58 protein-coding genes and 5 tRNA genes (1 of these 63 only partly in view) are annotated in these 56955 nt (G+C 57.5%); 34 read left to right on the forward strand and 29 right to left on the reverse strand.

Going from position 1 to position 56955, the window contains the following annotated elements:
* Positions 1-219: 219 nt before the first annotated feature.
* The 4 genes from IG168_RS08505 to IG168_RS08520 form a co-directional block, all read right to left on the reverse strand.
* Entirely contained in the window at positions 220-501 is a 282-nt protein-coding gene (locus tag IG168_RS08505; RefSeq protein ID WP_193163894.1) for a hypothetical protein, read from the reverse strand.
* A gap of 168 nt (positions 502-669) precedes the next feature.
* Entirely contained in the window at positions 670-1041 is a 372-nt protein-coding gene (locus IG168_RS08510; protein WP_193163896.1) for a hypothetical protein, read from the reverse strand.
* A 123-nt stretch (positions 1042-1164) separates the two neighbouring features.
* Complete coding sequence (locus IG168_RS08515) at positions 1165-1551, reverse strand: hypothetical protein (protein WP_193163898.1); 387 nt, start codon at positions 1549-1551, stop codon at positions 1165-1167.
* Positions 1552-1725: 174 nt separating this feature from the next.
* The gene (locus tag IG168_RS08520) at positions 1726-2259 is read right to left on the reverse strand and encodes a hypothetical protein (RefSeq protein ID WP_193163900.1); all 534 of its coding nucleotides are present in this window, start codon (positions 2257-2259) and stop codon (positions 1726-1728) included.
* Positions 2260-2590: 331 nt separating this feature from the next.
* On the opposite strand from IG168_RS08520, the gene IG168_RS08525 reads away from it, so the two are divergent.
* From IG168_RS08525 to IG168_RS08540, 4 genes are all read left to right on the forward strand, one after another.
* Positions 2591-3571 carry an integron integrase gene (locus IG168_RS08525; protein WP_193163902.1) on the forward strand — a complete coding sequence of 327 codons (981 nt, stop codon included), beginning with the start codon at positions 2591-2593 and terminating at the stop codon, positions 3569-3571.
* Positions 3572-3591: 20 nt separating this feature from the next.
* Positions 3592-3837, forward strand: a complete 246-nt coding sequence (locus IG168_RS20970; RefSeq protein WP_193163904.1) for a LysR family transcriptional regulator — start codon at positions 3592-3594, stop codon at positions 3835-3837.
* 13 nt (positions 3838-3850) lie between these two features.
* On the forward strand, positions 3851-4195 hold the full coding sequence (locus tag IG168_RS08535; RefSeq protein ID WP_193163906.1) for a type 2 periplasmic-binding domain-containing protein: 345 nt from the start codon (positions 3851-3853) through the stop codon (positions 4193-4195).
* 573 nt (positions 4196-4768) lie between these two features.
* Complete coding sequence (locus IG168_RS08540) at positions 4769-5782, forward strand: metallophosphoesterase family protein (protein ID WP_193163908.1); 1014 nt, start codon at positions 4769-4771, stop codon at positions 5780-5782.
* 406 nt (positions 5783-6188) lie between these two features.
* On the opposite strand, the gene IG168_RS08545 is transcribed toward IG168_RS08540, so the two are convergent.
* Positions 6189-6908 (reverse strand): methyltransferase family protein, encoded by a 720-nt coding sequence (locus IG168_RS08545; RefSeq protein WP_193163909.1) that lies wholly within the window; start codon positions 6906-6908, stop codon positions 6189-6191.
* Positions 6909-7536: 628 nt separating this feature from the next.
* Positions 7537-7902: a hypothetical protein gene (locus tag IG168_RS08550; protein WP_193163911.1), complete on the reverse strand. Its 366-nt coding sequence runs from the start codon at positions 7900-7902 to the stop codon at positions 7537-7539.
* 348 nt (positions 7903-8250) lie between these two features.
* Here IG168_RS08550 and IG168_RS20630 point away from each other — a divergent pair, with 348 nt between their 5' ends.
* A complete protein-coding gene (locus IG168_RS20630; protein ID WP_319024679.1) occupies positions 8251-8442 on the forward strand; it encodes a hypothetical protein in 192 nt (63 codons plus the stop codon).
* Between the two features lie 453 nt (positions 8443-8895).
* On the opposite strand, the gene IG168_RS08560 is transcribed toward IG168_RS20630, so the two are convergent.
* The 9 genes from IG168_RS08560 to acnB all read right to left on the reverse strand — a co-directional run bounded on the left by IG168_RS08560 (position 8896) and on the right by acnB (position 16559).
* Positions 8896-9348 carry a GNAT family N-acetyltransferase gene (locus IG168_RS08560; protein WP_193163913.1) on the reverse strand — a complete coding sequence of 151 codons (453 nt, stop codon included), beginning with the start codon at positions 9346-9348 and terminating at the stop codon, positions 8896-8898.
* Positions 9349-9459: 111 nt separating this feature from the next.
* A complete protein-coding gene (locus IG168_RS20975) occupies positions 9460-9750 on the reverse strand; it encodes a helix-hairpin-helix domain-containing protein (protein ID WP_193163915.1) in 291 nt (96 codons plus the stop codon).
* 110 nt (positions 9751-9860) lie between these two features.
* Positions 9861-10244: a GFA family protein gene (locus IG168_RS21050; RefSeq protein ID WP_449843658.1), complete on the reverse strand. Its 384-nt coding sequence runs from the start codon at positions 10242-10244 to the stop codon at positions 9861-9863.
* Positions 10245-10358: 114 nt separating this feature from the next.
* Complete coding sequence (locus IG168_RS08570; RefSeq protein WP_193163917.1) at positions 10359-11240, reverse strand: sulfurtransferase; 882 nt, start codon at positions 11238-11240, stop codon at positions 10359-10361.
* Between the two features lie 150 nt (positions 11241-11390).
* The gene (locus IG168_RS08575; RefSeq protein ID WP_193163919.1) at positions 11391-12023 is read right to left on the reverse strand and encodes a DUF6058 family natural product biosynthesis protein; all 633 of its coding nucleotides are present in this window, start codon (positions 12021-12023) and stop codon (positions 11391-11393) included.
* A gap of 100 nt (positions 12024-12123) precedes the next feature.
* Positions 12124-12507, reverse strand: coding sequence for a DUF4260 domain-containing protein (locus IG168_RS08580; protein WP_193163921.1), 384 nt, complete (start codon positions 12505-12507; stop codon positions 12124-12126).
* A gap of 102 nt (positions 12508-12609) precedes the next feature.
* Positions 12610-13107 (reverse strand): hypothetical protein, encoded by a 498-nt coding sequence (locus IG168_RS08585; protein ID WP_193163923.1) that lies wholly within the window; start codon positions 13105-13107, stop codon positions 12610-12612.
* A 94-nt stretch (positions 13108-13201) separates the two neighbouring features.
* Positions 13202-13567, reverse strand: coding sequence for a VOC family protein (locus IG168_RS08590; protein WP_193163925.1), 366 nt, complete (start codon positions 13565-13567; stop codon positions 13202-13204).
* Between the two features lie 376 nt (positions 13568-13943).
* Positions 13944-16559, reverse strand: coding sequence for a bifunctional aconitate hydratase 2/2-methylisocitrate dehydratase (acnB, locus tag IG168_RS08595; RefSeq protein ID WP_193163927.1), 2616 nt, complete (start codon positions 16557-16559; stop codon positions 13944-13946).
* A gap of 311 nt (positions 16560-16870) precedes the next feature.
* Here acnB and IG168_RS08600 point away from each other — a divergent pair, with 311 nt between their 5' ends.
* From IG168_RS08600 to IG168_RS08620, 5 genes are all read left to right on the forward strand, one after another.
* Entirely contained in the window at positions 16871-17326 is a 456-nt protein-coding gene (locus IG168_RS08600; RefSeq protein ID WP_193164036.1) for a DUF1289 domain-containing protein, read from the forward strand.
* 95 nt (positions 17327-17421) lie between these two features.
* A complete protein-coding gene (locus tag IG168_RS08605) occupies positions 17422-17844 on the forward strand; it encodes a hypothetical protein (protein ID WP_193163929.1) in 423 nt (140 codons plus the stop codon).
* 11 nt (positions 17845-17855) lie between these two features.
* Positions 17856-18392 carry a MerR family transcriptional regulator gene (locus IG168_RS08610; protein WP_193163931.1) on the forward strand — a complete coding sequence of 179 codons (537 nt, stop codon included), beginning with the start codon at positions 17856-17858 and terminating at the stop codon, positions 18390-18392.
* A 146-nt stretch (positions 18393-18538) separates the two neighbouring features.
* A complete protein-coding gene (locus IG168_RS08615) occupies positions 18539-19447 on the forward strand; it encodes a lipid kinase (RefSeq protein ID WP_319024680.1) in 909 nt (302 codons plus the stop codon).
* Positions 19444-19878 (forward strand): hypothetical protein, encoded by a 435-nt coding sequence (locus IG168_RS08620; protein WP_193163933.1) that lies wholly within the window; start codon positions 19444-19446, stop codon positions 19876-19878. The genes IG168_RS08615 and IG168_RS08620 overlap by 4 nt, the downstream gene beginning before the upstream one ends.
* 90 nt (positions 19879-19968) lie before the next feature.
* Here IG168_RS08620 and IG168_RS08625 read toward each other — a convergent pair whose 3' ends face one another.
* Positions 19969-20892, reverse strand: coding sequence for a hypothetical protein (locus tag IG168_RS08625; RefSeq protein ID WP_193163935.1), 924 nt, complete (start codon positions 20890-20892; stop codon positions 19969-19971).
* 172 nt (positions 20893-21064) lie between these two features.
* Between IG168_RS08625 and IG168_RS08630 the strand changes: the two genes are divergently transcribed.
* Together IG168_RS08630 and miaE are read left to right on the forward strand one after the other, a co-directional pair.
* The gene (locus IG168_RS08630) at positions 21065-21814 is read left to right on the forward strand and encodes an iron-containing redox enzyme family protein (protein WP_193163937.1); all 750 of its coding nucleotides are present in this window, start codon (positions 21065-21067) and stop codon (positions 21812-21814) included.
* 94 nt (positions 21815-21908) lie between these two features.
* The gene (gene miaE, locus IG168_RS08635; protein WP_193163939.1) at positions 21909-22529 is read left to right on the forward strand and encodes a tRNA-(ms[2]io[6]A)-hydroxylase; all 621 of its coding nucleotides are present in this window, start codon (positions 21909-21911) and stop codon (positions 22527-22529) included.
* Positions 22530-22544: 15 nt separating this feature from the next.
* Here miaE and IG168_RS08640 read toward each other — a convergent pair whose 3' ends face one another.
* A complete protein-coding gene (locus IG168_RS08640) occupies positions 22545-22805 on the reverse strand; it encodes a DUF3081 family protein (protein WP_193163941.1) in 261 nt (86 codons plus the stop codon).
* A gap of 84 nt (positions 22806-22889) precedes the next feature.
* Here IG168_RS08640 and IG168_RS08645 point away from each other — a divergent pair, with 84 nt between their 5' ends.
* Together IG168_RS08645 and IG168_RS08650 are read left to right on the forward strand one after the other, a co-directional pair.
* Positions 22890-23363 carry a DUF3429 domain-containing protein gene (locus IG168_RS08645; protein ID WP_193163943.1) on the forward strand — a complete coding sequence of 158 codons (474 nt, stop codon included), beginning with the start codon at positions 22890-22892 and terminating at the stop codon, positions 23361-23363.
* A 43-nt stretch (positions 23364-23406) separates the two neighbouring features.
* Positions 23407-24039, forward strand: coding sequence for a malonic semialdehyde reductase (locus IG168_RS08650; RefSeq protein ID WP_193163945.1), 633 nt, complete (start codon positions 23407-23409; stop codon positions 24037-24039).
* 120 nt (positions 24040-24159) lie between these two features.
* Here IG168_RS08650 and IG168_RS08655 read toward each other — a convergent pair whose 3' ends face one another.
* Both IG168_RS08655 and IG168_RS08660 read right to left on the reverse strand, forming a co-directional pair.
* A complete protein-coding gene (locus IG168_RS08655) occupies positions 24160-24612 on the reverse strand; it encodes a DUF2269 family protein (protein WP_193163947.1) in 453 nt (150 codons plus the stop codon).
* A gap of 69 nt (positions 24613-24681) precedes the next feature.
* A complete protein-coding gene (locus tag IG168_RS08660) occupies positions 24682-25620 on the reverse strand; it encodes a hydrogen peroxide-inducible genes activator (protein WP_319024678.1) in 939 nt (312 codons plus the stop codon).
* 118 nt (positions 25621-25738) lie between these two features.
* On the opposite strand from IG168_RS08660, the gene IG168_RS08665 reads away from it, so the two are divergent.
* On the forward strand, positions 25739-26407 hold the full coding sequence (locus IG168_RS08665; RefSeq protein ID WP_193163951.1) for a carbonic anhydrase: 669 nt from the start codon (positions 25739-25741) through the stop codon (positions 26405-26407).
* Between the two features lies 1 nt (position 26408).
* A complete protein-coding gene (locus IG168_RS08670) occupies positions 26409-28052 on the forward strand; it encodes a SulP family inorganic anion transporter (RefSeq protein WP_193163953.1) in 1644 nt (547 codons plus the stop codon).
* Positions 28053-28119: 67 nt separating this feature from the next.
* On the opposite strand, the gene IG168_RS08675 is transcribed toward IG168_RS08670, so the two are convergent.
* The 5 genes from IG168_RS08675 to IG168_RS08695 all read right to left on the reverse strand — a co-directional run bounded on the left by IG168_RS08675 (position 28120) and on the right by IG168_RS08695 (position 34224).
* A complete protein-coding gene (locus tag IG168_RS08675) occupies positions 28120-29832 on the reverse strand; it encodes a thiamine pyrophosphate-dependent enzyme (protein WP_193163955.1) in 1713 nt (570 codons plus the stop codon).
* Between the two features lie 29 nt (positions 29833-29861).
* Positions 29862-31550, reverse strand: a complete 1689-nt coding sequence (locus tag IG168_RS08680; RefSeq protein WP_193163957.1) for an FMN-binding glutamate synthase family protein — start codon at positions 31548-31550, stop codon at positions 29862-29864.
* Between the two features lie 100 nt (positions 31551-31650).
* Entirely contained in the window at positions 31651-32808 is a 1158-nt protein-coding gene (locus IG168_RS08685) for a saccharopine dehydrogenase family protein (protein ID WP_193163959.1), read from the reverse strand.
* A 138-nt stretch (positions 32809-32946) separates the two neighbouring features.
* Positions 32947-33675 carry a UDP-2,3-diacylglucosamine diphosphatase gene (locus IG168_RS08690; protein WP_193163961.1) on the reverse strand — a complete coding sequence of 243 codons (729 nt, stop codon included), beginning with the start codon at positions 33673-33675 and terminating at the stop codon, positions 32947-32949.
* Between the two features lie 39 nt (positions 33676-33714).
* The gene (locus IG168_RS08695) at positions 33715-34224 is read right to left on the reverse strand and encodes a peptidylprolyl isomerase (RefSeq protein WP_193163963.1); all 510 of its coding nucleotides are present in this window, start codon (positions 34222-34224) and stop codon (positions 33715-33717) included.
* Between the two features lie 219 nt (positions 34225-34443).
* On the opposite strand from IG168_RS08695, the gene IG168_RS08700 reads away from it, so the two are divergent.
* The 10 genes from IG168_RS08700 (at position 34444) to IG168_RS08745 (ending at position 46372) form a co-directional block, all read left to right on the forward strand.
* Positions 34444-36117 (forward strand): glutamine--tRNA ligase/YqeY domain fusion protein, encoded by a 1674-nt coding sequence (locus tag IG168_RS08700; protein ID WP_193163965.1) that lies wholly within the window; start codon positions 34444-34446, stop codon positions 36115-36117.
* A gap of 93 nt (positions 36118-36210) precedes the next feature.
* Positions 36211-37584 (forward strand): cysteine--tRNA ligase, encoded by a 1374-nt coding sequence (gene cysS, locus IG168_RS08705; RefSeq protein WP_193163967.1) that lies wholly within the window; start codon positions 36211-36213, stop codon positions 37582-37584.
* A gap of 115 nt (positions 37585-37699) precedes the next feature.
* Positions 37700-37891, forward strand: coding sequence for a DUF3012 domain-containing protein (locus IG168_RS08710; protein WP_193163969.1), 192 nt, complete (start codon positions 37700-37702; stop codon positions 37889-37891).
* A gap of 15 nt (positions 37892-37906) precedes the next feature.
* Positions 37907-39349 carry a Wadjet anti-phage system protein JetA family protein gene (locus IG168_RS08715; RefSeq protein ID WP_193163971.1) on the forward strand — a complete coding sequence of 481 codons (1443 nt, stop codon included), beginning with the start codon at positions 37907-37909 and terminating at the stop codon, positions 39347-39349.
* Positions 39342-40151, forward strand: coding sequence for a DUF4194 domain-containing protein (locus IG168_RS08720; RefSeq protein WP_193163973.1), 810 nt, complete (start codon positions 39342-39344; stop codon positions 40149-40151). Before IG168_RS08715 ends, IG168_RS08720 begins: the two co-directional genes overlap by 8 nt.
* Positions 40141-43794 (forward strand): ATP-binding protein, encoded by a 3654-nt coding sequence (locus IG168_RS08725; RefSeq protein ID WP_193163975.1) that lies wholly within the window; start codon positions 40141-40143, stop codon positions 43792-43794. Before IG168_RS08720 ends, IG168_RS08725 begins: the two co-directional genes overlap by 11 nt.
* A gap of 188 nt (positions 43795-43982) precedes the next feature.
* Positions 43983-44453, forward strand: a complete 471-nt coding sequence (locus tag IG168_RS08730; RefSeq protein WP_193163977.1) for a hypothetical protein — start codon at positions 43983-43985, stop codon at positions 44451-44453.
* 134 nt (positions 44454-44587) lie between these two features.
* Positions 44588-45058 (forward strand): GAF domain-containing protein, encoded by a 471-nt coding sequence (locus IG168_RS08735; RefSeq protein WP_193163979.1) that lies wholly within the window; start codon positions 44588-44590, stop codon positions 45056-45058.
* The gene (locus IG168_RS08740) at positions 45058-45816 is read left to right on the forward strand and encodes a methyltransferase domain-containing protein (protein WP_193163981.1); all 759 of its coding nucleotides are present in this window, start codon (positions 45058-45060) and stop codon (positions 45814-45816) included. Before IG168_RS08735 ends, IG168_RS08740 begins: the two co-directional genes overlap by 1 nt.
* Before the next feature lie 100 nt (positions 45817-45916).
* The gene (locus IG168_RS08745) at positions 45917-46372 is read left to right on the forward strand and encodes a hypothetical protein (RefSeq protein WP_193163983.1); all 456 of its coding nucleotides are present in this window, start codon (positions 45917-45919) and stop codon (positions 46370-46372) included.
* A gap of 33 nt (positions 46373-46405) precedes the next feature.
* Here the strand turns inward: IG168_RS08745 and IG168_RS08750 are convergent, their stop codons facing one another.
* The 3 genes from IG168_RS08750 to folD are packed head-to-tail and all read right to left on the reverse strand — an operon-like array spanning position 46406 to position 49008.
* Positions 46406-47422, reverse strand: a complete 1017-nt coding sequence (locus IG168_RS08750; RefSeq protein WP_193163985.1) for a class I SAM-dependent methyltransferase — start codon at positions 47420-47422, stop codon at positions 46406-46408.
* A 31-nt stretch (positions 47423-47453) separates the two neighbouring features.
* Positions 47454-48158: a 16S rRNA pseudouridine(516) synthase RsuA gene (rsuA, locus tag IG168_RS08755; RefSeq protein WP_193163987.1), complete on the reverse strand. Its 705-nt coding sequence runs from the start codon at positions 48156-48158 to the stop codon at positions 47454-47456.
* 4 nt (positions 48159-48162) lie between these two features.
* Entirely contained in the window at positions 48163-49008 is an 846-nt protein-coding gene (folD, locus tag IG168_RS08760) for a bifunctional methylenetetrahydrofolate dehydrogenase/methenyltetrahydrofolate cyclohydrolase FolD (protein WP_193163989.1), read from the reverse strand.
* A gap of 344 nt (positions 49009-49352) precedes the next feature.
* Between folD and IG168_RS08765 the strand changes: the two genes are divergently transcribed.
* From IG168_RS08765 to IG168_RS08775, 3 genes are all read left to right on the forward strand, one after another.
* Positions 49353-49429, forward strand: a tRNA-Pro gene (locus tag IG168_RS08765).
* 18 nt (positions 49430-49447) lie between these two features.
* Positions 49448-49524 (forward strand) — tRNA-Arg (locus IG168_RS08770).
* A 216-nt stretch (positions 49525-49740) separates the two neighbouring features.
* Positions 49741-49816, forward strand: a tRNA-His gene (locus tag IG168_RS08775).
* Positions 49817-50340: 524 nt separating this feature from the next.
* On the opposite strand, the gene IG168_RS08780 is transcribed toward IG168_RS08775, so the two are convergent.
* Positions 50341-50934, reverse strand: coding sequence for a hypothetical protein (locus tag IG168_RS08780; RefSeq protein ID WP_193163991.1), 594 nt, complete (start codon positions 50932-50934; stop codon positions 50341-50343).
* Between the two features lie 170 nt (positions 50935-51104).
* The gene (locus IG168_RS08785; RefSeq protein ID WP_193163993.1) at positions 51105-51701 is read right to left on the reverse strand and encodes a hypothetical protein; all 597 of its coding nucleotides are present in this window, start codon (positions 51699-51701) and stop codon (positions 51105-51107) included.
* Positions 51702-52408: 707 nt separating this feature from the next.
* On the opposite strand from IG168_RS08785, the gene cysC reads away from it, so the two are divergent.
* The 5 genes from cysC to IG168_RS08810 form a co-directional block, all read left to right on the forward strand.
* Positions 52409-53032, forward strand: a complete 624-nt coding sequence (gene cysC / locus IG168_RS08790) for an adenylyl-sulfate kinase (RefSeq protein WP_193163995.1) — start codon at positions 52409-52411, stop codon at positions 53030-53032.
* 270 nt (positions 53033-53302) lie between these two features.
* Entirely contained in the window at positions 53303-55690 is a 2388-nt protein-coding gene (locus tag IG168_RS08795; RefSeq protein WP_193163996.1) for a DUF6351 family protein, read from the forward strand.
* 84 nt (positions 55691-55774) lie between these two features.
* Positions 55775-55850, forward strand: a tRNA-Val gene (locus IG168_RS08800).
* 27 nt (positions 55851-55877) lie between these two features.
* Positions 55878-55954: transfer RNA gene (locus IG168_RS08805), tRNA-Asp, on the forward strand.
* Between the two features lie 293 nt (positions 55955-56247).
* Positions 56248-56955, forward strand: partial view of a 1-aminocyclopropane-1-carboxylate deaminase/D-cysteine desulfhydrase gene (locus IG168_RS08810; protein WP_193163998.1) — the 5' portion only. It continues 234 nt past the right edge of the window; the window shows 708 of its 942 coding nt (coding positions 1-708); it begins with the start codon at positions 56248-56250; its stop codon lies off the right edge, out of view.

The raw sequence follows: 56955 nt of genomic DNA on the forward strand, positions 1-56955 counted from the left end.
ATCAAGCCACTCCTCACGCATTAATTTAGTAAGTTCATCTATTTCTTGCTGGTATATTTCCATGCTCAGATTCTTGATAGTGCATAACGCCGCCAGCAGGGGCAGCTTACCTTGTGCGCGTGTTGCGCGAAACTGGGAGCACAGCGACCCGCGCAACACGTGCACAAGGTAAGCTGTCCCGCGGAGGGCCGAAGGCCCGGAGCATCCTGCCTGGCTTTGTTAAAACTCTTGGCCTGTATATTTCCACCAAGGTTTGTCGCCATCTAGTTTCCACCAATATGGCTCGTGGCTACCTTTAAACTGCTCCTCATAAATCTTAATTAGGCCAAGGAGCTCAATGGGATTATTTGCAACCACCTCTCTATCTTCTTTAACGGCACTCCATTCGTAAACTTCTTGCTCAGATGAAGTGGGTAATTTTCTAGTGGTTATCGCCCAGCCCCGTTTCTCAGCTATTCGTATCGCAGTACTGTATACATTTGGATTACTGACAATTGTCATGTGGATCCCGAGTTTTAACGCCCACAGCAGGGGCGGCTTAGTTTGTGCGCCCTTTGCGCGAAAATGGGAGCGAAGCGACCCGCGCAAATGGTGCACAAGGTAAGCCGTCCCGCGGAGGCCCGAAGGGCCGTAGCAAACTGCCTGTGATTGTTAGGCATGAATCACCCACTATGGCGGGATATTTACCTCCAAGCGAATAGGCCAACTTTCTCTTGGTGGTTTTGGAAACCTATTATTCGCAAACCAGATAGCTACGCACGATGAATAATGGTTTACGGGGCGCACCTCAACCATTTTAGCCTTGCCGTCCAGATCTATAGTAGCAACCAGCTGATAGTATCCCGAGGTTGATTTAATTTTTATTGAAGCCTGAAAGCACTCTCTATCGGCGTCCCACGTACTTTCCCGCACCAATTTCTCGTACTTCGTTCCCTCTGCAGATTGCATAGCCGCTTCAGCAAACAGAATTCGTGCGTCGAAGTTTTCAGCACAAACTGCACTTGAAAAGACAAGAAGTATCAGCAACCACAATAATTTCATACTGGCTATTGCCTAACGCCGCGCACAGGGGCGGCTTACTTTATGCGCGTTTTGCGCGAAAATGGGAGCGCAGCTACCAGCGCAAGACGTGCATAAAGTAAGCCGTCCCTTTGCTGCGCTTTGTTAGGGTGTAAAGGTCAATTTTAGCCCCCATAAGTGAGCTATTTCATTGATAAATTGTACGGAAACAGGCCCCAAGGCAGGGATCGCGTAGATTACCCCTCCACCTATATGCTTAAGTATCAATGCCTTGCGATTTTCTGGCTCGCATTTTAAAACGCGATCAGCGATGAGCAGAGAAACCATCCCTAAACCAAAAGTGCACCATACAGGCCAAAGAAAAACTCCCAGAAAAGGTATTGCATACCGATCTATCGATGGAACTAATAGCCCGGTCCCAGCGAGCGCTGCTAGAAAGCCGAGTAGAACTCCAGTCAGAACCCATGGTTTAAGTAATTTTTCAACCGGATCTGCAAAGAATCTTTGTTTAATTTTTATGACAACAAACACCCACACAATCCACAGGATGAATGCTAGCGCAATGTAAGGTATGGCAATCATGATCCCTAACGCCGCGCTCAGCCGCGGCTAACTTTGGGCGCTTTATGCGCGATAATGGGAGCGTAGCGACCGCGCATAAAGTGCACAAAGTTAGACGTCGGCCTGCAGCGTATTGTTAAGTTTTTACTCGCAGGTAACCTCGATGTAACGATCACCAGCCACTGTTTCTACCCTTACAAACGGCTTTTCAGATTTGGAAACAAACTCAGTTTTTGAGCCATCTCTAAGCCATAACTCATGTGATACGGTTTTCTCTAAATCATTTCCAACATTGAAGAATTCACCATTTTTAAAAATGGTACATTCTTCCGTAAATATCTTTACCACTGGGTAATTTTTACGAAACCAATACTCAACATATACAAAAATTTTTCCATCATCCGAAAGGTATCCTTCAGAATAGCCGCTTGGATCATAAGGGCGAGACCAAATCGGAACTTGATTGGGGCCAGGAACCGGATGTTGAAACGCTTTGTATATGGATAGCGTCCATGTGTCTTCCCACGGATACTTTGCGCTTTCGTTGTAGTCCCTACTCAAAAACGCCGCCCACTTACCATTGTGGGAAGTAACTTTATAGTTGTCCCAATCCGGAGGTTGATCAGAATAAGCGACCAACGGAAAGAACATTAATATAAGCAATATGCGTGTTTTCATGAGAACTTAACAGTTATATCGTGGTCCTCACGACCGATAGTACCTTGAAAAATATTCAAGGCTGAAATTGACGTCAGAATGTCCGCAATCGCCCGTGCCGTCAAGGCGCTGCATATTTTGATACCTTTGTACCAATTCTTCGTATTGATCACCCCGACGGATATCACCGTTTCGCCTTACTTACGTAGGTTATTGATATTTATCTAATTTTTTGGCTTTTCTAGTCAATCACAAGAATATCGGTCGCCGGGGCCGGATTATCTGGGCTAACTTGGTCATTTTTTGCCTTGTAGTGTATAAATATACAGTTCTCACGTATGGAGGAGTGATCATGGAAGATATCCCCGTGCCGATCCCGGCGAGGCCGGTGCGCTTTATGGACCGCCTGCGGGCGTTTATGAGGGCGCGGCACATGGCTTATCGAACGGAGAAAACCTATTGTCGGTGGATTCTGGATTTTATCCGGTTTCACCAAATGCGGCGCCCCGAGGAGCTGGGGCCGCCAGAGATTGAAGCTTGGCTGGCATACCTGGCAGGGCATCGCTCGGTGGCTATCAATACCCAGAAGACGGCTTTGAATGCTGCCGTGTTTCTGTATCGCCAGTTTCTGGGTATCGATATCGGCGAGTTGCAGTTTGATAGGGCCAGTAAAGGCCGGCGGTTACCGGTGGTGTTTAGCCATGGGGAAGCAATGGCCGTGATTGAAAGATTGAACGGGCACCACAAGTTGGCTGTATCGCTGATGTATGGTTCGGGCTTGAGGGTGATGGAGGCTGCTCGGCTCCGAGTGCAGGATGTGGACTTCGAGCAGCAATGTCTGTTGGTCCGGGAAGCGAAAGGAGAAAAGTGGCGGCGTACTCTGCTGCCGAAGTCCCTGGTCGAGACTTTACACGCCCAGATTGAATTGGCGTTGGCTCTCCACCGGCGCGATCTTGAAGAAGGTTATGGGGAGGTGTATTTGCCCTTCGCGCTGGCCAAAAAGTATCCGAGGGCTGCCCGAAGCCCCGGATGGCAGTATGTGTTTCCCGCCGCTGAAAGATCACTCGATCCGCGTAGTGGCATGATGCGGCGCCATCATATTGGCGAGCAGCAGGTGCGTAGGGCGGTGGCGCGGGCCATGGCGGACGCGGGCATCCGGAAGAGGGCGAGCTGCCATACTTTTCGGCATTCTTTTGCCACTAAATTGTTGGCTTCCGGTACTGATATTCGAAACATCCAGGAGTTACTGGGGCACAGTGATGTCAATACGACGATGATTTACACCCATGTGATCGGTGTGCATGAGCGGGGCGTGGTCAGCCCGATGGATTGAGCTATGTAAGGGGTGTCTGAATGCAACTGAGTAAGCTCGGCCTGAATCTATTTGTGGTCTTCGACACCATTTACAGCGAGCAGAGTGTGACGCGGACCGGGGAAATACTGTGTACCAGCCAACCGGTCGTGAGTAATGCGTTGTCGCGGTTGCGGGCAATGTTGGCCGATCCACTCTTGTGCGCAGTAATCTGCGTATGCTACCGACGCCAGCGCTGGCGTGCTGTTGTCAGACCCCGATCTATGCTCTTAGTTGTTGTTTCGTGATCGCTATATCTGTGTGATCCGGCATGACCATCCGTGGGTCGATGAGCAACTGGATCTGGAAAGCTATCTCGCACTGGAACATGTTCATGCCAGTAGTCGCCGCACGGGGCTGGGTTATGTTGGCCTGACCCGGAGAAAGCTTGGGCGCGAGCGCAATATTGCCCTGCTGATACCGGACGCCTGGAGATCTTCTCGGTGGTTGCGGAGTCGGATCTGGCAGCGACCGTGCTCTATTCGCTGGCAAAAATACTACGATGTCTGGACCCCTGAGCTGCCGTTCAAGGTGCCGATGGCCGAGGCGTTTCTTTACTGGCACAAGAGTGTGGAACACGATAAAGCGAGTCAGTGGTTAACTTAGGAGAACATTGCCTATATTGCCGAGCAAGCCGGTGCTAACTAAGGGCGGGTGTTGCCCAGATGTTGGCAGCAATGGACGGTGTCATTGGCGATATCTCATATTCGGACTGAGCAGAGGTCGTGTTAGGTTACGACTGGTAGCCCGAAGGTTCAACGTCAAAGAAGACCCTTGCAGACGATTGTATCTCTTGTGAGGAGTTCACCAGTCCCATGTTTTCAATGCACATTGAAACTCGGATTCAGGTTATAGCCTCTGCTATGCGGACAAGGGAAGTGTTGTTCAATTTTAGGGGTTACGACCTTTGGAATCCGACGTCTAAAGAGTTTGTTGGGGAGTGTGTAGTAGGCCAACCGATCAGGTTCAAGGTCCAGCGTTCCGAGCAAATGCAGCTGTCCCTCATTCAGCCGTGTCGAGCCAGGGCGTGACCTGTGTTGGGCTGGTGGCCTCCGCTGGTGGTGAAGGGCGAGAGCGAACCGGATCTCCTCACTATGATCGCTGCGATGAAAAATGGAGCTACATAAGGCCCTCTGTAATTGAAGCATAGTAATTATTGGATTGGCATAGAGAAAAATCATGATAATTAAATTGTTAAAGTCTATTGCCAGACGGCATGCACTCGTTACCATCGTGTTGGGTACTGTTTTGGTACAGGCTGGTCATGCCGGCCCGGCTTTTGAGTCGGATTCCCCGGCGTATGCACCCAAACCCTGGACACAAAAGGACTTCCAGAACGACCCCAATGACTTTCGGTTCCTGGTTATAGGTGACCGTACCGGTGGTGAGCGTTTGGGCATATTTGACAGGGCAATGGATAAAGCCAACCTGTTTCAACCCGAGTTTGTCATGTCTATCGGTGACCTGATCGAAGGCTACACCAGTGATCTACCAAAGCTGGACAGCATGTGGAGCGAACTGGATGAAAAAGTTAGTCGCCTGGATATGCCGTTCTTTCGTGTGATAGGCAATCACGACCTGGGCAACGACACCATGCGCAAGGTATGGGAGAGTCGGTACGGGCCAACCTATTATCACTTCAAATACCGTGATTGCCTCTTCTTGGCGCTCAACAGCGAGGATCCGCCGAATCTGGTGGATCCAGAATTCGAAAAGGATCTGGTTAAGTACAACAGGCTCAAGGTCACTGATCCAGAAGCCGCGGCGGTTATGCTAGCGGAGTTCATGAAGAGCGACCGCTTGAAAAGCTACCGCAAGCCGGCGAACTTCAGCGACGACCAGGTGGAATACGTTCGCAAGGTGCTGTCGGAAGACAAGGATGCACGTTGGACATTTGTCTTTTTCCATCAGCCGGCCTGGGAAAATCCCTCGGAAAACTTTGTGAAAATAGAAAACCTGCTGCGGGAGAACGAGCGACAATACACGGTCTTCGCTGGGCATATGCACTACTACAAACACGAAGAGCGATTTGGCCGTGACTATATCCGGATGGGTACCGTCGGTGGCTCCTTCCACAAGGATGGGCCCGGCAACGTCGATCATCTGACCTGGGTTACGATGAAAGATGGCGGTCCCGTGATCGCAAACATCAAACTCGATGGGATATTCAAAAAGGATGATCTGAAAGACTGATTCTCCTTGCCTAAAGCACTCCCCTTTGACAGGGGAGCGTTTTTGAAGAGTTGGTGCCAGGATCGAATTGGCACCATTCCGGCGACGACTTCCCCGTATGCGGAGAGGCGTCTGACGCCAAAGCAAAGCGGGCGCCAGAAGAGGCTGCTGAAATGAAGGCGATCCTGGCGGGGCTGGTGTCATGTCGCTCAAAAGAGCAGTCTGGCAGTTGCCCCAGTTGTTGCCGTTCAAAGAGGGCGGATCAGCCTGAAACTGATCCGCCAGCAGAGTAGGCCGAAGCGAGGCGTGGGTCTTCCTGCGGTGGTCCCGACAGGGGCTGAGGTAACTGTTTACCTTTGTTATGCGGCGTGGAGCCCTCTCGGTTTGACCTCAATCCCTGATCTGCGACACCCACCACTCAGATCCGTCAATATATCCCCGGGATCAACCGATAGCGCACCCGTCGTGAATAGTCTCGATAGCCTGGCAACTCTTCCTGTAAAGTTCGGTCTTCAAGTGCCGTTCTGATAACCGTGATGATTGTTGCCACCGCCGCAGGGATCAATGTCCATAGCGAATTCAGAGCAAGAACGATACCGAACAGAGCAAGAATATTCCCGGCATAACCCGGATGCCGCAAAAACTGGTAGGGGCCACTGTCACACACCACATGCCCCCGATCCGTCTGAATGCGTACCACGCTGTAGAAAAAGCGGTTTTCAGCCAAAGCCCATACAGCGAAAGCGTATCCGAGCGAGATAAAAATAAAGCCAACCACGATGAGCCAAAGCGGAAATTCGAAGGACCAGTTATAGCGGTGGTCCAGCCCCGCTACCATGACCATAGGAAACCCGATACTTATGGCCATCAGCGGTGCAAGCACTTTGTCCCAGGTTTTCGCGTTTTGGATATTTTCAATACTTTGTCTTTCGGCCATTAATCCTGGATGTCGTTGTTCCGCCCATATACGGCCACCGATTCCAGCAGCCAGGATCAGCATGGAATATAGCCATGCCTGCCACCAGCCGAGATCCCCACTGCATATAAATAAAATCAGCGGGATTAGGAGATACACAACAATTAGCCTGACCCACTGGCGAGTGGATGCTTTTTGAACTGCCCCTTTATTAACCCTCTTTGCTGACATGTCATTCCCCAAAGTAAGAGGGATTTGAGTATGCGCCTAACCCTGAGCACCGCTGCGCCTTGTTATGTGAATGCGGGCTCAACCCGGTCCAACCAATTGGGCGAGAAGGATAGCCGTGCCAAACAACGATACAAGCCCAACTACAGAGACAATAAAATTGGTTAGGCTGGATGCCAATTTATGCTCAGTGATGGATTCCTGGGGTAAGTTGCCAAAACTGATTGCTCGACAAACAGGCCACCCAGCATACCAAGCAATAGTCTCAAAACAGAGCTCCCAGATTAGCCAAATCAAAGAACGAATAACAACGCTGACTATTCTGAGTAACCCTTTAAACGCTCCTTCAGCTAACTCTTCCAATGAGTAATTTCCCTAAGATACATAACGTCGCGCGCTGCGATAATTTTGAAGCTCAATGTGAAAATTGTTCGACAGCTGCGCTTTGTTAACCATTATTTTCGCCATACCTTTACCAAGGCTCTGGCGCATTATCCAAATACAATATACGAAACAGTTGGCCGCCGCCTTCTTCGCTCATTTCCCCAATACCAAACCTTCTGCGGTTCTTATGCTCCATTTCACCCAAATTTTATTCTGTGCGTGTCCAGACGAACAACGGCTACGGGAGTCAGACGCCTGTTTTTCGCCACCCGCGCGTCTCCATGCACTGAACATACATGGTGTCGCGCTGGATTTTTAGCTTGTTAAGAGATTCTGTATCTTTCATATATTTCTGTTGCTGGAAACTTCTGTCGGTTTGCGCAACAACTGAGTAGTACCCGCCGTCGTGCCCGCTGTACGGTTCTGAATAAACACCGAAAACCGGGCTTTCCCCGAATACGGAGAGAGTTGCATCCACACACTCGCTTTTGTCCTGTGCAAACAGAGCATCCCGCGCGTTTTCAGGCAGTTCGTTTCGAGTGAAATTCATGGTCGGGTTATAGGTTGCACATCCCGTAGTGGAGAGGATTATTATTGAAATCGCGATCCGCATTCAGAGTTGCCTTTTCTTAAAACTGCAAAAGGCTACAGATTCTGAACTAACTATCAACGTAATTCCAGAGTCTTCTGTATATAACCGCTCAATCTGCGACGTCATTGCCTCAACAATCGATGCCTGATCGCGGACACTTGCCAGTGAACTTAGCTTTCCAAACGCGGGACATCAGTGGGACTAGGTTATTGGCAGGGTACTGACCTGGTGTTTCTGGGGTAATTTTGGCGATTCTGGACATCCACCAAGTAAAAAGCACGCGCGGTTCCCGCTATACCACCCCAGAAGCGCGCAGCGCATGCGCACCGAGCGAAATACCTTTCGGAAGAGGAGCGCCCGCGGGTCACCCTGGCAGTCAGCGACGCGGCCAAACTCGGCGACCGCTCGAAAAAGGCCGACTATATCTACGGCAAGAAACGCCTGCGCGAAATCGACAGCCGCGAGCACTTTTTGATCAAGCGGTTGGAAGGTATCGCCTTGGTCGACCGGCTGCAGCACTTTGTTAGCGAGATGCTTGCTCATAACTGTATAGCTCGCTAGGACTTGGGAGTTCTGAGGGAGTTTCAGCTCCATCGACTGAGCATACCTCTATACCGCCTAAATGACCGTTCGCCATGAATAAAAAGCAGCCCATGTGGTTGTTGCTTTTTGACTTGTACAAATAGTCAGCAACTACAGTCACACCGTCTTTAACAGAATTTGGCTTCCCGTCTATAGAAAAATCTATGCTCGCACAGCCACACTTGCAGGTAGATGCAACCTCCAAATTTGGTACCTCATTCAAGGGCACCGGTGTTGAAATAGTTAAATTATTTGCGAGCCACACCAAAAGCTCACGTTCTCTTTCCGATAACGGGCGATTAATTTTTGAATTTATGTGCGCCATCGCCGAATTTTCTATTGTGTGTTAACGCCTGACTCAGTTGAGTCGTGTAGTTTACGATTTCAACTGAAATCGCTTGTTAAATCTGGCCACTGGCCAGAATTTTCAGTTCATCCCCCCGCCACTCGCCGAATCTCCATATGCTCTAGAACATGAGACTTAATGGATTCATAAAATCCATTATTCATAGTTTTGTCCTTTACAACATACCATTCAATTCGTGTGCAACCGGAATCCGAGGCCATAGATGCCAATTTCGACATGGCGCTTCGAGCAACTCCGTTTCTTCTGTACTCTGGGCTTACATATATTGCCTGCATATACATCTCTCTCTGACCAGTAAAAGTTGCCCATTTCCAGCTATAGATCAAAAAGCCAGCTACCTTCTCATCGACTAGAATTAGCATTGCATAGGCCACCGGCTGATCAGAGAAGATATTTGTAAGCAAATCGCTTTCTGTGGTCCGGATCTCCGCAACGCCATCACTATGACCTAGATCATGCAGCATCTTCAGGATACAAGAGGAATCCTCACGCTTGGCCTTTCTTAATTTAATACTCATATCTAAAAAATAATTTAACGCTTAGCGAAGGGGCTGGCGCTGTGGCGCCAGTCCCGCGGAGCGCCCGATAGGGCGCGGAGCAAAGTTGCGCGGCTTGTAGGCATGCTGAAATCACTTTGGGTCGAGAGCATTTTTACGCTCCGGTGTATACGCCCACCAAGGCTTAGCCTCCTCACCACCCATGAAACGAGTAATTGATATAAACACATCAATTACACAAGGGTCATGTTTGTGTCCAGTCGTACTGCAGAGTTCTTCGTACATTTGGTATGGGTCACGCCCCACAAGATCTTTTGGGCTCGCGATACCAAGCAATTGCAAGTCAGAGGCGCCGGCCTTTCCAATATTAGGGAGGTCAGTCAACTTCATGGTTCTGCTGCGATCAACTTTTGCTGGATTCATGGGGTGTCAGCGCCTGAGTTAAGCCGTGCCGCGAAGCGGCGTCGGCTTGGACGAATTGTTAGGCGGCACCTGTGAGATTCTGAGCGCCGAATGCAAGAAGTGGTAAGTGTTCAATCCAGGAATTTCCATGTATCTGCCCCATCGAACTGCCTGACCACAACCGACTCCAGGAGCTGGGGTTCAAAGTTCCTCAGGTTCACTCCATGACGAGCGCCGGGGGCGGGTTCGAGCGGCTCCCAGTGGGTGACGATCCCGCAGGTCTTACACCGAACGTTCTTCAGAGTCCGGTCACCCCAGATGTAGCTTTCGGTATTCTCGGGGTGGCCCTGGACGAAGACAGTGCCTAGTTCGTAGTAGGCCCATATACCTCCCGTGCGCCGGCATAACGAGCAGTTGCAACTCGTCGCCGTTTCGGGCGCCGCCGGTAGCGTAATGCGGACCGAGCCGCAGTGACATGAACCGTGCAGTGGTAGTGGAGGATGTTTGTGATTCATAGGAATACGCCGTTGGTTTTTGTCCCGCCTAACGCCAAAGCTCACCGGCAGCAATGTAGCGTAGCGGATTTATCGTCCGGTGAAGCGCCTTGCTAGGAGGCGTACGTGTGAGCGTCATTCTCCAAGCTCAAGGGGCAAGTTGCGATCTGCCGACCACTCGATGAGCCCTCCGTCGTAAACGGCGACGTTCCGATGTCCCAGCAAGTGGAGAACAAACGCATCGCTCGAAGAGGCAATGCCACCGCCACAGTAGGTAATAACGCGCTCGGCCTCCAGCATTGGACGAAACAGCTTGCGCAGCTCTTCAACCGGGCGATAGCGCATCGTCTTCCGGTCGAGGATTTCCCATGCCGTCACGTTTTTTGCACCTGGAATATGCCCTCGCGCCCCATATTCCTTACGCTCACCACGATGCTGCCGCCGGCCGAGTGCATTCACGAGGCACGTCGTCGAGTCGTCAATCGCGGTCAGCACCTCCCCTTTGTCAGCGATGAGCTCCGGCCGGACGCGCGGGGTGAACGTGGCAGCCGGGTACGCGCAAGGTTTCGAGGAGACCGGACGGTCTTCAAGCCGCCAGGCCGTCCACCCACCGTTCAGTACCGCCGCGTCGTCGAATCCAAACGTGCGGAGCATCCACCACAATCGAGCAGCCCACATGTTTTCCCGCGCATCGTATAGCACGACACGTGTGCCGTCTCCGATGCCAAGGCGGCCCATGTGGTCGGCGAACCATTCCGCAGTTGGCATCGTGAACGTGTAGGAAGGCCGTTCGGGATCCGATATCTTCAGGAGGTCTGCGAACGCTGCGCCTGGAATGTGGGCCCGCTCAAATCCACGTCTACCGCTCTTAACGCGCGGGAACGGCCAGAGCTTGACCTGCACCGTTGCGTCCACCACGCGCAGGTCGGGATCATCTAGGTGTTCCTCCAGCCACGCCGGCTCAACGAGCGGATGGTGTGTGCCTGTTTCGGGCATGCGCGTATGGGACTCACTCATGGCTATCTCCCGGTGATTCCGTGCAGGTGTCTTAACGCAGACTAACGCCGCGATCAGGCGCGGCCAAGTTTTTTCACCTTTTACGCAATAATGGGATTGTAGCGACCGCGCAAAAAGTGCACAAATCTGGCCGTCGGCTGCATTGCCTGGTTAGGCTCTGTCCACGACTGGCCGTAAATCATCAACAAGACGTTTTCTACTACTCCGCTCATATTCAGCGGGCGAAAAGGGCATTGCTGATTCGGCGTAGTCGTCGATAAGCTTAAGAAGATCCTCTTTTGAGATGCCAGCAGGTGAGGGTAGATTACCATTTTCGGTAATTTCCACGAGCTTTTCCTGGAGTATTTCTTTCCTTGCAATACTGGCTCCATTTGAAGGGTCGGCGATGCAAAGACCAAAGGTTCCATTAAAAAAATAGGGCAAGTAGCCTTGTATTTTCGATTCGATAATTTTCTCTGATTCGCAATGGCGTTCTAGGGCGCCTCGGAGTTCTTTTGTTAGCTCCGCTATAACAGTTGATCGCTCCGATCCGAAGGGGGCTCTATTGGCGATATGTGCCCATCGCACGCACTCTGGCCTGAAGTACTCTCCCGTAAGTGGTTCACTGATTGGAGTTCTACCAAATATTTCAGAGTAAATCGAGTCGCCGTCACATGTATACGTAGCGCTGGGAATTGCCTTGTCTGCGATGAGTTGATCAAGCCTATCAATCGATATTCCCGCCAGCATGGTGAAAGTGTTTTTCTCGACGAAATACTTCCGTAAATACACCCCTAATAACATTACTTCCTCCAAAGCTTAACGACGACAACACGGGTCGAATGAAGCGTAGCGTAAGGATTTTCGCGCCCCAGCTTGCTGGGGCCAAATGTGATTGGCTTTGTTATGCATTTTTAACCTTGCCAATTTTACCCAAGTGCGTGTAACCAAAACCTTTACTGTATTTCAGGCCATAACCTAGTGCCCTATCAAAACCGATGTGGGCAACCCATATGAGGCCTATAAGTTGCGAAATGGAATTATCTACGAACAAGCTAAGGCTCAAGAATAGAGAAGGCCCAATAAGTGAGTGTGCGCAATTATAAGCGATGGCTCCAATTCTATCGCTGATCAAGTAACCTAAAAAAGAAATATCCGGAACGAGAAAATAGATAAAGAAAGTCTCCCATCCATAATTCTGAAAATGGTACATACATGTCGAAAGAAGTAAGATCGCCAATCCTTCAACACGCAAAACCCACTTAACTTTTCCTTCAACATAACTCATCAGATTGTATCTACCCTTCTTATGCATGACGCCGCGATCCGGGGCAAACCGAAGCGCGGCGTAGGTTTGTCCCTAGCAGCGCTTTTTTTAGGGATTTCCTGATCATAGAGATTGCCTAAAGCCTGTAATCATTTTTTCTGTGCACTCCACATATTTTGCAAACAATTCGGTTAGCCCTGAAATATTTGGAAGCTTCACTCTTTTTGCAAACTCGATTGCTTCGTTTATTTCTTTTTCCTCTCCGCCTAACTCCCACGTATGAAGCTCGATCATCTTAAATATTGCCTGATCTATAGAGTCGAGTGACTCATAATCACTGGGACACTCTATCTTGAAGAAGACCAGTTTGTTGGAGAGTAAATCTAGCGCATATATCTCTTCGGAAAACTCCCAGAGAGGCAGAAGTTCTCTATTTCCAAGCTCTGGCCAATCGCCAGGGTTTTCTGGATAGCCTTTAGAATAGAAATACTGCGGCAATTCAAAATAACGAGAAAACGCACCTAATTCCTCATTTTTCAGCAATAGCTCAGTGACCTCAGGCCTCCAAGATAGGTCCCGTATCGTTTCTTCTCTTTTATCTTCAGGTACGCTCATATTCACCTTGGGGCCCTAGCGTCCGCAGCCACCGGCGCACGCGGGTAACGGCGGTTGATGAGCGGCCACGCTCGCGGGCGCGTATGCTTGGGCTGCGTTGTCAGGGTGCAGTCGCCCGCTCGTGTTGCAGAATGTTGATGAGCTTTCCGAAAGGGTCGCGAACGTAGAAGCGCTTAACCCCCCAAGGCTCGCTGACGGGCCCATACTCGATTGGCACCTTCGCCTCCTTGAACCGTGACAATGCAGATTGGATGTCATCAACCTCGATGGATAGATCGGGTACAGGAGTCCCCGAGCCGCCTTCAGACCCGAAACTCACTTGAACAGTCATCGTTGCATCTGAGCCGTACGTCTTGAACCAGCCGTGATCCATCAGGAGTTCGAGGCCCAATATGTCCATATAAAAGGCCTTCGCTTTGCTGGGGTCAGATGTCGCAGTATTGGCCATGATGCGCTTAACCTTCATATTTCACCGGTCCTTTCCTCATGCACCCTAACAGTTTTATCCATACGCCATAGGCAACTTATCATCTTGGCCTGTGTTCACCAAACGGTTGTATGGCCTTTGGGGAATAACGCATTGAAAAACAATGAGTTACGGAAAGCTGCACAATATTAACCAGCTGCAAAAGAAGCCTGTCGCTTGTGTTGCAGGCGAAAGTGCGGGTTTCTTTGAGTCGGGCAGCCTCTTTTAAAATCAATGGATTACGAGATTCTTTTCCGTGCACACAAGCCCGCGGCTTCTGAAAAAGGGTGGATTCGCGGGTTAAGAGTGATGTTTCGGGCATAAAAAAAGCCCCGCCGGTAAGGGCGGGGCTTTTGAAGAGGTTCAGGGTAACTGATTAAACAGCAACGTCCTGAATCTCAACCGCGGCAATGCGCTTGCCTTCTTCGGCAGATTTCTGGAATTCCTCAATCTGGTCGAAGTTCATGTAGCGGTAGATCTCCGCGGCCATGGAGTTGATGTTTTTCGCATACTCCAGGTACTCGGCCGGGGTGGGCAGCTTGCCGAGGATGGCACCCACGGAGGCCAGTTCCGCAGAGGTCAGGTACACATTGGCACCGTCGCCCAGGCGGTTGGGGAAGTTGCGGGTAGAGGTGGACAGCACGGTGCTGTTCGCCGCTACGCGCGCCTGGTTACCCATGCACAGGGAGCAGCCGGGCATTTCGGTGCGGGCACCGGATGCGCCGTAGATGTTGTAGTAGCCTTCTTCCATCAGCTGGTGCTCGTCCATCTTGGTAGGCGGTGCAATCCACATGCGGGTGGGGATGCTGCCCTTGTGCTGGTCGAGCAGTTTACCGGCGGCACGGAAGTGACCGATGTTGGTCATGCAGGAGCCGAGGAACACTTCGTCGACTTTGTCGCCGGCCACTTCAGACAGCAGGCGCGCGTCGTCCGGGTCGTTCGGGGCGCAGACGATCGGTTCCTTGATTTCGGCCAGGTCAATCTCGATGACTTCGGCGTACTCGGCGTCTTTGTCCGCTTCCATCAGTTCCGGGTTGGCCAGCCACTCTTCCATGGCGCGCGCGCGGCGTTCCAGGGTGCGGGCGGAGCCGTAACCTTCGGCGATCATCCAGCGCAGCAGGGTGATGTTGGAGCGCAGGTACTCGGCGATGGTCTCTTCAGACAGCTTGATGGTACAGCCGGCAGCAGAGCGCTCGGCGGAGGCGTCGGACAGTTCGAACGCCTGTTCCACGGTCAGGTTGTCCAGGCCCTCGATCTCGAGGATGCGGCCGGAGAAGGCGTTTTTCTTGCCTTTCTTCTCCACGGTCAGCAGACCCTGCTTGATGCCGTAGTAGGGGATCGCGTGTACCAGGTCGCGCAGCGTGATGCCGGGCTGCATTTCACCCTTGAAGCGCACCAGTACGGATTCCGGCATATCCAGCGGCATAACGCCGGTGGCTGCGGCAAATGCTACCAGGCCGGAACCGGCCGGGAAGGAGATGCCCATCGGGAAGCGGGTGTGAGAGTCGCCACCGGTGCCCACGGTGTCGGGCAGCAGCATGCGGTTCAGCCAGCTGTGAATGATGCCGTCCGCCGGGCGCAGGGAAACGCCGCCGCGGTTCATGATGAAGTCCGGCAGTTTGTGCTGGGTGTCGATGTCCACCGGCTTCGGATAGGCAGCGGTGTGACAGAAAGACTGCATCACCAGGTCGGCCTGGAAGCCGAGGCAGGCGAGGTCTTTCAGTTCGTCGCGGGTCATCGGGCCAGTGGTGTCCTGGGAGCCGACAGTGGTCATCTTCGGCTCGCAGTAGGTACCCGGGCGCACGCCGTCCATACCGCAGGCCTTGCCGACCATTTTCTGGGCCAGGGTGTAGCCCTTACCGGTGTCGTTCGGCTGCTCGGGCAGGCGGAACAGGTCGGAAGTTTCCAGACCGAGGGATTCGCGGGCCTTGGTGGTGAGGCCGCGGCCGACGATCAGGTTGATACGGCCACCGGCCTGTACTTCGTCCAGCAGAACGTCGGACTTCAGTTCGAACTCAGACAGTACCTTGCCGTCTTCGGCCAGGATTTTGCCTTCATAGGGGCGGATCTCGATGATATCGCCCATGTTCAGCTCGTCCACCGGCGCTTCGAATACCAGCGCGCCGGCGTCTTCCATGGTGTTGTAGAAGATCGGCGCCACTTTGCTACCGATACAGATGCCGCCGGCCTTCTTGTTCGGTACGCCCGGCATGTCTTCGCCGAAGTACCACAGTACGGAGTTGGTGGCGGACTTACGGGAAGAGCCGGTGCCGACTACGTCACCGATGAAGGCAACGGGCAGGCCCTTGGCTTTGACTTCTTCGATCTGCTTCAGCGGGCCGGTTACGCCGGGCTCTTCTGGCTCCAGGCCGTCGCGCTTCATCTTGTACATGGCCAGCGCGTGCAGCGGGATGTCCGGGCGGGACCAGGCGTCCGGGGCCGGGGACAGGTCGTCGGTGTTGGTTTCGCCGGTAACCTTGAAGACCGCAACCTTGATGCTTTCCGGCACTTTCTTGCGCTTGGTGAACCACTCACCGTCGGCCCAGGACTGGATCACTTCCTTGGCTTTCTCATTGCCGGCCTTCGCTTTCTCTTCCACATCGTGGAAAGCGTCGAACATCAGCAGGGTGCCTTTCAGCTGCTCGGCGGCAAGACCGGCGAGCTCGCCGTCGTCCAGCAGGTCGACCAGGGTGGAAATGTTGTAGCCGCCCAGCATCATACCGAGCAGTTTGGTCGCGTGTTCGCGATCGATCAGCGGGCACTCCGCCTCGCCCTTGACGATGGCCGACAGGAAGCCGGCTTTAACGTATGCCGCTTCGTCGACACCCGGCGGTACGCGGTGGGTCAGCAGCTCAACCAGTTCCTGTTCTTCGCCGGCTGGGGGATTCTTCAACAGCTCGACCAGCCCGGCCACTTGTTCGGCATCTAAAGGCTTGGGCGGAATACCCTGTTCGGCGCGTTCGGCGACGTGTTTGCGATAGGCTTCAAGCACGGATAAGTCCCTCTTACTATGTGGGGTGGCACCAACAGCTGGCGGAAATCCCGGTTAAATTTTTCTTGCCGCCGGGATGTTTGCTCACGGGCCGCTGGAGGCGGGTGGCGAATTCTACCGCAACGGCGAATTACTGTTAAGTTTATTGAAAAATCAATAACTTAAGCGAATTTTGATTATTTGTTTGGTGAATTGTGGTCGATTTCTGAGCGATGCGCTTCCTTTCGGAATCCAAACAAAATAGTCTAACGGCGCAAAGAGTCCCACCTGAATTTCCGGCAGATGAAGCCGATAGCTGAATTGGTCGATTGATGTACAAAAAAGTGCGCACCCCCTGTATTGGGGTTTGCTCCACCGGTATTGGCGATAATGTCTGTCGCGGCTGCAAGCGCTTCGCCCACGAAGTGATCGACTGGAATGCGTATTCCGAGGATCAGCGCCGGGTGATTGCCGAGCGCCGCGAGGGCTACCTGGTCAATGCTGTGCGCAGCCAGCTCGAGATCGTCAATCAGTCGCTGCTACTGGCGCAGCTGCGTCACCAGCAGATCCGCTTTGACGAGGACCAGAATCCCTACTGCTGGGTGTTCGAACTGTTGCGCGCCGGTGCCAGCCAGATCGACAACCCGGCGGACTACGGCCTGCAACCAACTCCGCAGGCGCGCGGTGTCTCGCTGGTGGAGCTACGTTGGCGCATCGACGAGGATTTCTATGCTCTGTCGGTGGCCTACTATCAGCGCTTTGTCGCGCCCGGCCTGCAGACTGCCTGACCGGTTCGGGATCCGCAGCTTTCGCTCCTGCCGCGCTTGACCCGTCTACAGCTTCACCCTCGAAACTGGCCGCGGTTCCCAAGCTGACGAGAGTAATGATGCAACTCGACGACGAAACTTTTCTGGCCCGCTTCCGTAACCAGACACTGAGTCCCGAACAATTCGGCCACCGCGCGCACCTGCGCATGGCCTGGCTTTACCTCAAGCGCTATCCATTGGCAGATGCCTGCGCATACATGTGCGCTGATACCCGCGCCTTTGCCGAATCTCTCGGCGCGCCGGGAAAATACCACCACACGGTAACCGAAGCCCTGATGCGGATTGTCGACCTGCGTACGCACGCCGATACTTCCAAACCGATGGATAGCTTCGAGGATTTTCTCGCCGCCAATCCGGATTTGCAGGCCGACGCCCGCGGCCTGCTGGCGCGCCACTACAGCGACGAGTGCCTGAATTCCGATACCGCCCGGGTTCGCTGGGTGGAGCCGGACCTGGTGCCGATCGATCGCGCGGAATAGCGGCTTCCACGATGCTGACAATCACCGCCTTTGCAAAGCGCTTCAATCTGTCTCGCTCCACGCTGCTCTACTATGACCGTATTGGTCTACTCGAGCCGGCGGGTACCAATGCGGCCGGATACCGGCTCTATGGCGATGCGGAGTTGCGGCGCATGGAGCGTGTTGAAACCTTTCGCAGCGCCGGCCTGCCGCTGGAAGCCATCCGGGAAATTCTCGATGGCGAGTCCGGGGGCAAAGTGGAGATTGCACTGGAGCGACAGCTGGCGGCGCTCAACGACGACATCGCGCGACTGCGCGCGCAGCAGAAGCTGGTGGTTCAGCTGCTGGGGCGGGAGGTGACCAGTGACCGGCATGTAGACGTGGCCCAGTGGGTGGCGATGCTGGAGGAGGCGGGCGTCGACAGTGCCGGTCGAAAGCGGTGGCACGCGGCATTCGAGCGCGATGCGCCGGAAGCGCACCGGGAGTTCCTGCAATCGCTGGGGCTCAGTGAGAAAGAGATTGCGGATATCCGCCACCGCTCGCGGAAAGACACGCAACGGCAACGATAACTTTTTTGGTATTCACTCCCTGGGTAGCGCCCCGCATTGGATCCGGTGGTTATCGCGAATGCTGTGCGGAATTGTTAGAGTCTCATCCACAATTTAACCGCTCGGCGGCCGGAGGATAGGCTATCAATCAGCAGACAGATCTGGCGATACGCGCGCTACTGGTACTCAATCCGTCGAGCCGCAGTGGCGCTGAAGCGGACCTGGATTCCGGTATCGCTTCGCTGCGCAGTGCCGGCATGCACGTGGACATACTGCGTTCCGGCGGTCCGCAGGAAACCGATGCTGAAATTCGCCGGCGCCGCGAGTCACTCGACTTGGTTATCGTCGGTGGGGGCGATGGCACCATCAGTTCCACCGCGCGCACCCTGTACGAGTGCCAGCTGCCACTGGCAATTCTGCCCCTGGGCACCGCGAATGATCTCGCCCGCTCTCTGGGAATCGACGACCTGCAGCAGGCGTTCGCCGTCATCAAGGCTAATCACCGCCGCGCCATCGACCTGGGCTCGGTCAACGACAATCTGTTTTTCAATGTTGCGCATATGGGGCTCGGTGTCAGCGTGACCGAAGAGCTTGATGATGAGGCCAAGAAGCGCTGGGGTGTTTTCAGTTATCTGCGGGCCTTTTTTTCCGCGGTTGCGCGCACCCGTCAGTTCCGCGTACAGATAACCGCAGACGGCGATCACTATACGCAGCGCTCGATCCAGCTGGCGGTGGGCAACGGCCGCTACTACGGGGGTGGCAACGTGGTGCACGAGTCCGCCCGTATCGACGATGCTAGACTGTGCCTGTACAGCCTGCGGCCGCAGGGCGTGTGGGAACTACTGACCCTGGCTCCGCTGTTACGCGGCGGCAAGCATAATCTGGCGCGGCGGGTCTTTACCCTGTCGGGCGAGCAGATAGAAATTGTTACCCGTCCCGCGGGAATGGAAATTCACGCAGATGGCGAGCCGACAACCCGCACGCCGGCTGTCTTCAAGGTATTGCCGGGAGCGCTGGAAGTCGTTGTTCCCCGCGATGCATCGGAACTTTCCGAACAGGAAACCGCAAACTCATGACACTACTGCGCAGCGAACGCGAAGCCGCCCTGAACGATCTGCATGTTTCGCTGAAACAGAGCGCTGATCATTTCCGTGATGCGACCGAATTTCTGCAGGACGATACCGCCAGCGCACTCTGCCGGACCCTCGCCGTCGAACGCGACGAACTGGCCGATGACGTTGCTGCGACCATTCGTGCCGACGGCGAGCTGCCGTCGGCGCCGGACCCGGACCGCGAAACCGGCGAACAGCTGTTAAATCGCCTGCAGGGGCTCTTCTCTGCGGATCAGACGCGCGAAATACTGCAGCAGCGCTGTGAAGCGGAGCGGGAACTGCTGGCCTTTTTGCGCGGCGATGAACTGGCGCCGCTGCGGGACAAGGACGAGGCGCTGTTGCAGCGGTGTTGCCGCAGTGTCGAATCGGCCATCGACCGGCTAAAGGGCGGTTGAACTCTTAGTGGTGCGATACTTGATTCGTCCGGCGCCTGCTTTGGCTGGAGAGAAAATTTCATCGATAAAGCCGGATTGAATCCGGCTTTTTTATTCGGCGCTGTGCAAGTGGACCCGCAGGGCGGGTAGGAATGGCTCTTTTCCCAGAGTCAGGTCACGGCGCTGACGCCGGCGGCCAGCGCCGGGCTCGTGATCCACGCGGGTGAAGTCTGGCAGCTGTCCGGCATCATCGCCCGGCACCAGTACCGGCATAGCGGCGTAGCCCACCTGGCGATAAATCTCTTCTTCTTCCGAATGGAAAATTTCGGCCACCTGCAGGTTGGGCCGACTCTGCACCTGCACCTGGCGGAGGTCGTCGCGCTGGCTTTGCCGCAGCCCGGCGAGCAACTGCCGCTGGTACTGGATGCCGGTGTCTTCGCCGTGCGGATCCAGTTGCACCAGCTTCCTCTCACACCAATCCACAGTCACCTTGCGAATCGACTTGCGCGCCTTGATCCACGACAGCGCAATGGCATCCGGGCGGGCAGGGCAGAGCAGTACCTGGCGGTAACACTGCCGCAGGTGGGCGCGCGGGTGCCCGGCGTCCGCCAGCGTTTCGCGCAGGCGGCGGTCGCGTTCGGCGGCTGACCTTGGGCCCAGTGCGCCCCGGTAATCGGCCACGGCGCGGGCGAAAGCGTCTTTGTCCCTGTTCAGCTGTTCGGCCAGCGCGATTGTCGCGGAGGGAACGCCGAGTAAACCGGGGATCTGCAGTGTCGCGCGTGCGTCTCCGCCCGGGGCGATATCGGTGTAATCCAGTTGCGCAAACAGGGCACCGGCGAGGGCGTGGGGCCGCTCGAAGCCTCCGCCGAGCTGCTCGGCGGCATCCACTGCATAGCGCGGCTGCAACAGGTAGGACTGCCAGTGTCTGGGGGCGTCCTGTAGCTGTTCCAGGTTCTGTCGCAGGGCGCGGGCGCTGTCGTGTAACTCATGGAGCCGCTGCTGTAGTTGTGCGCCGCATCGGGCTGCGTCATTCATCGCCTTCGTTCCGTGGATTGACTGAATAGTTCTCATCATATTCCACTTATTAAGTCGTTATCAAATTGCGCTTAACACACCCTAAATCCCAGCCCGAGCCACGCCCACGCCTCGGTTAACCAGTGGCGGGGGCGACTACCGGGTAGCGGCTGCGCGCCCTAATATTGGCGCTATGAACCGCTCTGAATTCAAGGATTCCCTGCTGCGCGTGATGGAGCGCAAGGTCCACTGGGCGTGGCCGGCCTTTACTGCCGGCATGGTGCCCAGGGACCTGCTGCATATTCATCTGGAGCAGGAATACGCGACCTATGTGCGCGATTTCCCCGTGCTGCTGGGCAGGGCCTATGTGCAGTGTCCCAACCCCCACGTCCGCCAGGCGCTGGCGGAAAACATTTACGAAGAAGAAACCGGGAAACTGAGTGGCAGCGGCCCCCATCCGCAGTTGTTTCTGGAATATCCGCGCGGTCTGGGTATGAACCTGGATCGCTTCAAGCACGTCCAGCTGTTGCCGGCGGCCGCGGAGTTTCGCGCATTGCTGGACGAGACCACCACCGGGCATGGGTGGGCGGTAGCCACGGCCGTGACGACGCTGTTCCTGGAGGGAACCGAATTTGAGCGGGGCGAGCTGGATCCCGGCTATCCGCGCCGGCCTCGGCCGGCACTGCGCGACCACCCGCTGGTAAAACACTACGATCTGCCGCTGGAATGCCTGGCCCTGCACCGGGTGCACCGCGCCGTGGAGGGCGGCCATCGCAAGGCAGCCTGGCACCTGATGCTGGATTACGTCGACGAGCGGGAGCGCCCGGCGGTACTGCACTGGATGGGCCAGGTTCTGCACGCGTGGCTGCACTATCGCGACGAAGTGGCGGAACACTGTGGTCTGGAGCAACTGGCGCAGCACCAGGTCCGCAAAGCCGGTTGAGGGGGCAAGGGAAGTAGGGCGGTTGGCCATTCCAGCACGGCGGCCGTTATAATCTCGCGCCTCGAATTACCCATGACCTCAGCGATTGCCGACCATGACAACTCCCGTCCCCGACCTCTCCGCCATCCACGAATTCCTGCTGTGCCCGACCCCGGATGCCTGGATACAGGCTGCGCTGGCCGAGCCGGAGTTAATGTTGGTCGATCATGCCAACTGCGAGAAAAAGGCGGCGGGTACGGCGCTGAACCTGATGTTCCGCTATCTGGACAATTTTGACCTGCTGAACAAGATGTCGCGGCTGGCGCGGGAGGAACTGCGCCATTTCGAGCAGGTGCTGGCGATCATGAAAAAGCGCGGTATCGTGTATCCGCATATCAGCGCTTCCCGCTATGCCGCGGGGCTGCGCCAGCAGGTGCGCAGTGCCGAGCCGGGCCGTCTCGTGGATACGCTGATCTGTGGCGCGATCATCGAGGCGCGCTCCTGCGAGCGCTTCGCGCGCATCGCACCGCACCTCGACGAAGAACTACAGAAGTTCTATCTGTCACTGCTCAAGTCCGAGGCGCGCCACTTCCGCGATTACCTGACGCTGGCCCAGCGGGCCACAAATGAGGACATCCAGCCCCGGGTTCAGCAGTTGCTCGAAGTCGAGCGGGATCTGGTGCAGAGCGCCGACGGAGATTTCCGCTTCCACAGCGGTGTGCCCGCCGGCACCTGAGTGACGCGGCGGGTGTCAGGCCCTGTCGAGTTTATCCAGTAGTTCGACAAACTCCTGCAGTTCCAGCGCGTTGCCGTAGTCGACCGTGTACTTGTTGTGGAAGAACACGGTCAGCTGGACTTTGGGGGAATTGATGAAGACGGTATAGCCGTCGAAATCGGTGCTCATGGTGAGCCCCCTGAAGTGCCAGCCGTCCTCTTTCTTCTCGCCTTCCCGCGTAGCCTTGTCGAAGACCCGCAGCGCCTGTTTGACGTCGATTTTGTGTTCCTGGTCCACGGCTGCCCCTCGCTGGCGCTAAGCTTATTGTTTACAGAGCGCGGGACCTGCCCGCGACCATCACAGCTTGTCAGCTTAGACGACATGACTCAAGCCAGGCATACCTCTGACGTGGAAAAAACCCGGCTGTTCGACGCGCTGGCGTACGCCGGGGTCTTGCCGTTTGTCATCGGTATCGTGATGCAGGCCACCGGCGTGGAGCTGGTGGGGGTCGGCGGGCGCCTGTGGTTTACGGCCTACAGTGCGGTCATCCTGAGTTTCCTGTGTGGTATCTGGTGGGGTGGGGCACTGAACCGTGTCGGTCACCGCCACCGGATTGCATTGGCACTGTTGAGCAATCTCGCCTGCGTCGGCGGCTGGGGGGCACTGATGCTATACCGCACGCCCTGGTCACTGCCGATACTAATGCTGGGGTTTGCTTTTGTCGTCACTGCCGAGGCGCGCCTGAATCCAAACCTGCCGCGGCTGTACGACTATTTTCGCACGCGCACCCGGGTGACATATCTGGTGATTACCTGTCACCTGATTATGATTGTGACCATCTTGTTCACTGATTGACGCCGTGTGGCCAGATCCTTTTGATGTCTGCGAGGAGAAAAACATGGGCAAAACCATTCCGAATGAATCGCTGCAGCAACTGTTTACCGACGCGAGAACACACAGTCACTGGCTGGATAAGCCGGTCGCCGACGAAACCCTGAAGCAGCTTTACGACCTGGTGAAAATGGGCCCCACCAGCGCCAATTGCTGTCCAATGCGTGTGTTATTTTTGAAAAGCAAGGAGGCGAAAGAGCGCCTTAAGCCGGCGCTCAATGAAGGCAACCTGGAAAAAACCATGGCCGCACCGGTGACCGCAATCATTGCCCACGACCTGAGGTTTTACGAATATTTGCCCAGACTGTTTCCCCACGCGCCGGCGCGCGAATGGTATGTCGACAATGCAGAGCTTGCGGCGATCACCGCTTTCCGCAATGGCTCATTACAGGGTGGTTACTTTATTCTCGCGGCCCGCGCTGTGGGGCTGGATTGCGGCCCCATGTCCGGCTTTGACAACGCCGCTGTGGATCACGAATTTTTCAGTGAGCCCTGTGAGGGGGCGGCCTTCCAGCAGGAACACAGTCCTGACAGCCATATCAAGTCAAACTTCCTCTGTAACCTGGGTTACGGCAATCCGGAACTCTTGTATCCGCGCGGTCCGCGTTTTGGGTTCGATGAGGTGTGCAAGATTATTTAAGAGTCGCAGGGCTGGCTTCGCCGGGAGATCGCCAAAAAATCCGCTTTAATGCACAGACTGAACAAGCGCATCCTCACACCGCCGGTGTCAATGTGAAGGATTGATGCGGGGTTAGGTGCATTAAAAAAGAGGTTTGGCCACCATCAGGAAAACAATCGCCACCATCAGCGGGAATGCAATGGCACCGAGCAGGCACCAGGCGCGCATGATGCGGTGTATCTCCGGGTTGCCGGTACCACTCGCCTGGTGACGCAATCGGTATTGCAGGTAAACGACTGGAAGCCACAACAGAAAAACGATACCGGTAAGCGCAATGGCAAGTTGAAGCCAGGTCTGTTGAAGCCAGGCAGGGTTGATCGTAAGCATTCCGACAGCGCTTGCGAGCAGCGCGACGATGGCGCTGCCGGTAAATAGCCAGTCGGCAGTGACAGTTTCACGGCTGATCCAGCGTATCACCTGGCGGTCGCCACTCAACCAGCCGCGCAGCGTATACCAGGCAATGCCGATCCCGGTGCCGAATACGATAACGGCGCTCAGTACATGGAGCGTCTTCAATAACAGATAGGCGGACATGTAAAAATCACGTGTGAAGTTTTGAAAAAACTAACACAGCCATCCTGGGCGTTGTTGCTTTTGGCGCATTCATCTGCCTGCAACCGTGACCACGTCGCCGAGCCGGCGGCCAATGATTTCCCGCATATCGGCGGCGAGTTCGCGATAGAAATTCCGCCCCGGCGAGCTGGCGCGCCACACCAGGCCGTGCTCGCGCAGGATGGGTTTCGATTTGAGTTCGCTCACGTGCAGGGCTTCGGGGTCGTGCATCTCGGAATGCACATACAGCCCGGGCAGGAACGCGACCCCGAGCCCCATAACGACCATCTGGCGCAGCGTATCCAGGCTGGTGCCTTCATAGTCGCGCTGCAATTGCGCCCCGAGCCGGTGGCAGATCTCCTGCACCTGGTGGTGGAAGTGGTGTTGGTCCTCCAGCGTCAGGACTTTTTCGCCGCGCAATTGCGACGGCGTCACCCTGGCTTTACCGGCCAACGGGTGATCCGCCGGCACGACGAACTTGAGCGGCTCGGTAAACAGCGGTTCCACTGCCAGCTCGTCGGAATTGATCGGCAGCGGCAGGATTGCCAGGTCGTAGAGTCCCTCGGCCATATCCCGCTGCAGGTGCCGGGGTGGTGCCTCCCGGACATAGAGCTTCAGTTGATGGTGGCGCGCGTGCAGTTCCGGCAGCACATTGGGCAGCAGGTAGGGGCCGACCGTCGGCGGTACACCCAGCTTGTAGGTGGCCTGATGCCCCTGGGCGATGACGTCGGCGTTCTCCCTGAACTCCCGCATGGCCAGCAGAATCTGGCGGGCCTGGTCGAGCAGGGCGCGGCCCTCGGGGGTCAGCAGCGTGCCGGAGCGGGACCGCTCGAACAGCGACAGACCCAGCGCCGCTTCCAGCGTCGCTATCTGCGTCGTCAGTGCCGGCTGGCTGACGCCAAGCTCCTCCGCTGCGCGGCGGTAGCTGGAGCGCGTGGCGATGGCGACAAAGTATTCCAGTTGCTTGAGCGTCGGTTGCGCGGTGGGCACCGGTTTCTCCCTCGGCAGTTGGTGATAATCACAGGTTATCAGTAAATGGTATTTCATCTTATTGAATTATCACAAAATAATGGGGCTCAGGCATAGATGTTGATCAAGAGGAGTTCCCATGGAGCACGTGATATCCGGAGTAGCGAAGTTTCAGAAAGAGGTCTTTCCATCCAAGGAGGCGCGGTTTCGCAAGCTGGCCAACGGTCAGAACCCAGAGGTGCTCTTCATCACCTGTGCGGACTCGCGTATCGATCCCAACCTGGTGACCCAGACCGAGCCGGGAGAGCTGTTTATCTGCCGCAATGCCGGCAATGTGGTGCCTCCCCACAGCAACCAGACCGGCGGTACCACCGCCTCCATTGAATTTGCCGTGGCCGCCCTCGGGGTGTCCCATATCGTGATCTGCGGCCATACCGATTGCGGCGCCATGAAAGGCGCCATCGCGCCGGAAAAACTCGACAGCCTGCCGCACGTCAGGGAGTGGTTGGGCCACTGCCGCTCTGCTACCGAAGTGGTGCGGGATCGACACGGTGAACTGTGCGCAGATCACCTGGAGGAGGTGACCCGGGAAAACGTACTGCAACAATTGCAGCACCTGCGCACCCATCCGGCAGTGGCCTCCGGCCTGGCCAACGGCCGCATCACCCTGCACGGCTGGATGTATAACATCGCCAGTGGGGAAGTCCTCTATCACGACGAGCAGTCGGGTACTTTCCGGGTCATGGACGAAGCGTACCTGGCCGCGTTTGACAGTGATTCCGCCGGCGCGGCTGCGGAGGCAGGGTGACATGCGGTTTGACCTGTCGACAATGAGAGGAGACATCACCGGCGGTGTCACTGCCGGTGTGGTGGCGCTGCCGCTGGCGCTGGCGCTGGGCGTGGCATCCGGTCTCGGCCCCATGGCGGGCCTTTACGGCGCCATTGCCGTCGGTTTCTTTGCCGCGCTGTTCGGCGGTACCGGCGCGCAGATTTCCGGGCCCACCGGGCCGATGGTGGTGGTGCTGGCCGGGCTCTTCGCCAGCCTGTCCGGCGATGCGACGCTGATCTTCACCGCCGTGCTGCTCGCCGGTCTTTTGCAGGTGGTCTTCGGCCTGCTGGGGCTCGGGCATTACATACGGTTGGTGCCCTATCCGGTGATTTCGGGATTCATGACTGGCATTGGCGCCATCATTATCATCCTGCAGATCAATCCGCTATTGGGCCATGACTCCCCGAGTGGCACGCTCGGCGCGCTCGGCTTCGTGCCATCGGCGCTGTCCGATGTCCACGTGGCCAACCTGTTGCTCGGCCTGGCCACCCTGGCGGTGGTGTATTTCTGGCCTGCGCGTGTCGGTCGCTACCTGCCGGGCCCTCTGGCGGTGCTGATTGCCGGAACCCTGGTGGCTTTCTTCGCGCTGGACGTGCCTGTGCTCGGCGATATCCCCACGGGGCTGCCGGAGCTGCACCTGCCGGTCTTTGGAGGCGACCAGATGTTCCTGGTGATCGAAGCGGCGATCATCCTGGCAGTGCTCGGTTCCCTCGATAGCCTGCTCACCTCCCTGGTGGCCGACAACATGACCCGCGAGCGCCACCACAGCAATCGCGAGCTGATCGGCCAGGGTATCGGCAATACGGCTGCCGGCCTGATCGGTGGTATCGCCGGGGCCGGCGCGACCATGCGTACCGTGGTCAATATCCGTTCCGGCGGCAGCAGCCGCCTGTCGGGCATGATTCACGCGCTGGTACTGCTGGCAGTGGCGCTGGGCCTCGGGCCGCTGGCGTCGAACATTCCGATGGCGGTATTGGCGGGCATCCTGGTGAAAGTCGGGCTGGATATCATCGACTGGCGCTACCTCAAGCGGGCGCACAACGGTCCCCGCTGGGATCTGCTATTGATGGCGCTGGTGCTGGTGCTGACGATTTTTGTCGACCTGATTACCGCCGTGGGTGTGGGCGTGGTGCTGGCGGCGCTGGCATTCGTCAAGCAGGTAGCCGGTTTGCAGATAGCGCGCCTGCGCAACCTGCCCGAACACCTGGATTCGCCGGCGGACAGGGCAGTTCTTGAGCGCAATCGCGATTCGATCGCACTGTTCAAATTCAGTGGCCCGCTGAGTTTCGGCGCGGCCGCGGACCTTGGGCATCACGTGCGTGAACACAGCGAGTCGGGCTCGCGGATCCTGATTCTCGATTTTACTGCGGTGCCCTTCCTCGATCTGTCTGCGACGCTGGCGGTGGAAACCATCGCCGAGGATGCGCGGGACAGCGGCAGGCTGCTGTATATGGCGGGGATGAATGAGGCTGTGCGTTCGGTGCTGACCGACATGAATGGCGGCCTGCCCGGGGACGGCGAGTTTGCCGACCAGAGCGAAGCCTTGCGCGCTGGTGAGCTGGCGCTGTCGCCGCGCAATGAAGTGCCTCTGCATACAATTGCGCGACGTGCGGTCGGGGAATAACACAGAGAGGCCGGCGCTCTATCTTGAGCGCTGGCCGTTCCGCCGGCGGGCGCTGCGGCTCTAGGATTCAGCGCAGAACATTGTTCTTCAGAAGGTCGACCACCTCGTCGGCGCGGCCGCTGAGCAGCGCCTTGAGTCCGAATAGGGCAGTAGAGGTGACCTGCTGCGCGGTGACCTCCGGCGGCATGACCAGCTCCATGCGGTTGACGCGGACGTCCAGCAGCGCCGGCCCGTCTGCCGCGAGCCAGCGCTCCATGGCGTCAGTGAGGTCCTCGGCATTCTCAACCCGCTCGCCCCACAGGCCGCAGATTTGCGCCAACTGGCTGAAGTCGGGGTTTTGCAGCTCGGTAAAGCTGTCCAGCAGGCCTTCAATCCGCTGCTCCATCTCCACAAATCCCAATGACTGGTTGTTGAACACCAGTAGCTTGACGGGAATTTTTTCCTGCACCAGCGTCAGCAGGTCACCCAGCAGCATCGTGAGCCCGCCATCGCCGCACAGGGCGACTACCTGCCGGCCCGGATAAGCCTTGGCAATGCCCAGCGCCTGCGGGTAGGCGTTGGCCATGGTGCCGTGTAACAGACTGGTGAGGAACGCGCGCCGTCCGTTGGCGTGCAGGTGGCGCAGCAGCCACACCATCGGGGAACCGCCGTCCGCGGTAAACACCGCATCCACCGCCGCGAGCTCGTCCAGCGTCTGCGCGACAAATTGCGGGTGGATCAGCGTCGGATCCGGTTCCTCCCCGCGTTTCGCCAGTTGTTCGAGGTCCTCGGTATAACGAGCGCGCAACTCATCGAGGAAAGTGGAATCCTTACTCGGTTCAAGGCGCGGCAGCAGCGCTTCGACGCTGGCGCCCACATCCCCAACCAGACCCATATCCACTGCAGCGCGGCGACCGATGTGGGTGGCATCGATGTCGAGCTGGATGATCGTGGCCTTGTCCGGATAGAACTGCGTATAGGCGAAGTCGGTGCCCAGGCAGAGCAGCAGGTCACAGGTCTGCACGGCGTTGTAGCCGGCGGGGTTGCCGAGGATGCCGTTCATGCCTACGTTGCACGGATTGTTCGGCTCCAGAAATTCCTTGGCGCGGGTTGTGTGCACGATGGGCGCGCTCAACTTGCGCCCGAGTTTGATGACGGCATCGTGCGCGCCGCGGCAACCGATTCCCGCGTAAATAGTGATTTTTTTGGCGCTGTTGAGTTTTTTCGCGAGCTGATCGAGTTCCTGGTCCACTGGGCGCGCCAGTGACCGGGGGCGATGGACGGCCCAGGGAATGTCGTCGTCGGTTTTGTGCTTGAAGGTATCGCCGTTGACGATGACCACCGCCACCCCGTGTCGGTTGAGGGCCGCCTGTGCGGCCTGGGTAACGATGCGGCGGGCCTGGTCCGGGTGTGACACGGCTTCGCAGAACACAGAGCACTGCTCGTAGAGTTTTCTCTGGTCCACTTCCTGGGGAAACCCCAGCCCCTGTTCCGGCCGATCGATATTGGAGGCGATCAACAGCACCGGCGCGCCATTGCGATGACTTTCGAAAATACCGTTAAGGAAATGCAGGCTGCCGGGGCCGGCTGTGCCCGCGCAAACGCTCAGTTCCCCGGTTAAATAGGATTCGCCGCCGGCGGCGAGGGCGCCGACTTCTTCATGGCGCACGTGCACCCACTCCAGCGATGAGCGGCGCACGGCGTCGGTAAAATGATTGATGGTATCGCCGACAATACCGTAGCAGCGCTTGGCACCGGCCTGGACCAGTGTGTCGGCGATGATTTCCGAAACGGTGGGCATGTTTGGTCTCCGCAATACCGGGGATTGAATTATTTCCGTTGCGCAGGTGTGCGCCGGATGTCGTTGGTGCGCGTCTTCTCCAGCTCGATGGCCGGTTTGAAACTATCGGCTCGCGCGGCGCGCCACCAGTGCGCATAAGGGGTGTCGTCCGGGGCATCGAGCAGGGCGTTATCTTCGAGAAAGTGCCATACGCGATCGACGGGCATGGATTCTGTCGCACTGATTCGCTGGTACAGATGGTGGGGGCGCAGCTCGCTGGGGTGGGTCAACCCGGCCGCGGCAACGATGGTGCCCAGTGCTTCCAGTGTTCTCGCCTGGAAGGCGGCGGCCCGCTTGCTCTGCACGTCGACGATGAGACCGCGCTGACGCCGCGGATCCTGGGTGGTGACGCCGGTCGGGCAGGTGTCGGTGTGACACCGCTGCGCCTGGATACAACCAATCGAGAACATGAAGGGCCGGGCCGCGTTGCACCAGTCGGCACCGATGGCGAGGCATTCCGCCAGTCCGGAAGCAGAGTAAAGTTTCCCGCTGGCCGCGAGCCGGACCCTGTCGCGCAGGCCGGCACCAACCAGCGCATTGCGCATCACAATCAACCCCTCTTGCAGCGGCATGCCAACGTGGTTGGACAGTTCCAGCGGTGCGGCACCGGTGCCGCCTTCCGCGCCGTCGACCACGATGAAGTCGAGCAGGATGCCGGTTTCGTGCATGGCTTTCATCAGCGCGAGAACTTCGTGAATGTGGCCCACGCACAACTTGATGCCGACTGGCTTGCCGCCGGACAGTTCGCGCATGCGTGCGGCGAACTCCAGCAGTTCAATGGGCGTGGAAAATGTGGAATGAAAGCGAGGGGAAATACAGTCTTCACCGGCGGTGACCTTGCGGGTGCGCGCGATTTCCTCGGTGACTTTGGCCCCGGGCAGCACGCCGCCGTGGCCCGGTTTGGCGCCCTGGCTGAGCTTGATTTCGGTCATGCGAACCTGGTCGTCGCAGGCGGCCTGAAACAGGTCGGGGTCGAAGCTGCCGTCGTCGGCTCTGGCGCCGAAATAACCCGTTCCGAGCTCCCAGACCAAATCGCCTCCGTGTTTGCGATGGTGCGGGCTGATGCCGCCTTCGCCCGTATCGTGGTAGAAACCGCCGATCGCCGCGCCCTTGTTCAGGGCTTCGATCGCGGCACCGGACAGGGCGCCAAAACTCATCGCTGAAATATTCAGTAGGGCGGCGGAATATGGCTGTGAGCACTGATCGGTACCCACTTCGACCCGCGCCTTGGTATCGGCCTTTTCCGCCGGCGCCATCGAGTGGTTCAACCAAGCGTACTCTGCAGACTGCACATCGAGCTCGGTGCCGAAGGGATGAATGTCGCTGGACCCTTCGGCCCGGGCATGTACCAGGCGGCGGGCCTCGTAGCTGAATGGCTTGCCCTCTTCATCGCCCTCGACGACGTAGGCGCGCAGATAGGGGCGCAGGTCGAGGAACAGCCAGCGGATGCGGGCGGCAACTGGATAATTGCGGGTAAGTGTCCAGTGTCGCTGGAATATGTCGTAAGTGCCGAGGGCTACCAGCGAAAGGCTGGCCAGTGCGCCGAGCAGCCACCAGCCACTGTGCAGCAAGGCGAGAAGGACGAAAAACGGGGTCGCGAGCAGCGCCGCCAGGGGGATGATGGCGCGCTTGATACCATTCTTGCCGGAGTAGGCCCGCAAGGCTTCAGAAATGATCATAGGGAGCAGTTTGGCATCCAGTGCCGGTTGCTACCAGTCACTGTGGGGCAGCTGGGAAAGACTACCAGGGCTCTACCGCTATAAAGGAAGTCGGGCCGGCCTACAAACCGGCTGCTGTCGCCGCCCGAGGCTGATCTGGAGAAACCTGTTCAATCGCCGTGACCACGGCGCGATCTTTGAGTTCGGACAGGATTTCGTCCAGTTCCAGTAGCTGCCAGCAGGCCGAGGCGCCGGGGGTCCGGTAGTCTCCGCGCAGTATCTTGCGCGCCAGCGCTGCCGCCGGCGCGGCGGGAATCCATGGGCCGTCGCCGTTCAGTCCCAAAATCTGCCACTGCCAGCTGGCGGATTGGCCGCGCGTCGTGTTGCCGTCGACGCGAATGCGCATGCCCCCGTGGGGGCTGCCGCCGGGCCAGCGGGCGGCAAGGCGATGGCCGAGGCGGGCGATCCATGGATTTGCGGCGGGAATCTGCAGGCGCGCGAGGTGGGCGCACAGGGCCAGACCCAGCTGCAGCGGGCGCGGTTGTACTCCGGTACCGAAGCGGGCGCTCTGCAAACCGCGGAATGCGCGGGGGCACAATTCCAGATCGGGCACATCGAAATTGCACAGCCAGCGTTCGCCCACCGGGTGCGCGAGTTGAACCTTGCGCAGGGCATCGCCGGCAAACGTCTCGTGCCACTCGCCGTTCTGCAACATCGGGAAACCCTGTCCCAGCGCCTCGAATCCGGCGCGTACTGTCGCCAGGCCGCGGGCAATGCGGTGCGCCGGGGCGATATCGATGTCCACTGCGCGGATCTGTGGGAGTTCGCGACTGATCTGTTTCAGTACGGCCGAACTCATCGCCGGCAGCGTACTGGCGCCGGATACCAGCGTCACGTCGGCGGCTTCCGCGGCCGGGCCGAGGCGCTGGAAATCGCAGACAAATCGCCGTCCGTCGGCGATATCGATATAGGGGGTCCGGGCCTGGATGCAGGCCTGCGCTACGCGGTAGTCCTGGCACTGGAAGGGGCCGGCGCAGTGAATCAGCAGGTCGAGATTCAGGGACTTGAGCTGGGCGGCGAGGTTGACCGCGTCGCGCTCGAGGCGCAGTCCCTCGGCGGGGCAGGGGAGTCGGGAGGCGCAGAGTTCGGCCTGGAACTTGTCGCGGCCGGCAATGATCAGGTTGAGACCGGGTTCATCGCTCAGCAATTGCGCGATACGGGAGCCGAAAGTGCCGTAGCCGCCCAGTATCAGTACGCGCTTGTTCAGGTTTTTGACCATGGTCCTGCGCCCGTCTTATCAGTCCGTTGATTCTACGCAGAAGTTCCGACCGCTGGCCGCGATCCCTCTCGCAGACTGTCACTGCGCTGACCGCTGCGGGCGGTCATTTCTGCGCCAGTTACTGGTGATTATCGGGCTTCAGGAAGGAATGGGCCAGTGCATCAGCTCAATTGCGTGCCTGTCCGCCTTGATGCACCAGGCCAGCTCTCCCCAATCGCCAAGTACGATGCGCTCTGCGGCCTCGCCATCGATGGTCAACTGGTGGCGCGCCGGCCTGTGGGTGTGGCCATGGATCAGTGTGCGCACATTGTGTTCGCGCATGACCGTTTCCACTTCCGCCGGCGTGACGTCCATGATGTCCTCGGCCTTGCGGCTGTTCATGGACTTGGACGCGGCGCGAATCTGGGCGGCGATCTGGCGGCGTTCCTCGAGGGGCTTGGCCAGCAGGGCTTCCTGCCAGTTCGGGTCGCGGGCCTGGCGGCGGAACGCCATATATTCCTCGTCGAGGGTACAGAGGCTGTCGCCGTGCATCAGCAGGACCTTCTGTCCGGCGAGGGTAACCAGGCTGGGATCCGGCAGCAGGATGGCACCGGCGCGGTGCGCGAAATCCTGGCCGAGCAGGAAATCGCGGTTGCCGTGCATCAGGTAGAGCTCAGCGCCGCTGCCGCTAAAGCGCTTCAGCTCCGCGGCAACGTCGGCCACTAGCGGTGCGTCGTCATCATCGCCGACCCACACCTCGAAAAAATCGCCAAGGATATACAGGGCCTCGGCACCGGCGGCGGGACCGCGCAGGAAGTCGAAGAACGCCCGGGTAATATCCGGGCGGCTTTCGTCGAGATGCAGATCAGAAATCAGGTAGGTCGACAATGTTCCGGCCTTTTTGTCGGTGACCCTTGGGGAGAAGGGTTACTTGTCAGAGTAGGAGTCGGAGATGGACACGCCAGTGATCTCGATGGATTCCAGCGGTACGTCCTGGTGGAAGCCCTTGCTGCCAGTCTTGACGCTTTTGATCTTGTTGACCACGTCCATGCCGTCGACCACTTTGCCGAATACGCAATAGCCCCAGCCCTGCGGGTCCTTGCTGCGGAAATTCAGGAAGTCGTTGTCTTTCACGTTGATGAAGAACTGCGAGCTGGCAGAGTGCGGATCCATGGTGCGGGCCATGGCCAGGGTGCCGGTATCATTCTTGAGGCCGTTATCGGCTTCGTTTTCGATATTCTCGCGGGTCTCTTTCTGTTCCATGCCCGGGGTCATGCCGCCGCCCTGGATCATGAAGTTGTCGATCACCCGGTGAAAGATGGTGCCGGTGTAGAAATCGTCGCGGCAGTACTGCAGGAAGTTGGCGGCAGTTTTCGGCGCCTTGTCGAAATCCAGTTCAATAGCGATGTCGCCGTGAGTGGTGTGCAGGGTGATCATAAAACATCCTAGTGGGGTAATGTTGGGGCGGCATAATACCGTTTCGCCGCTGGCAGTAAAACGGCAAAGCGGACGCAGCGCGGCAGTTGGCTAAAAAGTGATCGCAATCTTTGCCCAGCGGTGGCGACTGGCAAAAGAGCCCGTCGCGAACAGGTATTCTGCGCGTCAACTAGGCTATAATCGGCCGCTTAAATTCGCTGAGCTGTAATAGAGAATCCTATGACATCCGAGAGCAAGCCCGCTCACTTTTTACAGAACATTATTCGCGAAGACCTGGCCGAGGGCCGGGTTTCCCAGCTGGCTACCCGCTTTCCGCCGGAGCCGAACGGCTACCTGCACATCGGCCACGCCAAGTCCATCTGCCTGAACTTTGGCCTGGCGCAGGAGTTCGACGGCACCTGCAACCTGCGCTTCGATGACACCAATCCGGCCAAGGAAGAGGAAGAGTACGTCGCGGCGATCAAGCGCGATGTCTCCTGGCTGGGCTTCGAATGGGCCGGGGACGTCAGGTATACCTCCGACTACTTTGACCAGCTGCACGAGTGGGCGCTGAACCTGATCCGCGAAGGCAAGGCCTATGTCTGCGACCTGTCGCCGGAAGAGGCGCGCCAGTACCGCGGCACCCTGACCGAGCCGGGTAAGAACAGCCCCTACCGCGACCGCAGCGTCGAGGAAAACCTGGCGCTGTTTGAAAAGATGAAGAACGGCGAGTTCGATGAGGGCCAGTGCAGCCTGCGCGCCAAGATCGATATGGCCGCGCCGAATATCAACCTGCGCGACCCGATCATCTACCGCATCAAGAAGATGGCGCACCACCAGACCGGCGACAAATGGTGTATCTATCCGAGCTACGACTTCGCCCACGGCCAGTCCGACGCCATTGAGGGGATCAGCCACTCCATCTGTACCCTGGAGTTTGAGGACCACAAGCCGCTGTACGACTGGTTTATCGAGAACCTGCCGGTGCCGGCGCGCCCGCGCCAGTACGAGTTTGCGCGCCTGAACCTGAACTACACCGTGGTTTCCAAGCGCAAGCTGAAGCAGCTGGTGGACGAGAAGCACGTGGATGGCTGGGACGACCCGCGTATGCCGACCCTGTCCGGTATGCGCCGTCGCGGCTACACGCCGGCGGCCATCCGCACTTTCTGCGAGATGATCGGCGTAACCCGCTCCGATTCGGTCGTGGACGTGGGCATGCTGGAATATGCCATCCGCGACGACCTGGACAAGAACGCGCCGCGCGCCATGTGTGTACTGGATCCGCTCAAAATCACCCTGAGCAATTACCCGGAAGGCCAGCGCGAGGTGATGAGCGCTCCGGGGCACCCGAACCGCGAGGACCTGGGCACGCGTGAACTGCCGTTCACCCGCACGCTGTATATTGAGAAAGAGGACTTCCGCGAGGAGGCCAACAAGAAATACAAGCGCCTGGTGCTGGGCAAGAAAGTCCGTCTGCGCAACGCCTATGTGATCCAGGCGGAGGATGTGGTCAAGAACGAGGCCGGCGAGATTGTCGAGGTTATCTGTTCCGTTGACCTGGATACCCTGGGTGTGGATCCCGCCGATGGCGTCAAGCCGAAGGGCGTGATTCACTGGGTTTCGGCGGAGGAAAATGTCGATTGCGAAGTGCGCCTGTACGACCGCCTGTTCGACGATGCCGCCCCGGATGCCGGCGGCAAGAATTTCCTCGATCACGTGAACCCGGACAACCTTAAAGTGCTGACCGGTTGTAAAGGGGAGCTTGGTCTCGCCAGCGCCGAGCCGGAAAAAAGCTACCAGTTCGAGCGCCAGGGCTATTTCTGCCGCGACAGCAAGTACGGCACAGCGGACAAGCCGGTGTTCAACCGCACCATCGGGCTGCGCGACAGCTGGGCCAAAGAACAGAACAAGTAGCGCGGAGGTTTACTGGATGCCGGCACCGACCGGTGTCCAGATCCACATAACAGCAGCCGCGCTGAGAAACTTATTCAAACGCAACCGGATTTTATGGCTTTACAGCTCTACAACACTTTCTCCGGAAAGAAAGAAGTATTCAAACCCCTGGTGGACGACCGCGTGCGCATGTACGTGTGTGGTCCCACCGTCTATAACCGTGTACATATCGGCAACGCGCGCCCGGTCGTCGTGTTCGATACGCTCTATCGCCTGTTGAAGAAAAACTTCAGCGACGTGGTTTATGCGCGCAATATTACCGATATCGACGACAAGATCATGAAGGCCGCACGGGATAACGGCGAGGAAATCGGCGTGCTGTCGGCGCGCTTTGCCGAGGCCTATTCCGAGGATATGGCCGCGCTCAACAACCTCGAGCCGGATATCATTCCCTATGCCACCCAGCACCTGCCGGAAATGATCGCCATGATCGAACGGCTGATCGAAAAGGGCCACGCCTATGCGGCGGAAGGTCATGTGCTGTTCGCGGTGGAGTCCATGGACGATTACGGCAAGTTGTCGAAGCGCTCGCTGGACGACATGCTGGCCGGTGCGCGGGTCGAAGTGGCGCCCTATAAAAAATACGCCGGCGATTTTGTGCTGTGGAAGCCGTCCAGTGAAGACGAACCCGGTTGGGGCAGTCCCTGGGGCCGCGGCCGCCCCGGCTGGCACCTCGAGTGTTCGGCCATGATCAAGAAGCACCTGGGCGACACCATTGATATCCACGGCGGCGGCCGCGACCTGACGTTCCCGCACCACGAAAACGAGCGGGCACAGAGCTGCTGCGCCAACGGCCAGGATTTCGTGCGTTACTGGATGCACAACGGCTATGTGAATATCAATGGCGAGAAGATGTCCAAATCCCTGGGCAACTTCCGCATGGTCAAGGACCTGCTGGGACAGTATCCCGGCGAGGTGCTGCGCTTTGCGCTGCTGTCGGCTCACTACCGCTCGGAGCTGAACTTCAGTGCGGATCTGCTCGACCAGGCGCAGCGCAGCCTTGATTCCCTCTACGGCGCCCTGCGCGAGACCGAGCAGGTGGAGGCCGATGAAGTGGATCTCGGCGGTTCGGCCTTTATGGCTGCGCTCGAGGATGATCTGAACACGCCGATTGCGATCAGCGAGCTGCACCAGTTGGCCAAGGAGCTGAACAAGGCCGCAGCCGGTGACCAGCCGCGACTGAAAGGCGCACTGCTGGAGGCGGGCAAGCTGCTCGGCATCCTGCAGCAGGATCCCGAAGCCTGGTTCCAGCAGGTCCGCGGTGGAGAGGACATCTCCGCTGACGAAATCGAACAGTTGATTGCCGAGCGCCAGCAGAGCAAACTCGACAAGAACTACGCCCGCGCCGACGAGATCCGCGAGGAACTCAAGGCCCGCGGAGTGGTCCTCGAAGACAGCCGTGAAGGCACCAAGTGGCGCCGGGAATGATAGTGACGGTGGGAGCCAGCCGCTGGCCCGGCTCCCGCGACGCCGGCTCTGGCCGGCATCCCGATAACTTGCCTGACCCAATCATTTAGACAGACAGATAAAAAAGAATTACCAGATGAAAAACGTACTGATCCTGACCGCTGCAATTGCCGCACTCTTCACCCTGACTGCCTGTGAACCCAAGCGTGGTTCCGACGCCTGGTGTAAAGACATGGAGAATATGCCCAAGGGTGAATGGACCCTGCAGGATGCCGGCGACTACACCAAGTACTGCGTACTGAACCAGAAACCGGAAGACGACGAATAAGCGGATTCCGCGACGTTGTTTTTTGATGATAAATACCAACACTTCTTCCGCCCGCTCACCGGCAAATACCGGGAGCAGGTGGTGGAGTGCTTGCGTCTGCTGTACGAGCGCCTCTATACCGCCAAGGCGGATTACGGCGAATCCCTCGCGCGCGAACAGATTCTGGAGATTTTTTCAGAAGCGCTGACCCGGGCGCCGCAGCTCGACAGCGATGACAGCAGCGGCGAGCCGGAAGGGCGCTTTCGCAATCTGCGTGACCACGCCGTCTGGGTATTGAACAGCCTGGTGGAGTTTGGCTGGCTGGAAAAACAGGTGGACAGTGCCACCCTGACCGCCAGCTATCCATTCAGCCGCCGCGGCCGCCTGTTCACGCAACCGCTGGTGGAAGTCAACAGCACCCGCGTACGCACCCGTCACCGCAATACCCGCAACACCCTCAATGCACTGGAAGCCTTTGCCAGCAGGGGAGAGATCCACGACCTGATCGACGCCTGGGAATACTCCGAGCGGATCGTCGCCGACTTCACCGACATGATTGCCGAACTGGAAGAGCGTAAGCGCGAACTGGTGCGGGAAGTGGAGGCGCAGTTGCTGGTGCAGCAGGCGACGGATGAATTCTTCTCCTTTATGGAGAGCCGCTTCCAGCCGGACCTCGCCATCCGCCTGTCCGCCGACAGTGTGGAAAAGCACCGGGATTCGATCGGCAAGGTTATCGGCCGAATCCGGCGCAAAGACAAGGAATGCAAAGCCGACTGGGAAAGGCGCCTGCGCCAGCTGTTGCCGGAACTGGTAGAAGAGGGCCGTTCTCTGCTGTGGCTGATGCTCGATACGATCGAGGACCGGATGCAGCGCGCCTGCGAGGTCAAGCTGCCGGCACTGCGTCGCGCGTTGCAGGGCTTCACCAAGCGTGCCGATATCATCATTCGCCAGCTCAGTTACCTGCACAGCCAGTCGGAGGGAGAGTTCGCCGACTTGTGCCAGCGCCTCGGCGGCAACGCGGCGAAGCCCGAATTGCTAGAGCGCCTCGGCGACGAGCTGGGCGGTTTTCAATTGCGCCTGTTCGACCCGAAGCAGACCCAGTTGTGGAGCCGCAGCCGACGCCAGCCGGTCAACACCCGCGTGGAGGAAATCGAGGCGATCGGTGACGACAACCGCCGCGACATCCTGTTGCAGCAGCTGCTGGACCAGGCCTTCAATTTCAACAGCAGCGACTTGCGCGATTACCTGCACAGGGCTCTGGGCAGTGGTCGCCGGGTCAGCAGCCACGAGCTGCCTCTGGAGAGCGCCCGTGACCTGCTCGCCATGAGCCATGCGCTGGAGGCGGCCGCCGTCAATCAGAACGGTGCCGCGGCGCTGACGGTGGAGTTTACCGGCGAGACGGCGAGCAACGACTATTTCGAACAATATGACGAGTACTTCTTGGAAGTAAAAAACCTGGAACCGAAACAAAGTGATTGAACAGGCCCTGGAAGAAGCGCTGGAGCAATGCAAACTCACCCGCGGAGAATTTTCCGAGCTACTGGTGCGCCTGCTCGACTACGGTGTGATCTGCCGCGACGAGAGCCAGGTGGAAACCATTCTCTACGACCGGTTTCAGCGCTGTGAGCCGTTGATCCGCGAGTGGTTGGCTCCGCTGGGGCTGCGGCTGCAGCACGACAGCCGCTTCCAGTTTATCCGTGTGTATCCACCGGGTGCCGAAGTGCCGGGTCTGCCGGACCAGGAGGAGGCGCATCACGGTGGCTTCCGCGCGCGCCTGAGCCAGCAGGAAGTGGCGGCGATCCTGGTTTTGCGAGTCGAATACGACAAGGCGCTCAGAGAGGGGCAGGTGGATGAAAACGGCTGCGCGGCACTGTCGCTGGAGGCGCTGGAGCTGGGACTGCGCAACCTGCTGAAAATGTCCCTGCCGGACAAGCTCGCGGAACGCCAGAAACTCCTGAAAAAACTGCGCCAGTTGCGACTGGTACAGCTCGCCGGGGATGACGCCGACAGCCTGGCGGAAACCTGGCTGCGGGTGCGCCCGACCATTGCCCACTTTGTTACGGAATCAACACTGCAGCAGTTGTTCGATGGCCTGCCCGAGGTGCTGGAAACGGAACCGGAAGAACCGGAGCAGCGTATTACGCCGGAGAGCGAGGACCACAGCCTTTTTGCCGGTGCTGCTGCGACAGACGCTGACGGAGAGCAGGGCAAAGAGTCGGACGAAATGCCGAGTGATGAAGAGCCGAGCGACGTAGAAGAGGAGCGCGCAAGTGTTTCTTAAGAAACTGATCCTGATCAACTGGGGCAATATCCCCCAGCTGGAATACGACTTCGGTCCGATCAACCTGTTCTCCGGCGGTAACGGCTCCGGCAAGACTACTGCGGCCGACGCCATCCAGACGCTGATGACCGCGGCCCACGATACCCTGTTCACCTTTAACCCGGGGCAGGACGAGACCACCCAGCGCGGCCGTGGCGGCAAGCAGGTGCGCACGCTCGCCTCCTATGTGCTGGGCTGTGACGACGGCAGCTTCGCACGCCTGCAGCCGACGGATTGTTATATCGCCGGTGTCTTTCATCCTACTAGTGGCGAGGATGGTGAGCCCTTTACGTCGGTCATGGCGATACGCGCGCACCTCGATAGCAGCAGCAAGCCCGCGCAGGCGCGACAGAGTGATCTGCGCTTCTTTATTTTCCCCGGCGAGCAGTTGGCCATCGGCGACTTTATCCGCGAATACAAAGACGGCAAGCACTTGTTGCCGCTGGACAAGTTTTACGCGGTGCTGGGCAAGCAGTTTGGCAAGGTCGAGCAGTACGACAAGAAGAAGGCCTATCTGCGCCGACTCTACGGTGCGCTGCGCGGCCGCCGCGATGCGGTGCCGGATCGCGAAGCGATGCATGCGGCCCGCACTTTTTCCAACTTCATGGCCTACAAGCCGGTCAAGAGCATCAACGATTTCGTGGCCCAGGAAGTCCTGGAGAAACGCGATCTGGGCGACGCCATCCGCTCCGTCTCCGAGCTAATGAAAACCATTCACGCGATGGAGCAGGAAGCGCGCCAGATTGTCGACCGGGTGGCATCGCTGGAGCAGCTCGCCCAGTCCGCAGATCTTTACCGCGAGCAGTGGCTGCAATTGCGCCTGCAGGAATACCAGCGCGCGCGTCACCGCCAGCTGCGGGTGCAGAAAACCTATCTGGCCGGCAAGAACAACCAGCAACAGCTGCGCGCCGACCTGCAGAATAACGAACGCGAAAGCCGGGTTGCCGCCGAGCGCGTCGAACAGTTGAACCAGGAACTGGTGGAGCTGCAGGCCCAGCGCCTCGGTATCGACGCACTGCGCAGCAAAGACCAACTGGAGCAGCGTATCAGCGCCGCCCATCGCCAGCTGTCGGAGCAGGGCAGTCCCCTCGCGAGTCAGGAAAAGCGCTGGCAGAAGAACCGGGAGTCCGCCGGCGAATTATTGAACCTGTTGCAGGGTACCGCCGCCGAGCTCGAAATTCCGGCGCTGCGCGACAAGGCGCTGACCCAGTGCATCAAACAGGTGGCCCGTGAAGAGGATCTGCCGGACTTGCACAAGCTGCTGGGTAAGGACTGGATCGATCTGGCCGCACTGGAGCCCCTGCGCGAGCGTGCCGCTGCCAGCGAGGCGCTGCACAACCGGCTTTGCGGGCTGCTAACCGGCGACGACGGTAGCGACGCCGCACTGAGCGAAAACAAGGGGCTGCGCGAGCAGATCGAACAGCAGGCCTCCCGCTGGCAGCTCCGCGTGCAGCAGTTGCAGAAACAGCTACATGCGCAAGAGAGCCGCATCCAGCACCTGCAAGCCAATCGGGTGCGCTATCCGCAATCGGTGGAGCAGGCGCTGGCGGCAATCCGCGAACAGTGCCCGGAGGCGGAGCCGCGGGTACTGTGCGATTACGTGGAAGTGCTGGACGAGCGCTGGCAGATGGCCGTGGAGGGCTACCTCGGCGGGGCGCGCTTCTCGATCATCGTCGAGCCCGAACACGAGGCCACGGCAATTCGCATTGTGCGCAACCTGCCCGGGCGCAATAGTCGCGCGCGGGTCATCCAGGGCGACAAGGCCCGTCGTGATGCCGAGCGCACAGAGCTGGCGAACGGCTCTATCGTCGACTTGATGGAATTCAATCACAAGACCGCGGAATACTATCTACGCGCTTCTTACGGTTCAGTGCTGCAGGTGCGCGATGAAAGCGAACTGCGCGGTACCCGCCGTGGACTGACGGCCGATGGTCTCGCCAGCGGCAACTACAGCATGTGGCGCTGCGATATCGACGATACCGAGCTGGTATTCGGCCAGGGCGCGCGCGCCCGCGCGCTTGCCGCCCAGCAGCGGGCAATGGAGCAATTGCTGGCGGAAGCCGCGCAGGTCAACGAGCAGCACCAGCTGTACCGCCGCGTTGCGGCGGCAGTACGGGACCTCGGAAGTTTGCAGTTACTGCCGGTGGTGGATGCGGCCCTGGCCGCCCAGCGCGAATGGCGCAGTGCCGAGCAGGCACTGGAAAACCTGGATCTCGGCGACAGCGAGCAGCTGGAGGAGCAGGTGGCGGAGCTGAAAGCCCAGCTGCAGACCCAGCAGAAATTGCAGGCCGGTTTGCAGAACGATGCCGGCAAACTGGAGCGCGATCTGGAAAACACCGGCAAGCAGCTGAAGGCATTGTCCGCAGAGCTGGATGGGCTCGACGAGGCGCTGGAAGACAGCGAAGCCGCAGTGCGCCGTATCGGCCAGATTAATCCGGATTACGATGCCGAACAGATCCTCGAACGGGCGGACGCCCAGGTCGAGGGCGCCGGTGACAGTTTCGACTTTGGTGCAGATCTGGAAGAGATGCAGGGGCGTCTGGAAAAGTACAGTCGCCAGCTGGACCGCGCGGTAATGGAATACAACGCCAATACCGCCTCCGGCGATACCCTTGCGTTCGAGCCGGACCTGAGCGGTGGACACAGCGAAGATCTGTTCAAACTGGTCTGCAACCTGTATAGCCAGGTAGAGGCACTGCGTAACCGCCTGAAGAACAACCTGCTGGTGGACCGACACGAGCAGTTGCTGGGCCTGAAAAAGTCCTTCAACACCACGTTCGTCACCCACCTGTGTCACGCCATTTACCAGTCGATCAATGATGGCAAGCGGGTACTGGACGACCTCAACCAGGAACTGGAGCACCACCGCTTTGGCGCGGACCGGGAACGGTTCCGCTTCGCATACACCTGGGTGCCGGAATTCCGCGACTACTGGAACTTCTTCAAGGCGGTAATCGAGCTGCCCAACCTGGGCGAAGAGGAGAGTCTGTTCGATGCGCAATTGAGTGCCGCGCAACAGAAAGTGCGCGACCGGCTGCTCGACATGCTGCTCAGTGAAGACGAGCAGGTGGCGCGCCGCGAGCTGGACCGCATCAGTGACTACCGCAATTATCGCAACTACGAAATCTTCAAGGAGCCGGAGGGCAAGGAGCCGATCGCGCTGAGCCAGTACGGCACGGGCTCCGGCGGTCAGCTGGAGACCCCGGCCTATATCATCCGCTCCGCCGCGGTAACTTCGGCTTTCCGTTTCAACGAGGGCAGCAGCCACCTGCAGATGGTGCTGGTGGATGAGGCTTTCTCGAAAATGGATGAAACCCGCTCGCGGGAAGTGATCCGCTATCTGACCGAAACCCTCGGCCTGCAGCTGTTGTTTATCATGCCGAGCAGCAAATCGGGTCCGTTTATGGACCTGATTTCCAATCAGTTCGTATTCAGCAAGTGCCCGAGCAGCAAACCCATCGGTCAGCTGAATACCCGGGTATACGTGGATCGCAAGGTCTGCAGCCGGGAGCGGATCGCCGAGCTCTGGGCCAACCACCGCCGTACTATCCGCCAGCAGGCGTCGCTGGATTTCATGGAGATGGTGGAAGAGCAGCCGGCCTGATTGCCGCCGGACCGCGACAAAATCGGGTGAGCCGTATTGGCCTGAGTCGCAGGTCCTCCCGGTCAGTTTTTATTGTTGTATTTTATGCGCGGCTTCTCGGAAGATAGCCGCTCCTTGCCGTATAAAGCTTGTGAATCCCCGGAAAACGGGGCGATTAACAGATTAAAGGGAATTGCTTGGAGTCAGCGATGCGTCAGTTTTCCATTCTGGTGATTTTTGTTGTGGCCTTCGGCAGTGCTGCGGCTCTGTATGAGCACGAGAGTCGCAAGGTCAAAGGCGTGTTGTCGCAAATTACCGAATTGCAGGCTCAACTGGGTGATCTGCAAGCGGAAGTCAATCGTCTCAATGGTGAACTGGAGGCGGTCAAGCTTGCCGAGCGGCGACGCCCGAGCCTGAAGGCAATGGCCAGCCAGGCGCGCCGCGAAGCGGGCCGTGCCGTTCAGCCCCGTACCGATAAGCAGGTTGCAGTGCAGGGCAGTGGTCACAGTCGTGAACTGATCGCGAGTGACGTCACCAGTGCGCCCCCCGCGATCCACGGCCAGGGGGACGACAGTGCTGACGACGCCGAGTGGAGCCAGCCGACTGTGGATGCCGACCGGTACCGGGAGGTCACCGAAGGCGATGACGCCGAGGCGCCCATTACCGATCCCTATCAGTAACCGAAAGACTTGTGGCGTATTGAAACGCGCCGATTAGCCCCCAGATTGTCTGCACCGTTATGATGCTCTGGGGGCTTTGTCGTTTATGGACGCCGATCCCGGGGTATTCCGTCAGTTTCCGGAGGTGAGCGCACGTGTCGACCCGTCAATTTTATTCATCCCTCAGCGAACAGCTGGCCGGTTTGCTCTCCGGAGAGCGTGACTGGTTGGCCAATACCGCCAATGCCAGTGCACTGCTGTTTATGGAGCTGGAAGACATCAACTGGGCCGGATTCTATTTCCTGCACGGTGACGAACTGAGCCTGGGGCCGTTCCAGGGCAAGCCCGCGTGTACTCGCATACCGGTCGGGGCCGGTGTCTGTGGCACGGCCGTTGCGAGTGGCGAGGCGCAACTGGTCGAGGACGTGCACCAGTTCCCCGGCCATATTGCCTGCGATGCTGTCTCTGCTTCCGAGGTGGTCATCCCCCTGTACGCCGGTGACCGCTGTCTGGGGGTCCTGGATATTGACAGCCCCACCGTGGCGCGCTTCAGTGCCGACGACCTGGCCGGTCTGCAGCAGTTTGCACAGGTGTTGCTGGAAAGCTCGGACCTGTCCGCCGCCTGATGGCCCTGGTCTGGGAAAAACGCGTTGGTGATTGCCATTATCAGGTGCGCAGCCACGGAGCCAGTGTCCGCCTGTTCAGCAACGGTGTCTTTCACTCCCAGTGGAATCCGCGCGACCCGCTGAAGGGCTCCCTGTGGGAGTTGCTGTTGTTGCCGGCTTTTTTTTGTCCGCCGGCACAGATCCGTTCGGTGTTGCTACTCGGCGTGGGCGGCGGCGCGCTGATCCGGTTGCTGCAGCGCTTTGTCCAGCCTCAGAGTATCGTCGGTGTCGATCTGGATCCGGTGCATTTGCAGGTGGCGCGACGTCATTTTGGTGTGCGCGAGGCGACGCTGGTCTGTGCAGATGCGCGTGACTATGTTGCAAACCTCGTTGCAAATCTCCGTGCTTCCGGAAAAAAGGGTTCCTTTGATTTGGTAATTGACGACCTGTTCGGTCATGTCGGTGGCGAGGCCCAGCGCACGGTGACTGCCGATTCGGACTGGTGTCGCAACCTGTTGGAACTGGTGGCCGATACCGGTGTGCTGGTGGCCAATTTTGGCGGCCGTCGCGAGTTCCTTGCCAGCGGCTGGCGAGCGCCGGAGTTGCGCCGGGAACTGAAGGGCAGCTGGACTGCGTCGTTGCCTGCCTATGAAAATTGCATATTCGCCGCCAGCCGTTCCGCGCTTTCCATGGGAACGCTGCACCGGGAAGCGCCGGCGGCCATCAATCCGCAGAACCCTTCTGGACGACTGCAGGCTCGCTGGCAGCGCCAGCGTTGAGCAGACCCTCCGGTCCGTGCCAGAGACCGGATCCGTTGGCGTCATTTAAAACCGTGTGTCTATACTGAAGCGAAGGCAGATGTTTTTCCGGATTCGGTCGATGCGCTACAAAACCGTGGAAGATGTGATTCAGGAAGGAAGAGATTTCCATGCGAAGCTCTCCCAGCAGTACGGGCAGTACGAGCAGCTGGTCTCCGACCGGCGAATCGAATTGCTGCTCGACCAGCTTCGCCGACGGGAAGATTCCATGATGCACTCCCTGGAGAATTTTCGCTCCGATATCGCACCGGGAGCGCTGCATACCTGGGTGCAGTTTGCGCCGGAAGGGCGCGAGCCGGAATTTCTGCAGCGGTTGCGCAATGTGGATCTCGATGATCTGGATGAAATTGCCAAGCTGGCACTGGATATCGAGATGTACCTGGCCGACCAGTACCGGGATCTCGCACTGGGTGCGGAAACCCCTTCCGCCCGGGACGCTTTCGAGCGCCTCCTCGAATTGGAGGAACTGGAAGAGCACACCCTGTCCAAGAACCTGTTTAACCTGCGCGATTACTGATATCGAGCGAGGTTGCGGAGTGCTTGCTTCCCGCTATTTACTGCACCGATAAACACAGAATCCGTTTTCTTTCGCCAGTAATTCCGTTTGTGCGAAAAACGGCTCGGCCTTTTTGGCGAGCGGGATAAATTCATTCACCACATAAAGCGCCTGTCCGCCGGACTTTAAAACCCGTGCTCCGTTGCGCAGGAACCGCTCGGTGAGGTCCCCCTCTACCTGAAAGCCTTGGTGGAATGGCGGGTTGCAAATCACGAAATCCGCACTTTGCTCTGCCAGTTCTGCGCCGGCATCCGATGGCATTACGCGGCCTTGCAGTTTCAGGGTCTGGAAGTTCTTTTCGCAGGCGAGTAGCGCGGCGGCGTTGTTGTCGGTCGCGGTGAATTCATAGCGGCCGAGTTCTGCGAGCTGGGCGCAGAGATAGCCATAGCCACAGCCGAGATCCACCACGTGTGCGCCGCTCTCCGGCAAGTGTCCGGCCAACTGCTGTGCCAGCAAGACACTGCCGACGTCCACCTTATTCCAACCGAACAGGCCGGGCTTGCTGTAGAGGCCGTTCAGCTTTTCCGGCTGGCGCAGTTCCGGGTAGTCCCTGTCGTCGAGCGTTGCCCCGCTGGCGCCACCGCGGGGCAGGGGGATGATACCGAGGTAATCCTGGCCGTCTTTCCGCATTTCTTTGGCGTCGCCGAAATATTTGGCTGCCTTGCTGGCGTAGGTTTTGATGCCGCTATTTTTGCGGCCGGTGATAATCAATTCACCGTGTTCGCGCATTATCCCCGGGGCCCGGTTAATGACGTGATGGACGACGGCCTTTTCTTTGGAGACGGGAAAAATAATACGGCGGTAGTGCGGTTCCAGCTGATCCAGGCGGAAGTCGCTGAAGAGCACTTTGGTTGCCTTGCCCTGCGCCAGCTGTGCGATATCCCAGCGATTAGTGAGCAGATCGCCGCCAAAATGAAAGCCCTGCTGGAGCAGGGTCTTGCTGTTTTCGTCGGCAATCCACAGGGTGTCGGTGGGATCTTGTTCGAGTAACTGGCTGAGTAGGATGGCCATATATTGGGTATGAAATTTCCAGGGCGGTGACTCAATGAACCGAGGCGATTTCCTCGGCGGTCAGCGGGCGGTAGTCGCCCGGTTCCAGGTCTTCGTCCAGTGCAATATCGCCGATACGTTCACGGTGGAGTTCCAGGACCCGATTGTCGAGTGCGGCAAACATGCGCTTTACCTGGTGGTAGCGCCCCTCGCCAATGGTAATCCGCACTTCATTGGCGTAGAGGATTTCCAGTTGGGCAGGCTTGGTGCGCTTCTTCTCGTTGTTCAGCCAGATTCCCTTGGCGAACTTTTCCACCGCACTTTCGTCGATGCGTTCTGCCAGGTGAGCGTAGTAGGTCTTGTCGCAGTGGTGTCGCGGTGACGTCACCATGTGTGACCACTGGCCGTCGTCGGTCAGCAGCACCAGGCCCGTCGTATCGATATCGAGCCTGCCGGCAATATGCAGCTTCTGCTTGTTGGGTTCGTCAATAAGGTCGAGTACCGTCGGGTGCTCGCTGTCCTTGGTGGCACTGACGTAGCCCAGTGGCTTGTGCACCATGAAGTAGCGCGGCCCCGCTTCCTGCAGGAGCTCGCCGTCGAGGCACAGGTCGTCGCTGTCAGCAATTTTCATCGCCGGGTCGGTAATCACGGCGCCGTTGACGGTAATGCGCTCCGCTTTGGCGGCGCGCTTCACTTCGGCGCGGGACAGGTCGGTGACCTGGCTGACCGCTTTGTCGAGTCGTAGGAATTTAGCCAACGGATCAACCAATCTTGCGTTCGCCGGAATCGACGGACTGGTAAATCAGGGTGTTGATGGTCATCGGGCCAACGCCGCCGGGTACCGGGGTGTAAGCGGCGACGCGCTCTACCAGTGGGCCAAGCTCAATGTCGCCCACGCCGCCCGGGTGGTAACCGGCGTCGACAACAACGGCACCGTCCTTGATCCATTCGGCCTTGATAAATTCAGGGCGACCCACGGCGCCGACGACGATATCCGCGCGGCTGATATGGTCTGCCAGATCCCTGGTGCGTGAGTGGCAGATGGTCACGGTAGCATTGGCGTTCAGGAGCATTGCGGCCATGGGCTTGCCGAGAATCGGGCTGCGGCCAACCACCACGGCGTGTTTGCCGGCGATGTCGACGTTATAGGCTTCCAGCAGGCGCATGATGCCCTTGGGTGTGGCGCAACCGTAGGCTTCCTCGCCCATGGCCATGCGTCCGAAACCGAGGCAGGTCACGCCGTCGACATCTTTATCCAGGGCAATGGCATCGAAGCAGGCGCGCTCATCGATCTGCTCCGGCACCGGGTGCTGCAGCAGGATACCGTGGACATTGGGGTTGGCGTTGAGCTCTTCGATTTTGGCCAATAGCTGTTCTGTAGTGGTGGAAGAGGGCAGCTCCACTTGCATGGAGTCCATGCCGACTCGGCGACAGGCGTTGCCCTTCATCTTTACGTAGGTCGCTGAAGCCGGGTCGTCGCCGACCAGGATGGTCGCGAGAATGGGCGTCTGGCCGCCACTCTTTTCTTTCAGCGCGGCCACGCGGGCCGAGAGTTCTTCTTCCGTTTTTTGGGCAAGGGCTTTGCCGTCCAGAACCAATGCAGACATAAGTGCTATCTCAAGCTTGTATAAAAGTCGTGGGCTGTGGCCGGTCAAGCGACGCGGTCCGCAGTTTGCGGCCCGGAGGCGCGCCTGCGGAGCGGGTATTTGGCTACCCGGCCCGGATTGCGAAGCCGGCTATTTTCGCACAGGCCGCGAATAATTTCCCCTTCCGGTCACTGGGTTAGACGGTGGAGTAAACTTCTGCAAAAAGAATAGCTTAGCGGCGTTGACTCCCTTGGGGGGTGTCAGTATTATGCGCGCTCTCTCGGGGGCGGCGACTGTCGATCCGCGGGAATGCGGGGGAAGCTGTACGAAACCCCGCTGCCAGATCCTAGGATTTGGGCTTTGTACGGGGCATAGCGCAGTCTGGTAGCGCGCCTGCTTTGGGAGCAGGATGTCGGGGGTTCGAATCCCTCTGCCCCGACCAGATTTACCGGGTTTTCTTGCGCCCGTAGCTCAGCTGGATAGAGCATCCGCCTTCTAAGCGGATGGTCGCAGGTTCGAGTCCTGCCGGGCGCGCCAACCTTATGGTTGTGCGATCAGGCTTGGCAGATTCGATTGAGTCCGCTGGAAGCTTTTAGTCGCAGGACTATTCCGGCCCATCAACGTAGCTGATGGGCGCCAAAATGGCCGCAAAGCATTGCTTTGCAGACAGCCATTTCGGCCCTGCCGGGCTAATTAGCCGGGCAGAATCAGTCAGCATTGCCACAAGATGCTGATGAAACGTCACGATTTATGGTGGCCGTAGCTCAGTTGGTAGAGCACAGGATTGTGGCTCCTGAGGTCGCGGGTTCGATCCCCGTCGGCCACCCCATACAAAATCCTTGTATATCAAGGACTTAAAAACCCTGCCTAGTGCGGGGTTTTTTTGTTTCAGTATTTGGTGTGGTAATTTGGGTGCGAGTTAACAGGGCTGTCCGCCAGTCGGTGCGGTTACGGCGCATCGTTATCGAGCGATTCATGCGGTCGGTGAGTTCCTGTATATCCCCAAATCGCTGGCGGCCTCGAACTTCAGGGCACAGAGGCGAAGACAGGCGGGTAGGTCCTGGGGCTTGATAAATTGTGACCAAGCCCTGATAGAGGGTTTTGCGAGAGCAGGAGACCATGGCTTAAGCGGCCATTGGGTAGTCCTCTGCTGCTCCAACTGCCCGATCAGTCCGTCGTGCTCATCATCTGACTGGATGTGGCCGATCATTCTGTGGAGGCGGGCAGCTTGCCGAGGAAGTGCCTTCTGAGGCTTGCTCCTCGGCCTTCAAGTTGTTCCTATTCGCACTAGGTTGGTGATATACGCGGAGTGCGGACTTTCGCTGGCTCCACATCGTTGAAGGTTAGTGCATGTCAATTGAATGTATATCTTAGGCCAAGGTTGTAACTCTCTACATCGGTTTTCTCATCATCCCATGAGCCCGAATCGCCCCACCGTTCAGCTGCATCAAAATACTTTTCCCAAAAAAGATTCAGTCCTACAGTATTTGATATATCCCATCTGATTCCAGCTCCGGCAATCGGTGCGATTTCGTCTGGGAAAAGGATTCCAATCTTTAGGTAGGGTGAAAAGCTTCCAACTCTTCTGCTTAGAGTTCCCTCAAGATGCGACCCATCTATTTTTTCGGTGCTGTAATCCCCTGCAGTGCCATTGAGAATTTCGTGAATACCAGGAATAACGCCGTGCGAGACGTGCTGATTAAACTCGGTATAGCCCAAATTCAACCCGAAAATGTCGTTAAACTGGTAGCCCGCAGAGAAGCTAAATGATCCATTGTCCGTCTTTCTCTCTGCATTGATGATTGCGGTTGATTTATCAAATTCGTCGTACCAACTCCCCCGCTCGTAGTTGAAACTTGTGTACGCTATTTCGCTATACCATTGACCAGCCTCGCTGAGACTTGGTGTTAGTGCTAAAAATGAAGCGAGTATTATATGTCTACGCAATTTGGACAACTCCGTTTGATTCGATAAGTTGTATGTTTTCCTGCTCGGCGGCCAAGTTATGATTGCCTTCACAAAAGCTTACTCGGCATGGATAAATCTGCGCTACTCGTGCTAGCTTCGCTACGTAGATGGAGTTGCGGCATCCCGTGCGCGCAGTCCATATAGAGTCTTCAGAATGTATATCTTAAACCCAGGTTGTAGCTCTCAACATCTGTTTTTTCATCATCATATGACCCTGCAACGCCGTGCCTTTCTGCGGCATTAAAATATTTTTCCCAATAAAGGTTAAGCCCTACGATATTTGATATATCCCATCTGATTCCCGCGCCCGCAATCGGCGCAATTTCATCAGGGAAAAGGACTCCTAATTGTAGGTAGGGCGAAAAACTCCCAAATCTTTTGCTCAAAATTCCGTCAAGATGTAGGCCGTCAATTTTTTCAGAGCTGTAATCCCCAGCCGAGCCGTAAAAAATCGTATAATTTGTGACGGGAACGTAGTGTGTGATATGCGGATTGAACTTGGTGTAGCCAAGCTGTAACCCAAGAATGTCGTTAAATTGGTAGCCAGCAGAGATACTAAATGACCCCTCATTAGTTGATTTCTCTATAGAGATCGCTTTCGAGTGTAGGTCTTTGTCATAGTCATACCAATTGTTTTGCCGTTCGTAATTGAATTGTGAGTATGCTATTTCACTATACCATTGACCAGCCTCGCTTAGACCGGGCGTCAAGACAACAAATAAAATTATTAGAATTTTTTTAAACATGGTGGGCCACTCCGTTTGCCTCAGTAAACTACAAAATATATTGATATAGAATTGTCCGACTTGGAAGTTAATATTTCAAGGTTGGCTGGGATGGTCACTTCAAAATATATTCAGTGGTCTTAAATTTTTACATTTTGACATGACATAGCCCCACCGAAGTGGGGGCTGGGCCGTCGCTTAAACCAAAACATCCTGAACTTTCACCGCGGCACTGGCTTTACTTTCATTCGCTTTAACGGATTTCGGTTCTTCCGCAATCTAACGGAGGGGTAATGTGGTAGTAAAGTACTCTGGTCACCGAATAGGAACACATTGCATGCACCAGTAGGAATTTGGTGTGCCATTTTTGGTCTTGCTAGGAGAGCCTGCGGGTTTACGTCGGCCCGAAGATGCATAAGATTGCGAAGTAGAATGCAGGAAGTTCGTGATTTGTAAATATTCGATACCCGCTTGTGGCAACGGGGGTCGCGGGTTCGATCCCTGTCGGCTCGCCCATATTGCGAGTCGCTTGACGACTCTCGAATATCCCGGTTTATGCCGGGCTTTTCCGTTTCTGAGACTAGACGCTATAAGTAGGCGCTTTACGTTAGCGGCGTCATTGGCGGATAATATGCCCCTAATTTTTGTAGATATCCCTTGGCTCTTAGGGGATATCAATTGATAGCTTTTTTAAATATACGTTTGAAAGTGGAACTTGGGAGTATTCGGTGACTGAGACATTGGAGCGCAAGGCGACAAACGTGCACTGGCACGAAGGTGATGTAACACGCAACGACCGGGCAAGCCTGCTGGGTCACAAAGGCGTGACTATCTGGTTCACCGGCCTGTCTGGCTCCGGAAAGAGCACTGTCGCAGTCGCCGTAGAGAAAGCGCTGGCCGCCCGTGGTGTTCTCAGCTACCGCCTGGATGGGGACAATATCCGCCTCGGTATCAACTCCAACCTGGGCTTTTCCGCGGAAGATCGTCAGGAAAATATCCGCCGCGTCGGCGAAATCTCCAAGCTGTTTGCGGACACTGGCGTTGTGGTGCTCAGCAGCTTTATTAGCCCCTATCGCGAAGACCGCGACTTGGTGCGCCAAATGCACGAGGCAGGTGACCTTCCGTACCTGGAAGTGTTTGTCGATTGCTCGCTGGAGGAAGCGGAATCCCGCGACCCGAAAGGCCTGTACAAAAAGGCGCGCGCCGGAGAGATTCGCGGCTTTACCGGTATCGACGACCCCTATGAGGCGCCGACTTCTCCGGAGCTGCACCTGCATACCGACGAGATGACCCTGGAACAGGAAGTCGAGATGGTCCTCTCCGGCCTGCAGGCCCGCGGCATCATTGCTTGAACTTCAGCCTGACCGATAGCATTGAAAAGGCCCCTTGAGGGCCTTTTTTATTGCCGCTTTGTCGGCAAATCCCTTCCGGCGATGCTCACAAAATTTGTCAGAAGAGCCTACCTAGCGGGCAGTTCTCTCGACATCGACAGTCTTTCTTCCGCCAGCCATTCGTCATTCTCAGCGCTCTAGTAGCTTTCCCCGCCAACCACCGGTGCCTGCGGCTATCCACACATATACTCAAATTGTACCGGGTGTGCAGTTGGCAGTTTGGAGGCAGATATGTCGGTTTGGAGAGCAAGGATTCTCTCTGGAAGTATTCTGGCGGTATTGGCGTTACTGATAGCCGGTGGCTGGATCGGATACCAGAAGCTGCCTAGAATTCCGGGGCCGCCCGAGGCCCCGGTTGTCGGAGTGCCTGCCGGAGCGCTGGAGCATCAGCCGCTCACGGCCTATACCGGGGAGCATCCTCGAAATATCAAGCGTCCGGCTGAATATTTTCCCTTCCCAATAGTCCCGGGAGAAATTGGTCCGACGGAAACCCTGTTTGCCGGCCCTTCCACTTACCCCTTTTATTGCGGCGAAAACAACATCAGCCACGAGCAGCCACTGATTGACAATCAGAAAGGGATCGGAGTCCCGGTTTTTGCGCTGGACGAAGAGGGTAAGCGAACCAAAGAAATCATCGGCTACAGCCGCGATTGCAGTCATACCACGCGAGTCACTTATTTCTACAGGAGCGTGAATGACGGCGAGTTTTATCCGCTGGAAGAGGCCAAAGGAGATATTGACCAGGTTACGGTCAATGGCCAGTCCACGGACTTTATCGTGCGCCTGGAGAGTGGCACCATCGATCGGTTCTTTTACGCTATTGCGGTGCTGAAGGGGCACGGTGAAACGCCGGACAAACCGACAGCGACCAACTGGAATCGCCGCCTGATCTATCAGTTTCGCGGCGGTGTGGGTATCGGGCGCCGGCAGGGTGACATCTCCAAGGGTGACATTATCGAGCGCCGTGCGGATCAGCTGGCGCGGGGTTACGGGATCGTATATTCCACTGCCAATCAGACCAGCAACCACTACAACATCTGGCTGGCTGAGGATGCAGCGCGAAGGGTCAAGAAACAGTTCGTTGCGCTCTACGGCGAGCCGCTCTACACGGTCGGCGTTGGCGGCTCCGGCGGTGCCATCCAGCAGTATTTGCTGGCCCAGAATGCACCGGGCCTACTGGACGCGGCGATTCCGATTTATTCCTATCCCGATATGGTCAGCCAGACCATCTACGTATTTGACTGTGAACCGCTGGAATATTTCTTCGATGTCGTAGATGGCAGCAATCCGCGCTGGCAACGCGCGGAGGAGCGCTCGATTATCGAGGGGCTCTCGGCTAGCGGCAATGTGAAAAGCCGGTTCCATCTGCTGGAATCGGCTGCCGCGCTGTTTGACGGCCGCTATCGCAATGTTGCTGAAGGCGCCACTGAGTGCACCGAGGGCTGGCGAGGCCTGGTGCCATTGATCAACAATCCGCGTTTTGTACATTTTGTCAAAAACTATGCCGATGATATTGGGCAAAACACCCACTGGAGTCACTGGGAGGATTTGCGCCAGTTTTACGGTGTCGACGATACGGGCTTTGCCAACAGCACTTGGGACAATGAGGGCGTCCAGTATGGCCTCGGAGCTTTGGCCCAGGACAAGATCTCCGTTGATACCTTCCTGCGACTGAATGCCACCATCGGTGGCTGGAAGGCCCCCATCAACCAGAATGATGAACGGCTGTGGTTCCTCAACGGGCAGCTCTTTCCAGTGCAGCTATCGGTGTGGAGTGACCAGAACATGAACCTGGGGAACCTCGACAGTCCGGCTCCGCGCACGCGGGCCAGCACGGAGGCCATTGAGGGAATCTATCGCTCGGGTCACATCTTTCTGGGAGATGTAGAGATCCCGATTATCGACCTGAGACATTACCTGGATCGCGATCTGAACATGCACCATGCATCGGCATCGTTTTCGGCCCGGGAGCGCATTCGCAACGCCCGCGGGCACGCCGACAACCAGTTGATCTGGGTGAGCAACGAGCATTACATGCCGCTGGATGAGGCGCTCGATACGATCGACCAGTGGATGCTGAATATTATCGATAACCCCGAGGCAGGCGTTGCCGCCAACCGGCCGAAGGATGCCAATGACGAGTGTTTCGATCGTGAGGGTAACGTCATTTCCGCCGGGCCGGATGTCTGGAATGGCGCCTGGAACGGCAAGCCCACCGGCGAATGTATGCAGCAATACCCCATCTACAGCACGTCACGTCAGGTCGCCGGAGCCCCGATTACCGGGGATGTCTTCAAGTGCGCTCTGCAGCCGGTCAAGACCGCGCTTGTCGAGGGTATATATGGTGAGCATACCCGCGATATTGCCGCGCATATTGAGGACATGGAGCGCATTTTCCCGACCGGCGTCTGTAACTACAATCAGCCGGATCTGGCTCGGCCGAAGGAGGCGCTGATTCATGACGCCGGTCCGGTAAAAATTGCGGGACAAATGATCGAACCAGATTATCGACAACTCGGTGGGCAACTGGCCACAGATGGAGAGGAAGACGAGCGACCGGTTCCTGTGTCACTGCCAGCGAAATCCGCGGGGCAGGGAGGCGGTGGCAAATCCAATTAAATTTTTGGCGCGTAATTTGTTGACACTCGACCCCAATCCGGTATGATTCGCGTCGCTCGAGGGGCAAGGTCCCGAGCCTGAAAAGGGTGGTTAGCTCAGTTGGGAGAGCGACGGCCTTACAAGCCGTAGGTCACAGGTTCGACCCCTGTACCACCCACCACTTTCCACTGGAAAGTGTGTCTACCGCGGACCGGTAGTTCAGTTGGTTAGAATGCCGGCCTGTCACGCCGGAGGTCGCGGGTTCGAGTCCCGTCCGGTCCGCCATATACGAAAAAGGCCCACACGAAAGTGTGGGCCTTTTTCGTATATGTTGAATCGGTGTAGGAAAGCCCTCGTTCGACAAATTCGCCGGGAGCGAATTTGGACGCCGCAGCGCAGCGAAGGCGCCCGAAGGGCGAGGGCCTGGATGGCCCGAGTCTGTCCCGCTCGGTCAGGTATAAAGCTAAGTCTGCCTTGTCGGATTTTTCTCCATTCCACTAACCAGGGCTAACTTCGCCTTTCCCGCCCCGATACAATCGAGTTACTTCAATCGTCAGGCCCGCCCTCCGGTAATGCCAGTGCGCCCACGCTACTTAACAAACCTAAATCTCCAGGACTTCTTCGAAACCGCCTGCGAAATTCCCTACCAGAAGATCGACTCCGAACTTTTTCCGAACATTGAACTCTGGATTCGGCGTGATGATCTGCTTGACCCCCTGATCTCCGGCAACAAGGCTTACAAGCTCATCTACAACCTGATCGAGGTGAGAGAGCAGGGCGCCGACACCCTGGTGACCTGCGGGGGAGCCTGGTCGAACCATATCCACGCCACAGCAGCTGCAGGAGCCCGCTTTGGGTTCAAAACGGTAGGTATCATCCGCGGTGAGAGACCCAGGGTGTTGAGTCCGACCTTGAGCGATGCGGAACGGTTTGGGATGACGTTACGATTTGTTTCACGAGCGGATTATCGCGAGCGCCATAGTTCCGGTTTCATGAATAGATTGGGGCTCGATGGGCCCGGAATCAAATATGTTCCGGAGGGGGGCGCCAATCAGCGGGGAGCGGAAGGAGTAAAGCAGCTGGGTACTATTCTGGAAAAAACGTCGCCGATTGAGTTCGATGAATGTTGGCTGGCTTGCGGCACAGGTTTGACGTTGGGGGCGTTGGCCGGAGCATTGAATTCCAGCGGTATTCGCCTGGTAGGCGTGTCGGTGTTAAAGGATGGAGGGAGTATCGAGCGGGATGCCCGTTATTGGCAAGGAAGATGTGCTGATGTGGAGCGACAG

The sequence above is a fragment of the Microbulbifer hainanensis genome, assembly GCF_014904735.1.
Lineage (GTDB): Bacteria > Pseudomonadota > Gammaproteobacteria > Pseudomonadales > Cellvibrionaceae > Microbulbifer > Microbulbifer hainanensis.

Coding starts and splice junctions, on each gene's coding strand:
- IG168_RS08505 (WP_193163894.1), bottom strand. CDS start 501: ATGACAATTGTCAGTAATCCAAATGTATACAGTACTGCGATACGAATA.
- IG168_RS08510 (WP_193163896.1), bottom strand. CDS start 1,041: ATGAAATTATTGTGGTTGCTGATACTTCTTGTCTTTTCAAGTGCAGTT.
- IG168_RS08520 (WP_193163900.1), bottom strand. CDS start 2,259: ATGAAAACACGCATATTGCTTATATTAATGTTCTTTCCGTTGGTCGCT.
- IG168_RS08525 (WP_193163902.1), top strand. CDS start 2,591: ATGGAAGATATCCCCGTGCCGATCCCGGCGAGGCCGGTGCGCTTTATG.
- IG168_RS20970 (WP_193163904.1), top strand. CDS start 3,592: ATGCAACTGAGTAAGCTCGGCCTGAATCTATTTGTGGTCTTCGACACC.
- IG168_RS08540 (WP_193163908.1), top strand. CDS start 4,769: ATGATAATTAAATTGTTAAAGTCTATTGCCAGACGGCATGCACTCGTT.
- IG168_RS08545 (WP_193163909.1), bottom strand. CDS start 6,908: ATGTCAGCAAAGAGGGTTAATAAAGGGGCAGTTCAAAAAGCATCCACT.
- IG168_RS08550 (WP_193163911.1), bottom strand. CDS start 7,902: ATGCGGATCGCGATTTCAATAATAATCCTCTCCACTACGGGATGTGCA.
- IG168_RS08560 (WP_193163913.1), bottom strand. CDS start 9,348: ATGAGTATTAAATTAAGAAAGGCCAAGCGTGAGGATTCCTCTTGTATC.
- IG168_RS20975 (WP_193163915.1), bottom strand. CDS start 9,750: ATGAATCCAGCAAAAGTTGATCGCAGCAGAACCATGAAGTTGACTGAC.
- IG168_RS21050 (WP_449843658.1), bottom strand. CDS start 10,244: ATGAATCACAAACATCCTCCACTACCACTGCACGGTTCATGTCACTGC.
- IG168_RS08570 (WP_193163917.1), bottom strand. CDS start 11,240: ATGAGTGAGTCCCATACGCGCATGCCCGAAACAGGCACACACCATCCG.
- IG168_RS08575 (WP_193163919.1), bottom strand. CDS start 12,023: ATGTTATTAGGGGTGTATTTACGGAAGTATTTCGTCGAGAAAAACACT.
- IG168_RS08580 (WP_193163921.1), bottom strand. CDS start 12,507: ATGAGTTATGTTGAAGGAAAAGTTAAGTGGGTTTTGCGTGTTGAAGGA.
- IG168_RS08590 (WP_193163925.1), bottom strand. CDS start 13,567: ATGAAGGTTAAGCGCATCATGGCCAATACTGCGACATCTGACCCCAGC.
- IG168_RS08600 (WP_193164036.1), top strand. CDS start 16,871: ATGTACAAAAAAGTGCGCACCCCCTGTATTGGGGTTTGCTCCACCGGT.
- IG168_RS08605 (WP_193163929.1), top strand. CDS start 17,422: ATGATGCAACTCGACGACGAAACTTTTCTGGCCCGCTTCCGTAACCAG.
- IG168_RS08610 (WP_193163931.1), top strand. CDS start 17,856: ATGCTGACAATCACCGCCTTTGCAAAGCGCTTCAATCTGTCTCGCTCC.
- IG168_RS08620 (WP_193163933.1), top strand. CDS start 19,444: ATGACACTACTGCGCAGCGAACGCGAAGCCGCCCTGAACGATCTGCAT.
- IG168_RS08625 (WP_193163935.1), bottom strand. CDS start 20,892: ATGAATGACGCAGCCCGATGCGGCGCACAACTACAGCAGCGGCTCCAT.
- IG168_RS08630 (WP_193163937.1), top strand. CDS start 21,065: ATGAACCGCTCTGAATTCAAGGATTCCCTGCTGCGCGTGATGGAGCGC.
- miaE (WP_193163939.1), top strand. CDS start 21,909: ATGACAACTCCCGTCCCCGACCTCTCCGCCATCCACGAATTCCTGCTG.
- IG168_RS08645 (WP_193163943.1), top strand. CDS start 22,890: ATGACTCAAGCCAGGCATACCTCTGACGTGGAAAAAACCCGGCTGTTC.
- IG168_RS08650 (WP_193163945.1), top strand. CDS start 23,407: ATGGGCAAAACCATTCCGAATGAATCGCTGCAGCAACTGTTTACCGAC.
- IG168_RS08655 (WP_193163947.1), bottom strand. CDS start 24,612: ATGTCCGCCTATCTGTTATTGAAGACGCTCCATGTACTGAGCGCCGTT.
- IG168_RS08665 (WP_193163951.1), top strand. CDS start 25,739: ATGGAGCACGTGATATCCGGAGTAGCGAAGTTTCAGAAAGAGGTCTTT.
- IG168_RS08670 (WP_193163953.1), top strand. CDS start 26,409: ATGCGGTTTGACCTGTCGACAATGAGAGGAGACATCACCGGCGGTGTC.
- IG168_RS08675 (WP_193163955.1), bottom strand. CDS start 29,832: ATGCCCACCGTTTCGGAAATCATCGCCGACACACTGGTCCAGGCCGGT.
- IG168_RS08680 (WP_193163957.1), bottom strand. CDS start 31,550: ATGATCATTTCTGAAGCCTTGCGGGCCTACTCCGGCAAGAATGGTATC.
- IG168_RS08685 (WP_193163959.1), bottom strand. CDS start 32,808: ATGGTCAAAAACCTGAACAAGCGCGTACTGATACTGGGCGGCTACGGC.
- IG168_RS08695 (WP_193163963.1), bottom strand. CDS start 34,224: ATGATCACCCTGCACACCACTCACGGCGACATCGCTATTGAACTGGAT.
- IG168_RS08700 (WP_193163965.1), top strand. CDS start 34,444: ATGACATCCGAGAGCAAGCCCGCTCACTTTTTACAGAACATTATTCGC.
- cysS (WP_193163967.1), top strand. CDS start 36,211: ATGGCTTTACAGCTCTACAACACTTTCTCCGGAAAGAAAGAAGTATTC.
- IG168_RS08710 (WP_193163969.1), top strand. CDS start 37,700: ATGAAAAACGTACTGATCCTGACCGCTGCAATTGCCGCACTCTTCACC.
- IG168_RS08730 (WP_193163977.1), top strand. CDS start 43,983: ATGCGTCAGTTTTCCATTCTGGTGATTTTTGTTGTGGCCTTCGGCAGT.
- IG168_RS08740 (WP_193163981.1), top strand. CDS start 45,058: ATGGCCCTGGTCTGGGAAAAACGCGTTGGTGATTGCCATTATCAGGTG.
- IG168_RS08745 (WP_193163983.1), top strand. CDS start 45,917: ATGCGCTACAAAACCGTGGAAGATGTGATTCAGGAAGGAAGAGATTTC.
- IG168_RS08750 (WP_193163985.1), bottom strand. CDS start 47,422: ATGGCCATCCTACTCAGCCAGTTACTCGAACAAGATCCCACCGACACC.
- folD (WP_193163989.1), bottom strand. CDS start 49,008: ATGTCTGCATTGGTTCTGGACGGCAAAGCCCTTGCCCAAAAAACGGAA.
- IG168_RS08785 (WP_193163993.1), bottom strand. CDS start 51,701: ATGTTTAAAAAAATTCTAATAATTTTATTTGTTGTCTTGACGCCCGGT.
- IG168_RS08795 (WP_193163996.1), top strand. CDS start 53,303: ATGTCGGTTTGGAGAGCAAGGATTCTCTCTGGAAGTATTCTGGCGGTA.